This window comes from Roseovarius litorisediminis (genome assembly GCF_900172295.1).
GTDB lineage: Bacteria > Pseudomonadota > Alphaproteobacteria > Rhodobacterales > Rhodobacteraceae > Roseovarius > Roseovarius litorisediminis.
Genome location: NZ_FWFL01000006.1, coordinates 115344 through 173014, shown reverse-complemented (window position 1 = coordinate 173014; position 57671 = coordinate 115344). Strand labels below are relative to the sequence as shown.

At 56.8% G+C, this 57671-nt stretch carries 50 protein-coding genes, 1 tRNA gene and 1 pseudogene (2 of these 52 cut by a window edge); 21 read left to right on the top strand and 31 right to left on the bottom strand.

Features of this window, described 5'->3' with window-relative positions:
• From PEL8287_RS12830 to PEL8287_RS12760, 15 genes are all read right to left on the bottom strand, one after another.
• Window positions 1-1455, bottom strand: the 5' portion of a protein-coding gene (locus tag PEL8287_RS12830; protein WP_085892814.1) for a propanediol/glycerol family dehydratase large subunit. Its footprint begins 834 nt before the window's first position; 1455 of the gene's 2289 nt are visible here — the first part of the coding sequence; the start codon lies at window positions 1453-1455; its stop codon lies beyond the left edge, outside the window.
• A 63-nt stretch (window positions 1456-1518) separates the two neighbouring features.
• Window positions 1519-2199, bottom strand: coding sequence for a cysteine hydrolase family protein (locus PEL8287_RS12825; protein ID WP_085892813.1), 681 nt, complete (start codon window positions 2197-2199; stop codon window positions 1519-1521).
• A complete protein-coding gene (locus tag PEL8287_RS12820; protein ID WP_085892812.1) occupies window positions 2196-2825 on the bottom strand; it encodes a microcompartment protein in 630 nt (209 codons plus the stop codon). The genes PEL8287_RS12825 and PEL8287_RS12820 overlap by 4 nt, the downstream gene beginning before the upstream one ends.
• Window positions 2826-2849: 24 nt before the next feature.
• On the bottom strand, window positions 2850-3134 hold the full coding sequence (locus tag PEL8287_RS12815) for a BMC domain-containing protein (RefSeq protein ID WP_085892811.1): 285 nt from the start codon (window positions 3132-3134) through the stop codon (window positions 2850-2852).
• Window positions 3135-3182: 48 nt separating this feature from the next.
• Window positions 3183-3419 carry a EutN/CcmL family microcompartment protein gene (locus PEL8287_RS12810; RefSeq protein ID WP_085892810.1) on the bottom strand — a complete coding sequence of 79 codons (237 nt, stop codon included), beginning with the start codon at window positions 3417-3419 and terminating at the stop codon, window positions 3183-3185.
• Complete coding sequence (locus PEL8287_RS12805; RefSeq protein WP_085892809.1) at window positions 3416-3856, bottom strand: hypothetical protein; 441 nt, start codon at window positions 3854-3856, stop codon at window positions 3416-3418. The genes PEL8287_RS12810 and PEL8287_RS12805 overlap by 4 nt, the downstream gene beginning before the upstream one ends.
• Window positions 3856-4467 carry a BMC domain-containing protein gene (locus PEL8287_RS12800; protein ID WP_085892808.1) on the bottom strand — a complete coding sequence of 204 codons (612 nt, stop codon included), beginning with the start codon at window positions 4465-4467 and terminating at the stop codon, window positions 3856-3858. Before PEL8287_RS12800 ends, PEL8287_RS12805 begins: the two co-directional genes overlap by 1 nt.
• A 2-nt stretch (window positions 4468-4469) precedes the next feature.
• A complete protein-coding gene (locus PEL8287_RS12795; RefSeq protein ID WP_217807681.1) occupies window positions 4470-6047 on the bottom strand; it encodes an aldehyde dehydrogenase family protein in 1578 nt (525 codons plus the stop codon).
• The gene (locus PEL8287_RS12790; protein WP_085892807.1) at window positions 6047-7318 is read right to left on the bottom strand and encodes a class-III pyridoxal-phosphate-dependent aminotransferase; all 1272 of its coding nucleotides are present in this window, start codon (window positions 7316-7318) and stop codon (window positions 6047-6049) included. The genes PEL8287_RS12795 and PEL8287_RS12790 overlap by 1 nt, the downstream gene beginning before the upstream one ends.
• An 89-nt stretch (window positions 7319-7407) precedes the next feature.
• A complete protein-coding gene (locus tag PEL8287_RS12785; RefSeq protein ID WP_217807680.1) occupies window positions 7408-8412 on the bottom strand; it encodes a phosphotransferase enzyme family protein in 1005 nt (334 codons plus the stop codon).
• A gap of 21 nt (window positions 8413-8433) precedes the next feature.
• Entirely contained in the window at window positions 8434-9204 is a 771-nt protein-coding gene (gene fabG / locus PEL8287_RS12780) for a 3-oxoacyl-ACP reductase FabG (RefSeq protein WP_085892806.1), read from the bottom strand.
• Between the two features lie 20 nt (window positions 9205-9224).
• Window positions 9225-10037 carry an ABC transporter permease gene (locus tag PEL8287_RS12775; protein ID WP_085892805.1) on the bottom strand — a complete coding sequence of 271 codons (813 nt, stop codon included), beginning with the start codon at window positions 10035-10037 and terminating at the stop codon, window positions 9225-9227.
• A complete protein-coding gene (locus PEL8287_RS12770; RefSeq protein ID WP_085892804.1) occupies window positions 10037-10891 on the bottom strand; it encodes an ABC transporter permease in 855 nt (284 codons plus the stop codon). Before PEL8287_RS12770 ends, PEL8287_RS12775 begins: the two co-directional genes overlap by 1 nt.
• Window positions 10891-11976: an ABC transporter ATP-binding protein gene (locus PEL8287_RS12765; RefSeq protein ID WP_085892803.1), complete on the bottom strand. Its 1086-nt coding sequence runs from the start codon at window positions 11974-11976 to the stop codon at window positions 10891-10893. The genes PEL8287_RS12770 and PEL8287_RS12765 overlap by 1 nt, the downstream gene beginning before the upstream one ends.
• Window positions 11977-12043: 67 nt before the next feature.
• Window positions 12044-13177, bottom strand: a complete 1134-nt coding sequence (locus tag PEL8287_RS12760) for an ABC transporter substrate-binding protein (protein ID WP_085892802.1) — start codon at window positions 13175-13177, stop codon at window positions 12044-12046.
• A 206-nt stretch (window positions 13178-13383) separates the two neighbouring features.
• Between PEL8287_RS12760 and qhpR the strand changes: the two genes are divergently transcribed.
• Window positions 13384-14418 (top strand): AraC-like transcriptional regulator QhpR, encoded by a 1035-nt coding sequence (qhpR, locus tag PEL8287_RS12755; protein ID WP_176228642.1) that lies wholly within the window; start codon window positions 13384-13386, stop codon window positions 14416-14418.
• Between the two features lie 332 nt (window positions 14419-14750).
• Here qhpR and PEL8287_RS12750 read toward each other — a convergent pair whose 3' ends face one another.
• Window positions 14751-15530 (bottom strand): DeoR/GlpR family DNA-binding transcription regulator, encoded by a 780-nt coding sequence (locus PEL8287_RS12750; protein ID WP_085892800.1) that lies wholly within the window; start codon window positions 15528-15530, stop codon window positions 14751-14753.
• Between the two features lie 155 nt (window positions 15531-15685).
• On the opposite strand from PEL8287_RS12750, the gene PEL8287_RS12745 reads away from it, so the two are divergent.
• Entirely contained in the window at window positions 15686-18109 is a 2424-nt protein-coding gene (locus PEL8287_RS12745; RefSeq protein ID WP_085892799.1) for a GcvT family protein, read from the top strand.
• A 27-nt stretch (window positions 18110-18136) separates the two neighbouring features.
• On the top strand, window positions 18137-19069 hold the full coding sequence (locus PEL8287_RS12740) for a choline/ethanolamine kinase family protein (RefSeq protein ID WP_085892798.1): 933 nt from the start codon (window positions 18137-18139) through the stop codon (window positions 19067-19069).
• 53 nt (window positions 19070-19122) lie between these two features.
• Here the strand turns inward: PEL8287_RS12740 and PEL8287_RS12735 are convergent, their stop codons facing one another.
• From PEL8287_RS12735 to PEL8287_RS12720, 4 genes are all read right to left on the bottom strand, one after another.
• Window positions 19123-19902 carry an inositol monophosphatase family protein gene (locus PEL8287_RS12735; protein ID WP_085892797.1) on the bottom strand — a complete coding sequence of 260 codons (780 nt, stop codon included), beginning with the start codon at window positions 19900-19902 and terminating at the stop codon, window positions 19123-19125.
• A 16-nt stretch (window positions 19903-19918) separates the two neighbouring features.
• Window positions 19919-20317, bottom strand: coding sequence for a DeoR family transcriptional regulator (locus PEL8287_RS12730; RefSeq protein WP_085892796.1), 399 nt, complete (start codon window positions 20315-20317; stop codon window positions 19919-19921).
• Between the two features lie 338 nt (window positions 20318-20655).
• A complete protein-coding gene (locus PEL8287_RS12725) occupies window positions 20656-21363 on the bottom strand; it encodes an anti-sigma factor family protein (RefSeq protein ID WP_085892795.1) in 708 nt (235 codons plus the stop codon).
• Window positions 21360-22055 (bottom strand): RNA polymerase sigma factor, encoded by a 696-nt coding sequence (locus tag PEL8287_RS12720; RefSeq protein WP_235862297.1) that lies wholly within the window; start codon window positions 22053-22055, stop codon window positions 21360-21362. Before PEL8287_RS12720 ends, PEL8287_RS12725 begins: the two co-directional genes overlap by 4 nt.
• Window positions 22056-22082: 27 nt before the next feature.
• Here PEL8287_RS12720 and PEL8287_RS12710 point away from each other — a divergent pair, with 27 nt between their 5' ends.
• Entirely contained in the window at window positions 22083-23540 is a 1458-nt protein-coding gene (locus tag PEL8287_RS12710) for a S8 family serine peptidase (RefSeq protein ID WP_139837794.1), read from the top strand.
• A 183-nt stretch (window positions 23541-23723) separates the two neighbouring features.
• The gene (locus tag PEL8287_RS12700; protein WP_176228641.1) at window positions 23724-25274 is read left to right on the top strand and encodes a PqqD family protein; all 1551 of its coding nucleotides are present in this window, start codon (window positions 23724-23726) and stop codon (window positions 25272-25274) included.
• Between the two features lie 323 nt (window positions 25275-25597).
• On the opposite strand, the pseudogene PEL8287_RS12695 reads toward PEL8287_RS12700, so the two are convergent.
• From PEL8287_RS12695 to PEL8287_RS12685, 3 genes and pseudogenes are all read right to left on the bottom strand, one after another.
• A pseudogene (locus PEL8287_RS12695) lies at window positions 25598-25825 on the bottom strand (DMT family transporter); the annotation flags it as partial.
• 181 nt (window positions 25826-26006) lie between these two features.
• Complete coding sequence (locus PEL8287_RS12690) at window positions 26007-28082, bottom strand: oxidoreductase (RefSeq protein ID WP_085892791.1); 2076 nt, start codon at window positions 28080-28082, stop codon at window positions 26007-26009.
• Between the two features lie 50 nt (window positions 28083-28132).
• Complete coding sequence (locus PEL8287_RS12685) at window positions 28133-30592, bottom strand: GcvT family protein (RefSeq protein WP_085892790.1); 2460 nt, start codon at window positions 30590-30592, stop codon at window positions 28133-28135.
• 539 nt (window positions 30593-31131) lie between these two features.
• On the opposite strand from PEL8287_RS12685, the gene PEL8287_RS12680 reads away from it, so the two are divergent.
• The 12 genes from PEL8287_RS12680 to PEL8287_RS12620 all read left to right on the top strand — a co-directional run bounded on the left by PEL8287_RS12680 (window position 31132) and on the right by PEL8287_RS12620 (window position 44690).
• The gene (locus PEL8287_RS12680) at window positions 31132-32253 is read left to right on the top strand and encodes an ABC transporter substrate-binding protein (protein ID WP_085892789.1); all 1122 of its coding nucleotides are present in this window, start codon (window positions 31132-31134) and stop codon (window positions 32251-32253) included.
• Between the two features lie 188 nt (window positions 32254-32441).
• Window positions 32442-33311, top strand: a complete 870-nt coding sequence (locus tag PEL8287_RS12675; protein WP_370737924.1) for an ABC transporter permease — start codon at window positions 32442-32444, stop codon at window positions 33309-33311.
• Window positions 33308-34132: an ABC transporter permease gene (locus tag PEL8287_RS12670; RefSeq protein ID WP_085892787.1), complete on the top strand. Its 825-nt coding sequence runs from the start codon at window positions 33308-33310 to the stop codon at window positions 34130-34132. The genes PEL8287_RS12675 and PEL8287_RS12670 overlap by 4 nt, the downstream gene beginning before the upstream one ends.
• The gene (locus PEL8287_RS12665; RefSeq protein ID WP_085892786.1) at window positions 34129-35229 is read left to right on the top strand and encodes an ABC transporter ATP-binding protein; all 1101 of its coding nucleotides are present in this window, start codon (window positions 34129-34131) and stop codon (window positions 35227-35229) included. The genes PEL8287_RS12670 and PEL8287_RS12665 overlap by 4 nt, the downstream gene beginning before the upstream one ends.
• A gap of 42 nt (window positions 35230-35271) precedes the next feature.
• Entirely contained in the window at window positions 35272-35943 is a 672-nt protein-coding gene (locus tag PEL8287_RS12660) for a TetR family transcriptional regulator C-terminal domain-containing protein (protein WP_085892785.1), read from the top strand.
• 3 nt (window positions 35944-35946) lie between these two features.
• The gene (locus tag PEL8287_RS12655) at window positions 35947-38028 is read left to right on the top strand and encodes an oxidoreductase (protein WP_085892784.1); all 2082 of its coding nucleotides are present in this window, start codon (window positions 35947-35949) and stop codon (window positions 38026-38028) included.
• A 16-nt stretch (window positions 38029-38044) separates the two neighbouring features.
• Entirely contained in the window at window positions 38045-38524 is a 480-nt protein-coding gene (locus tag PEL8287_RS12650; protein ID WP_085892783.1) for a hypothetical protein, read from the top strand.
• Window positions 38525-38723: 199 nt separating this feature from the next.
• The gene (locus PEL8287_RS12640) at window positions 38724-40685 is read left to right on the top strand and encodes an oxidoreductase (RefSeq protein WP_085892781.1); all 1962 of its coding nucleotides are present in this window, start codon (window positions 38724-38726) and stop codon (window positions 40683-40685) included.
• 32 nt (window positions 40686-40717) lie between these two features.
• Window positions 40718-42091 (top strand): aminotransferase, encoded by a 1374-nt coding sequence (locus PEL8287_RS12635; protein ID WP_085892943.1) that lies wholly within the window; start codon window positions 40718-40720, stop codon window positions 42089-42091.
• A 95-nt stretch (window positions 42092-42186) separates the two neighbouring features.
• On the top strand, window positions 42187-42552 hold the full coding sequence (locus tag PEL8287_RS12630; protein ID WP_176228640.1) for a cupin domain-containing protein: 366 nt from the start codon (window positions 42187-42189) through the stop codon (window positions 42550-42552).
• A 73-nt stretch (window positions 42553-42625) separates the two neighbouring features.
• Entirely contained in the window at window positions 42626-43963 is a 1338-nt protein-coding gene (locus PEL8287_RS12625) for an ArgE/DapE family deacylase (protein WP_085892942.1), read from the top strand.
• A gap of 244 nt (window positions 43964-44207) precedes the next feature.
• Entirely contained in the window at window positions 44208-44690 is a 483-nt protein-coding gene (locus PEL8287_RS12620; RefSeq protein WP_139837793.1) for a hypothetical protein, read from the top strand.
• A gap of 923 nt (window positions 44691-45613) precedes the next feature.
• On the opposite strand, the gene PEL8287_RS12610 is transcribed toward PEL8287_RS12620, so the two are convergent.
• Both PEL8287_RS12610 and PEL8287_RS12605 read right to left on the bottom strand, forming a co-directional pair.
• Window positions 45614-45688 (bottom strand) — tRNA-Gln (locus PEL8287_RS12610).
• A gap of 142 nt (window positions 45689-45830) precedes the next feature.
• Complete coding sequence (locus PEL8287_RS12605) at window positions 45831-46331, bottom strand: SH3 domain-containing protein (RefSeq protein ID WP_085892777.1); 501 nt, start codon at window positions 46329-46331, stop codon at window positions 45831-45833.
• 105 nt (window positions 46332-46436) lie between these two features.
• Here PEL8287_RS12605 and PEL8287_RS12600 point away from each other — a divergent pair, with 105 nt between their 5' ends.
• From PEL8287_RS12600 to PEL8287_RS12590, 3 genes are all read left to right on the top strand, one after another.
• Window positions 46437-47423, top strand: coding sequence for a 2-hydroxyacid dehydrogenase (locus PEL8287_RS12600; protein ID WP_085892776.1), 987 nt, complete (start codon window positions 46437-46439; stop codon window positions 47421-47423).
• A gap of 45 nt (window positions 47424-47468) precedes the next feature.
• Window positions 47469-49250: a gamma-glutamyltransferase gene (ggt, locus tag PEL8287_RS12595; protein WP_139837792.1), complete on the top strand. Its 1782-nt coding sequence runs from the start codon at window positions 47469-47471 to the stop codon at window positions 49248-49250.
• A 202-nt stretch (window positions 49251-49452) separates the two neighbouring features.
• Entirely contained in the window at window positions 49453-51960 is a 2508-nt protein-coding gene (locus PEL8287_RS12590; RefSeq protein WP_085892775.1) for a GcvT family protein, read from the top strand.
• A gap of 135 nt (window positions 51961-52095) precedes the next feature.
• On the opposite strand, the gene PEL8287_RS12585 is transcribed toward PEL8287_RS12590, so the two are convergent.
• Both PEL8287_RS12585 and PEL8287_RS12580 read right to left on the bottom strand, forming a co-directional pair.
• On the bottom strand, window positions 52096-52881 hold the full coding sequence (locus PEL8287_RS12585) for a glycoside hydrolase family 25 protein (protein WP_085892774.1): 786 nt from the start codon (window positions 52879-52881) through the stop codon (window positions 52096-52098).
• Window positions 52881-53546 carry a DUF938 domain-containing protein gene (locus PEL8287_RS12580; protein ID WP_085892773.1) on the bottom strand — a complete coding sequence of 222 codons (666 nt, stop codon included), beginning with the start codon at window positions 53544-53546 and terminating at the stop codon, window positions 52881-52883. Before PEL8287_RS12580 ends, PEL8287_RS12585 begins: the two co-directional genes overlap by 1 nt.
• A gap of 176 nt (window positions 53547-53722) precedes the next feature.
• Here PEL8287_RS12580 and PEL8287_RS12575 point away from each other — a divergent pair, with 176 nt between their 5' ends.
• Window positions 53723-54364: a Hint domain-containing protein gene (locus PEL8287_RS12575; RefSeq protein ID WP_176228639.1), complete on the top strand. Its 642-nt coding sequence runs from the start codon at window positions 53723-53725 to the stop codon at window positions 54362-54364.
• Between the two features lie 73 nt (window positions 54365-54437).
• Here PEL8287_RS12575 and PEL8287_RS12570 read toward each other — a convergent pair whose 3' ends face one another.
• The 4 genes in view from PEL8287_RS12570 to PEL8287_RS12555 are tightly spaced (at most 37 nt apart) and all read right to left on the bottom strand, a layout consistent with a single transcriptional unit that may run on beyond the window.
• The gene (locus PEL8287_RS12570) at window positions 54438-55511 is read right to left on the bottom strand and encodes a BMP family ABC transporter substrate-binding protein (protein ID WP_085892771.1); all 1074 of its coding nucleotides are present in this window, start codon (window positions 55509-55511) and stop codon (window positions 54438-54440) included.
• 37 nt (window positions 55512-55548) lie between these two features.
• The gene (locus PEL8287_RS12565) at window positions 55549-56469 is read right to left on the bottom strand and encodes an ABC transporter permease (protein WP_085892770.1); all 921 of its coding nucleotides are present in this window, start codon (window positions 56467-56469) and stop codon (window positions 55549-55551) included.
• Window positions 56469-57551: an ABC transporter permease gene (locus PEL8287_RS12560; protein WP_085892769.1), complete on the bottom strand. Its 1083-nt coding sequence runs from the start codon at window positions 57549-57551 to the stop codon at window positions 56469-56471. The genes PEL8287_RS12565 and PEL8287_RS12560 overlap by 1 nt, the downstream gene beginning before the upstream one ends.
• Window positions 57538-57671, bottom strand: the 3' portion of a protein-coding gene (locus tag PEL8287_RS12555; RefSeq protein ID WP_085892768.1) for an ABC transporter ATP-binding protein. 1390 nt of this gene lie beyond the right edge of the window; 134 of the gene's 1524 nt are visible here — the last part of the coding sequence; its start codon lies beyond the right edge, outside the window; its stop codon occupies window positions 57538-57540. The genes PEL8287_RS12560 and PEL8287_RS12555 overlap by 14 nt, the downstream gene beginning before the upstream one ends.

The following is a 57671-nucleotide window of genomic DNA, read 5'->3' as shown; positions in this document are numbered from 1 at the left end:
GGCCAAGGCACGGATCACGTCGATCACACTCAGGTTGCGACTTTCGATGGCCTCACTGATGCGGGTGACCTCGCCAATTGAAAAGGTCTGCGTTTCGCGCGAGCCTGAAGCGACAATTACACTGGCCTTCATCTGGGGCGTGGGGTGTGCCAGTTCCAGTTCCTCGAGAACGGCCGACAGCGCATCGACGGCACGAGTGCGCAGGTCGAGTGCAGTGGTTTCAGGCAGTGGGGTCAAGCCGCCATCGGCCTCGAAATCGCGTTGCAGCACAAGGTAGTCTTCCAGTTCTTCAGCGTTGAAAAGCGAAGCGTTGAAGGAATTGTCATAAGACAGGATTGAGCCGAAGCCCGAACAGATGAAATCAGAGCCAGCAATCAGGTAGGGCATGATTTTGGCGCCGACGCGTATTTCGGATTCAGTGGCGCGGGCATCGTTGCCACTGGCGCATTCCAGGTCCAGCCAGACCGCCAAGAGGTTCTCGGCCATCATCTCGCGCATGCCGCCGGGGATTGTAGCCGTCAAAGGTGCGCCGTCGATGCCGCCGTTCTGCGTGCCTTGCACCCCCATGCCGCGTTGCAGGCACAAACATCGCGCCTCAAGATACAGCAGCGACTTGGCCTCGTGAAAGCCCATCAGCAGTTCTGCACCCGCCCCGGACGTGCAGCGCGCCTTGATCCCGCGCGAGGCATAGGCCGCGACCAGAAATGCCTTGGACCACGGCGTGTCATCGCCGTCTGTAAAGCTTTTCTCGGTGCCATAGACCGACACGGTTTCTGCATAAGAGGTGAACCCCGCCATGCCGATCCTGAGTTCCTCGGCCTCTTCCGAAGAACACTGGAAAAGCGCGCCCCAGCGACCCACGACCGAACCCACCACGCATGCCAGCGCGTTTGACCATGAATTGCGCGACACTCGCATTGTGGTTTCCAGCTCGTCAAAGCCCAGTCCCACCGCCACCGCCGCATCCGCCGCCAGTTGCAGCGGGTCGTCCTTGGCGTTGGTCACGTGCGCCTGATTGCCGGGGGTTTTCCGGGGGCGCATCTTGGAATAGGCAAAGGCCAGTTCCAGCGCGTTGAGCCGCCCGACCACATCAGCCAGCTTGGCAGGGGTCAGGCCGCGCGCCAGACGTACAAGTTCTGCGCGGGGCACGTGCATGTCCACCAGCATCTGCGCCAGTTTGTCTGAAGTCATCGCCATCGCTTCCGGGGCGATCTCAAGGTCTAGGTGGTGCTCGGCAATGAAGGCGTCGATCATGTCGAAATCATGCACCAGAACACCATCCATGCTGGCGATCCTACCCTGTGAAATCTGGATGTCGGATTTGGGGTCAGAGGGGCTTTTGAAAGCCGCAAATCCATTTGCAGCGTCTTCCTGTGCGAATTTGTCCAGGCGCAAGGGGCGCTCGTCCCAGTCGGAATAACGTCGCCATCTGTTTGGGGCCGGGGGTGTGTCCACTGTTCAGTCCTCCTTGGCCATTTTCAGACCAGTGCTACCGTAACCTGCGTGTGGCACCCGTGACTAACGGGTTGGTGGGCAGGTCGCGAAAACATCGTCGCTTTGTACAACATGGCAATAAATCATGTTGATGATTTCGAGTTCGCGGTGGTGCAGGTCGGCGGTGGCTGCGGCGCAGCAATTTTCGACCACCACCACGTTGAAACTCTCGTCCGCCAGGGAACGCACGGTCGAGCTGATGCATTGGTCGGTGAAAATGCCCGCGACGATCACGTTCTTGATGCCCATGTTGTGCAGGGTCAGCCGCAGGTTGGTACCGGTCAACGCGCTGTCGGTGGTTTTCAGCACGGTGATCTCGTCGGCCTGCGGCGCGAGTTCCGGCACGATCTGGCTGTCTGCGCGGTCTTTGGGCAGCAGCAGGTAGTTGAAGCCGGGCTTTTTCTGGCTGAGCGAGCGGTCGCGCCCGTTGTCGGTCTGACAGGCGATGCGGGCAAAGATGACCTCGATTCCCGCCTTTCGAGCCCAATCGGTCAGCGCAATCGTATTGGGGATCACCGTCCCGTTCATCCGTTCAAAAAATGGCTGCCAACGCGCGGCTTCGGTCTTGTCGTCGGGCTCCTCGAGATAGGTGTTCTGGATATCGATCACCAAAAGCGCGGTTTCCTCCGGGGGCAGAGACAGGTCGTCGGGTTCTTCCGCGTTTTCATAGTAGAAACTGCGATAGGCGGTTTTCCAGTTGCTCATGTCTTGCGCCCTTTCACCGCCTCAAGTGTCGCGGTAATGGCGTCGCGTGCCAATTCCATTTCTGCATGGGTGCCGGACATGAAGATTCTGCCTGACGCGCCCATCATCTGAACATCGTTGATTATAGCGCCGGGGGCTGCACGTTCAGCCTCGTTCGCTGCGACACAGGCGAACAGGGCCGGGGCCATCTCGTAGATCAGCAATGAGACGCCCGGTATCAGTATCGACGCATCCCGGGATCGGTTTAGAATGATGGCATGCTGGTCTGACAGGTCGTCGATGATGTCATGAAACAACACCTTGGGGGCCAGTTGGTCCCCTGGCTTGGCCCCGATCCCCTTCAGGATCGCCTGACCGGCCTTGTCCAACTCTTCCGGGTCGTCGGAATGCAACTCAAGAAGGCCGAACTGGCGCTCGGTGAACAATATACCGGGCTCCATATCCGGTGATTCCTTTAGCGCCAGATCAGCGATGCGGTGGATGGACAGGGCGGGTGAAACCTCGATGATCAGGCTGTTTTGGCCCTCATACGGTGGATATCCCCGCGCCCTGAGCGGCGTGGCAAGATAGGCCGCAAACTGTGGTTGCAGATCCTTGATCGGCAAATAAACCCGTAGTTCGGTCATCGTTTCGGCCTTCTTGTCTGGCAGTTACTTGAGCTTCGCGGCGTCAAAATGCCTGCCTAGGTCGGCATGCGGGCGCGGGATGACATGTACCGCGACAACTTCGCCGATCTGGCTGGCGGCTTCGGCGCCAGCCTCGGTTGCGGCCTTGACTGCACCGACATCGCCTTTGACGACGACCGACACCAGCCCGCCGCCTACTTCGTTGCGGGCGGCGATTTCAACGTTGGCCGCCTTGACCATCGCATCTGCTGCGGTCAGTGCGGCGACATAGCCGCGGGTTTCGATCATTCCGATTGCCTGACTTGCCATGATGATACTCCTTTTTCAGGTCAAATTCTGTTGGGCTTGAGGCCCGGTTCAGGTTTCGTCGATAGACCCGATGATAAGCGCATCAATCGGGGCCTTTTGTTTGGTGAAAAATGCCGCCGCGACCGATCCCTGGGTGATCAGTACTTCCTCGCCCTCGGCGCATCCCAACGGGTCGAAGGCAACAATGATGCTGCCCGCAACCTCAACCTCCAGCAGCGCACCGCTGGGCATTGTTTCGATATGTTTGCTGGACCAGACCCGGCCCGTGACTTTTCCGCGGATCATGACGATGTCCTTTCGACTTTGATGCCCCTGCGGCGGATTTCATCGCGCGCCAGAGGCGTGAATTTCACCGGTTTGCCCACCTGTATGCGGCGTGTTCCCTGGGGCAGGGCCGCGACATCACGTTCGGACACTATGCCGCGCGTGAATTGCTGAACAGGCGTGGCCGACGGCGCGGGGGCGATGGGCTGGTGGGCCTCGACCTGCACAGCAGGCTGCCCGGACAGGCAGAACCTGTGGCGGCCTTCCAGAATGTCGGCGCGCAGGCGACCATCCTGTGCCATATTCAGAACCCGGCAGGCGAATTCGTTCAGATCAGTGCTTGAACGAAGCGAGACCACTTCCTCAGTTATTCGCGCCGCTGCAGGTACGGCGTCCGGCCGCAGGCGTGAAAGCTCTTCCTTCAGTACTTCGCGGATGAGGGAACGCAAATCTTCCACTAAACGGCCCCCGCTTGCCTGAGGGCCGCTTCGGCCGCATTGCGGGCATTACGAACTTCAGCTTCATCGCCTGCCAGATATAGCCGCCCGTTGGGGCCGATCATGCGATAGTCAATGACCTTGATATTGGCTTCTTTTTCGGCCTCATTGCAGGCCAGCATCGCATAGGAGGCCGACTGACATTCCAGCAGATAAAGGCTTTCGCCGCCCAGGACCATCGACCCCAGGCGATTGCGATTCATCAGGAAAGCATGCTGATGGTCAACGCGCGTAACGATCTTGGATGCGAGGATTTTGGGGGGGGCTGCATCCTCGCGCCGCGCACCAAGCGCCTGCAAAACAGCCGCGGCCCCTGCCTGCACCTCTGCGGTTGAGCGCGAGTGGAATTCCAGCGTACCGAACTGGCGTTCTACAACCAGCAGCCCTGCTTTTACGTTGGCACTTTTCAGCGCCACGTCAGTCAGCGCCTCGATATCCAGACCGGGGGAAATTTCGATTATCTGAGCTGCCATTCTGGCACGTGGCAGGCTGCCACGCATCCATGTGGCGACATAAGCCAGGGTCTGCGGTTGCAGTTGGTCGATGAAAATGAAGGAGCGCAGTTCGGCCATGGCTACTTTCTCAGAAGATCGCGAAGCTCGGCCGCGATCAGGCGGCGCAATTCGTCTTTGGTTGCGTTGTCGATGGAAGAGGCTGCCGAGGGCTGCCGTGGCGGTTGGGGCGCCTTTGCCGATCCCGGTACCCCGTCTGCCGGGGCTTTGGGCAAGGCACCGCGAAAGCTGCGGCCAAGCCCGTGATAATTGCCAAAGGGCACATCCGCCCCGGCGTTGTAGGCAACGCGGGTCCAGTGCACCAAATGCTGGGGGCCGACGTTTTCACCGATTGAGGAACGGCCAAAGAACCCGGTACCGATTGTAAATGTCGGCGCCAGATTGGTGGCAAATCCGGCCGCCCCCTGGGAGCAGGGCGCGTTGACAACCACGCGGTAGACTTCAACCGCGCTGGCATAATCCATGACCGACATCTCATCGCTGGTGTGAATGGCTGCCGAATGCCCGGCACCGGTCAGCCGCAACACAGCGCGGGCCTGGGAGAGGGCCTGCGCCTTGGTCTTGGCCACGTGCAGTGCCAGCACCGGGCATAGTTTTTCCCGCGATAGCAGCTCTTCTACGCCGATTTGCGTGATCGGCGCGACAAGAATCTTTGTGTTGCCGGGCACGCGGATACCGCATTCCTGAGCGATCCATGTCGCATCCCGGCCAATCGCCTCAATGTTAAACCCGCGCGGGTGAAACAGGAAACGACGCAGCACTTCGGTCTCGCTTTCTGAGCAGATATAGGCCCCGGCGGATTTCAGCGCGATTTTTAGCTGGCTTTCGACCTCGGGCAGGGTGATCAGAACGCTTTCATTAGTGCAAAGCACGGAATTATCGAAGCTTTTCGAGGCGACAATACGTTGTGCCGCCTTTGCGATATCGGCGCTGATATCCACAAAAACCGGGGCATTTCCGGGCCCGACACCGATCGCGGGATTGCCCGAAGAATAGGCCGCCCGCACCATGGCCGTGCCCCCGGTCGCCAGGATGACATTGGTCTTGTCTGAATTCATGAACGCTTCGACCACGGGAATTGTAGGTTCGGGCAAGATCTGGATCGTGCCGGTCGGGGCACCGGCCTCTTCGGCGGCACGCGCCAGTAACCTGACAGCCTCAACACTGGTTTGTCTGACCGCGGGATGTGGTGAAAGTACAATTGCGTTGCGTGTCATCAGTGCCATAAGCACCTTGAAATTGAGTGTCGCAATCGGATTGGTCGAGGGCGTCAGGGCAAATATCACGCCTGCAGGGCGCGGGATTTCAATGATCTTGCGGGCTTCGTCCACGCGCGGATTGACGAAGTCTTGATCGCGGTAGAAATCAACCAGCGGTTTGGCTGTCAGCTCGTTCTTGATCTTCTTGTGTTCGGCCACGCCAAAGCCGCTTTCAGCCACAATTTTTTCGGCGAATTCAGCAGCATGATCATGGGCAGCTTGCGCGACTGAATCGACGATACGCATCGTGGTGTCGCGGTCATAGCGATCAAAGACAGCAGCGGCCCAGCGGGCTTGTTCCAGCATCAAGTCCGCTTGCCCACGGCGCGCGGCCGGGCTGTCGGAAATGTCGATGAGGGAGTTGAAAAGGGCGGGTTTCACTATACCATCCTCCTCCGGTTGCCCATGACCTCGGCGCGGGCCAGTTCCACTGCGATTGCGACCCGGCGCAGCACTTCTTCGGCATCCGCCTGGGTCAGCAGCAGCCCTGGTTTGAACTGCAACACACGTGGATCAAGGGTTGAGAAGATCGCCCAGACTCCGTTTTCATATAGGTGCTTCATCACTGGTTTGGCGCCCTGTTCATGGTTGAACTCCAGCCCCATGATCACACCATGCTGGCGAATGCCGATAAAGAAATCGGGGAATGCGGCCATGATGTCATTCAGCCCGGCGCGCAGATAATCGCCGATAAACTGCACCATGGAGCGAACCTCGGGTCGCTGCACGATTTCAAGCGTTTTCATCGCAACCACACAGCCAAGCTCTGCGCCGCCCATTGTCGAGATATGACCAAAGCCGTCTTCTTTCAGCCAGCCACCGCATTGCTCGGATATCAGGACGCAGGCGATGGGGTACATCCCGCCGGAAATGCCTTTGCCAGTCACCATGATGTCTGGGACAACGCCATATTTCATGCACCCCCAAAGCTCACCCGTGCGCATCAGCCCTGTCTGAACCTCGTCGGCGATGTAGAACGCATCATATCTTTCGCACAGCTTTTTGACGGCAGGCAGATAGCCCTCCATCGGCATAGGGAAACCGTAAGTGGCTGGGATCGTTTCCATGATGACTGCGGCCACATCACGCCCGCGTAGCGCGTCTTCCATTGCGTTCAGATCGTTGAACGGCACCTGAATAAATTCACCCTGCGTGTCTTCGGACAGAAACAGCTTGGAAAACCGCTCATCACCCGTCTTGACCGCAAGGCCGGTGTGGCCGTGATAGGCTTTGACGATCGAGACAATCTTTTTCTTCTGGGCCGCGTGGCGCGCTGTTTTCAGGGCAATGTCGATCGCCTCACCCCCGCCCGAACCATAAGCCGTGTATTTGAAATGGTCCCCCGGTGCGCAGGCCTGCAATGCTTCGGCAAGCGCGGTCCGCGCGAGGGCCGGAAAGTGGTGGTTGCCCATGTCAAACCGTTCGGTGCCCGCCTTGAGCACTTCGACAAGTTCAGGATGTCGATGTCCCAGGTTGTAGGTGCCACCGTTCAAGTGCAGATCGATCAGCCGACGACCATCCATATCATAGAGGTAATAGCCCTCGCGCCGGTCAATCACCAGATCGACACCCATATCGATCCAGTCTTGTGTTTTCCCCGGATTCCAAAAGGTCTTGGACCGTTCCAGAAACTCGGTTTTGGCCTGTGACATAGGAGTGTCCTTTCAGAAGTTACACCCAGTAATGGCGATTCCCAAAAGGTCGGCTTGACTGCAGATTGCGATTCTTTGACATGCTGATGTCAGCTGAAAGCCTTTAGATAGACTGCCCCCAACTCGGCCGTCACACGGGCAAAATCGGGTGCCAGCGCCTGAGGTTCCGGTGCCTCGATATGGCTGCCGATCCAAGCCAAAAGGGCCAGTCGGCGAAGCATCACGAAGGTGTCGATTTCGGCCTCTTCGGCATCGCTAAGCGGGCGGATTTTTCTGTATCCACGTACCCAGGCCGCCTTTAACTCGGGCACGCGGGGATCGTCCTCCATAAAGCTGATGCCGGTGGCAAAATCATAGAGAAACCAACCAAAACCGCAGTCGTCGAAATCAATCAATCGCGTGCTACCGTCATCGATCAGCAGGTTGGCCAAACGCATATCCGCGTGGATAAGGCCGTAACGATCAGGTGATTGACCAAAATCCGCGAGCCGTCGTTTGACCGTCGCCTCTACCTGCTCGAGAACATTGCGTACGCCTGCATCCACCTTGGGCCCATCACGCCAGTTTCCCCATGTGGGATTATCGCCAAACACGGCATCCACATCCCAGGTCAACCGCTCGAAATCGGCAGGGCGTTGCCAGCTCACCGAATGGATATGCGTGCGCGCGGCGATTTCGCCCAGATCCTCGAACGGGCCAACAAGATCGCCGGTCTCATCCGGTTCAGAACCTTCAACAAAGTGAAACAGAACCATGTAACGAGGGTTAGCCAGCTCCTTGCTGCGCCCCACCTGAATGGCCTGACCATTGCGGCCCAGATAGTGCCCCGGGGTGATCACGGCATCCGCCTTGGCCAATGCCGCGATCCACTCCAGTTCACACTCAATCGCGCGGCGGGAATGGTAATTTTCGCGGTGGACTCGCAGGATTGATTTATAACCTCCCGAGGCCTCGACCAGATAGGTCGCGTTTTCGGATACGTTGATCAGGCGCGCCCGCGCGCCTTCGGGCAATTCCCAAAGATTCAGAGATGCGTTTGCAAGACTATCCAGATGCTTGAGGAGCTCCTCAAGCGGCATATCATGTCCTGACATGGGTCCTCCCTTTCGGGTTTGTTAAATCTCGTCGATGGCTTCCAGCGATTCAGGGATGATCTGCCCGCCGTCAACCACAATCTGTTGTCCGGTTATGTACGCAGCCTCGTCCGAGGCGAAAAACAGCGCGGCATTTCCGATATCTTCGACATTGCCCAGCCGTTTCAGCGGAATCGAGGCCGCCATCGTATCCAGATAGTCCTGCCCAAGATCCTGCAGGCCTTCGGTGTAGATATTGCCGGGCATCACCGCGTTGATCGTGGTGTTATAGCGTGAAAGCTCCATCGCAGCGGTTTTCAGAAAGCCCAACTGTCCAGATTTCGATGCGCCGTAATGTGCCCAACCGGGAAAACCCGTAACCGGTCCGGTGATCGACGATGTCAGCACAACCCGGCCTTTGCCAGCCTTTTCAAAATGTGGGATCGCAGCCTTTACGCACAGGAAAGACGAGCGCAGGTTCGTGGCCATCACCCCATCCCATTCGGCAGGATCCATATCGACGATCTTGGTTTGCGGAAAGGCACCGGCGTTGGCGCACATCACGTCAATGCCGCCCTTGTCACGCGCCACATTTGCGACCATGGCCTGCACGCTGTCCCAGTCCGAGACATCACAAATCTCATAGCTGACATCGCCCTCGATCTCGGCGGCAGCTTTTTTCATGGCTTCTTCCCCGCGCGCCGTGATCGTAACTTTGGCGCCCTGCCGGGCAAAGACGGTTGCAATACCGCGTCCGATCCCCTTGGAGCCACCGGTAACGATGACACTTTTACCTTTGAGTGAAGTAAGCATGTTTTCTCCTCTTCCTATTATCAGTTTTCTGCGGAACGGGATTCGCGCACTGACCGGATCAGCCAATTGAGGCTGAAGGCCAGAAGGATTAGCAGGAAAGACCCTACAACGGACATAACTCCCAGTGTTGGAACAAGGGGCGAATACCCCGATACCATTTTGGCATAGAGCCATTCGGGCAGAGTGGAGTCCGCTCCCGTTGTGAACAGCGACAATGGGAAGTTTCCCCAGCTCAGCAAGAAGGCGAACAGCCCGGCCGAGATGATCCCTGGCATCAACAGGGGGAGGGTGATTTCGCGCAGGATGGTCATTGTGCTTGCCCCCATGTCACGCGCGGCTTCCTCAAGTGCGGGGTCGAAGCTATAGGCGCGGATGGCGACAATCAGCGTGGCAATTGGCGCGATCCAGACCAGATGAGCCACGATGGCCGTTTTCCAAGTCGGGATGATCCCGACCGAGTTGAACCACATCAGAAGGGCCAGCCCGAGAACCGTCTGCGGAAAGAAAATCGGCAGCAAGATCAGCTTCTGAAATAGCGTGCGGTAGCGCCAGTTATACCGGGCAAAAGCAAGTGCACCAAAAAAGGCCACGACCATGGAAATCACAGTCACGATCACGGCCACCTTCAGTGATGTGACCAGCAGATCGCGTACGGTTTCGCTTTGCAGGGCATCGCCATACCACTTGGTCGAATAGCGTTTGATCGGAAAGCTCAGGTAGCGCGCTTTGGAGACTGACGCAAAGCCGACCGAAAGGAGCGGCACGTACAAAAAGAAAATCGTCGCAATGCCATAGACATAAAGCGCGATGCGGGTTGAACGGCTGGGGTTCATCAGCGTTTCCTTCCCATGATCGCATCAAGATCGATCCGGTTGACGCCCAGAATGGCCAGTCCGCCGATGATTATGATCAGGATGACCGACAGTGCAGCCCCCAATGGCCAGTTCTGTCCAAAGGTAAAGGCGGTTTCGATGTCATCTGCGATCACGATCACTGCCTGTCCGCCCAGGATCTTGGATTCGGCCAGCGCGCCGGCGGCAAGAACAAAAGACAAAAGCGATCCGACCATGATCCCCGGTGCTGCGAGCGGCAGATCAATCTGGCGCAAAATCTGCCAGCGTGTCGCCCCCAGATCGGCGGCCGCCTGTCGGGTGTCATCCGGCACCATCGAAATGCCCTGCGCCAACGGAAACAGCATGAAAGGCAGATACACATAGACCAGCCCGAAAATGATAATGCCGGTGTTGTAGAGCGGGCTGTCATACCCGACGCCTGTCCAGGCACGCAAATGCCCTTCGATCAAACCGCCTTTCATCAGCGTCAGTACCCAGCCAAAGAGACGGATGTTTTCTGACACGAAAAGGCTCATCACGACCGCGATTGTCAGGATCAGCGAGAAGCGGCCAAAAACCTTGGCCATTCCATAGGCCAGCGGCCAGCAAATGACGAACAGGATCAGGGTTGAAATCAGCGCCATTCCCAGCGACCACAAGAGCGATTTGTAATAGCCCTGGTCGAAGAACACCGAATAGGCCGCGAAATTCGGCATATGGGCCAGGTCAAACACCTTCGGCGGCATGATGGAAAACAGCGCAACCACCACTAGAGGCGCCAGAAAGCTAAGAGCCAGAATTGCCGCCAGCGGCAGGGCGGACAAAAGGCCAAGTTTGCGGTCAATCCGTTCCATTACGTCCCCCTGATCAGGTGGACGTTTTCGGCGTCAAATCCAAGAATTACTGCGGACCCCTCGTTGCCGCAAAACCGGTCTTCGCGCAGCTTTTCTACGGTCAGGGTTTGCCCCGCCGAGGTTTCAACCTCGTACTGGATGCGTGACCCAAGCGCGTATTCGGCACGCAGTATACCGCGCACAATGAAGTCGGCAGTGGCCGAGCTTGTCAGAAAACGCACATATTCAGGCCGCACCATCAATGTCCCGGTCACGCCCTTTTCAAGCGAAATACCGAAGTCCCGAGTGTCGCCGTTAACGTGAATTTCAATGCCTTTGCCGTGCAACCCGTCCGATGCAGTGCCTTCGACGTCAAACAGATTCACCTCGCCCATGAATTCGGCCACAAACCGGCTGACCGGGCGGCCGTAAATCTCGTCCGCTACCGATATCTGTTCAAATCGGCCCTCTCGCATGATCGCGATCCGGTCGGACATTACCATCGCTTCCTCCAGCGAATGGGTGATGTAGACAAAGGTTTTTCCGGTGCGGGCGTGCAGCGATTTCAGTTCTTTTTCAAGGGTCTTGCGCAGGCGGTAGTCCAGCGCCGACAGCGGCTCGTCGAAAAACAGGATCTCGGGGTCAAAGGCCAGTGCACGGGCCAGTGCCACGCGCTGTTTCTCACCCCCTGAGCATTCCGAAATCCGCTTTTGGTAATAACTTTGCGGAAGGCGTAGCAGGTCCAGCAGTTCCAGCGCACGCGCCTTGCGGTCGGCGGGCGCCGCGCCCCGCAGCTTTAGCGGAAATTCGATGTTCTGGCCCACACTCATATGCGGAAACAGGGCAAGCGACTGAAACACCATACAGGTCGGGCGCAGGTTGGCCGGAGTCTGGTCGATCCGTTTGTCGCGCAACCAGATTTCGCCTTCGGACAGCTCGTCCATGCCTACCAACAGGCGGATCATCGTTGATTTGCCGCTGCCAGAAGGGCCGACAATCGTAAAGAATTCGCCTTCTTCAATCTCAAGGTCAACGCCATGCAGCGCGGTGAAGTTGCCGAATTTTTTCACGACCTGACGAAGCCGCAAAATGGGTTGCGATTGCATATTCTGAACCTGAGCTAGGATTTAAACTGCAGCCCCGGGGCGCATACGCCCCGGAGTATCATTAAGGTCAAGACCGACGTGCTTTGGTATAGATTTCGATCAGCGCATCATAGGATGCCACCACCTCGTAATCCAGCGACCGATCCATTTCTTCCGCCAGGCTATCCATCTGGATCGCATCCAGCTCATCTGCATCAAACAGGGCCATAACCTCTGAGTTGCCCATCTGTGCCACCGGGTTATAGGTGCCTTCGGTAAAGGCCACCGCCTTGGATATTTCCGGAGACTGCACGAATTCCAGGAAATCCTCGGCCAGATTGCTGGGGTCGGGGTTGTTCACCGCCGAGGTCAGCTCAATCCACACAACGCCGCCCTTGCCGTCAACCGGCCCGGATTTGGGCGTTATAGCTCGTATGTTTGTAGCGCCATCAAAGCGTGCCGGAGAGGCAGTGTAGGTGCCGCCGGTGAAGTAGGCGTCTATCTCGCCATTGATCAGGGCGGTGTTCATCGCCACCAGGTCATCGGTCAGCAGCTTGGCACCGCCAAAGATCTGCTCGGCGACTGATTTGAACTTGGCCTGATCATCCCCTTCGACCGGCGCAAACGGGTTCAGACCCGCCGTCAGGCACATATGGATAACATTCCAGTTGTCATAGGTCAGAACGCCGTAACGGTCCTTCATCTTTGAATCCAGAAACAGGTTCCAGCCCTGATCCTCGGCCATCTCGCGGCTGATGACATCGGTGTTCACAACAAAGCTGAACGGCCCATACCGCTGCGGCATGCCGATCAGGTTGCCATCATCGGCGAAAGACAGCGGATAAGGTGCCGCGAACTCGGGCAGCATCTTTTCGAAATGGGGCATGAACCGGTCTTTGTTCAGCGGCTTGATCAGACCTTCCGGGTACAGCTGATCGCGGGCCCATGGCTGGTTGACGTTTATCAAGTCCCAGACCGAGGTCTCTCCTGCTCGCAGTTTATTGATCATATCCGGGTCGGAAGTGCCGCTTTCGGCGCGCACTGTGGCGCCCGCGTTGGCAGACCGGAATGGCCCCAGCACCTCGTCCGAGTTGTACCCCTCCCAGCAAAGGATGTTCATTTGGTCGTTGCGGGCCGCAAATGCGGGTGACAAAGGCCCGCCGACAGCAAGGCCAGCCATAGCAGCGGCACGGCCCGTGAATTGTCTTCTGGTAAGTGTCATGGTGTTTCCCTGTTGTTGGCCAATTTTTTTTAGTGAATTCAGCCTAGACAGCAAATCGGTAAACTGACTTGACAGCAGGTGTTTGAAATTTAACAGCAGCGACCATGCACCCGGTACCTCGGTTGTCTTAGAGTCTGCACGTTTTGTAGAAACCTTAACTTGGCGTATGCTTCGTACTTCTGAAAGCGAATCGGACAAAGATGGGTATGCCTGCTGAAACTTTCGATGTTCTGGCCCCGGCCAAGGTGCTGTCTGCGGCAGCCGACGGCGCGGCGCGGCTGTTTGAAAAAAACGGCGGTTGTCTTGACCGGATATTCGGCAATGCCGGTATTTCCCTGGAAGAACTTGACAGCCCGGTGTCCGAGATCAATCTCGCACAGTATTGCAATATGTTCGAAACCGCCGCGGAACAGACGAAAAATGGCAATATCGGCCTTCAATTCGGCCGCAACTTCCTACCCCGTCAGTTAGGAATGCTTGGTTACGCGGCGATCAGTTCTCCCACACTTGCCGCTGGCCTGCGCAATATGGAGACCTTCTTTCCGGCCCATCAGGAACAAACAAGTTTCGGACTGATACAGGACGACGGCATTCTTTGGCTCAGCTATCGCATTGTCGACCCGCGCATTCCGAACCGCCGTCAGGATGCCGAACTTTCGCTTGGTATGTTCTGCAATGTATTCCGCAACGCGCTGGGAGAAAACTGGTCGCCGCTTGAAGTTCGATTTGAACATGCCAAACCCGACAATGCACATGAGCATGAAACGGCTTTTGGTGCGCCGGTCGTTTTCAACCGCCGGACGAACGCACTTGCCTTTCGGCGCAGCGATCTGGACGTCAAGATGCCCGGGCATGACCCGTATCTTTTTTCAATGGTCAAAGCGTTTATGGAAAGCCGCAGCAAGACGTCTGAAGACCCTGTAAATTTTGCTACAGTCGTACGCAACGAAATCAAGATGCAGTTGGGCAGCAGCATTCCAGCCTTGGGCGATATCGCATCCATTCTTGGCATTTCCGGCCCGTCCTTTCAGAAACGACTGCGCAAACATGGCTTGTCCTACAACGATATCCTGCGGGCGGCACGGCATGAGCTGGCGTTGCACTATATGGATGATCCGGAAATTGCCCTGACAGAAATCGCGTTAAATCTTGGTTATTCAGAATTATCCGCGTTCTCGCGTGCATTCCGGAACTGGACTGGAATGAGCCCCCAAAGATACCGGCGGGTCTCTAGAAGCTAAGTGTTTCAGATCGAAAACCTGTAGTGTGCCTGCGCCACGAACCGCCTTCCGACTGGCAAGCGCAACGTCTGCGCACTACAACCCCTTGAAAACCCTGCTTCGCGTATCGCGGAAATCGCCAGTACAGACGAATGGGCTATCAGCGACGTGTTGCCGCCAAGTCTGATTGGCTTTTACATGCGCAACCCGGTGCCGTTTTACGGGCTTGACAGAAGAGACCAGCTTGAGGCGGGCAGGGTGGATTTGTAGTGTTAGGATATGATTAAACCTGATCCATTTCGCTTTTACAAAACGAACGGTTGATTATCCGCCTGACTGCTTCCAAGTCAGGATTATTCGGCAATTTTTCTATACCGATTTGCCTCGATGAAATTTTGTGCGTCCAACAAATTATCGAACGCCTTATCAGGACGCCTGTCGCAAACCACGATGTCTTGAGGCCCGAGATCTGGCAGTCGTAGTGATGCATTCCCGCCTTTTTCGTTGAATTTGGTGTGGTCCACCGCCATCACCGTCTTGGCCGAGACCTCCATCATTGCTTTCGCGATGTCGACTTCACATTGGTCATACGCGAGGAACCCGCGAAGAGGATGAACTGACGATGCCGAGAGAATGGCAAGTTCAACTGATACGCTGCCAATGACTTCGAAGGCCGCACGATCAAAGGCGGCGGCGTCGTGGTTGCGCAGCTGAGTGCCGGCCATAAAAACACGATTCCCCTCTATCAGCGCAAGCTGGCTCGCTATGTAGGCCGAGTTCGTTACCACTGTGAGGTTCTGCTTTGCCTCAAGCGCCTGTGCGACGAAGGCGGAGGTTGAACCGGTGTCGATCATGACCGAGCCGCCGTCGTTTACCATCGCGGCCACCGCGTTCGCGATCGCAACTTTTTCTGGGCGATTTTCATTCATGCGCGCGAGAAATGGTGGGTCAGTCACTTTCTGCGTACTGACCAGCGCGCCGTGAACCTTGCGCACTTCGCCGCGTTCCACCAGAGGCTTCACGATGCGCCGAATCGTCTGATCCGAGACGTCGAGAATGCGCGCCAGCTCTGCGACCGAAATCGTACCGCGCAGATTCACCGTACTTAGAATGTTGTGCTCGTGTTTTGACATGATTCTCTCAGTATATGCGGGGTTCTGAGAAAATTTGAGTGAAAATTGACCCTGCAAACAACATAAAACAACAATAATGGTATAAAAATGTTGCTTTATGTTGAAATGAGGTGTGTATTTCTAAAAATTGCAATGTCACAGAAGGGTCGATTGGCATGACGACGCACGCGGCGAAACACCTTGTCATCGGAGGCGGGATCATCGGTTGCTCCGTTGCCTATCATCTGGCCAAGTCCGGCGAGACGGACATCGTACTTCTTGAGAAGGCGTCCCTTACCGAAGGCGCCACCTGGCACGCGGCTGGGTTGGTCGGGCAATTGCGCTCGTCGCGCAACACCACACGGATGCTAAAGCGCTCGGTCGCGATGTACGATGCTCTTGAAGCGGAAACCGGAATGGCCTTCGACTGGAAGAAAGTCGGAAGTCTGCGGCTTGCCGCCACGCGCGAACGCCTGCTGGAAGCCAAGCGGCTGGCGACGATGGCTCGCAGTTTCGGGCTTGATATGGAAATTATCACGCCGGCGGATGCGAAGGAGCTTTTCCCTTACATCGATGCAAAAGGCATCGAGGGCGCCGCTTTCATCCCGTCTGACGGCCATGTGGACCCTGCAAGCCTGTGTCAGGCGATCGCCGCCGGGGCGCGCAAGCGGGGTGTGCAGATCCGGCAGCGCGTGAAAGTCACGGATTTCGAGATCACCGGTCGACGTATCACGAAGGTCATGACAACCGAGGGTGACTATGAGTCCGAGAACATCATCCTTGCCGCGGGCATGTGGAGCCGCGAACTTGCAGCGAAGCTGGGCGTTACCGTGCCGGCTTGTGCTGTTGAGCACCAGTATATTGTGACTGAACCGCTGCCGAATCCGGAATTGGTGAAGGGCCTTCCCACGTTACGCGACCCTGAGCGGCTGGTCTACTACAAGCCAGACGCGGGCGGGCGACTGGTTATCGGTGGCTATGAAGAGGGTACCTTGCCCTTTGGCGACAAGGGCATTCCCGGCGAGTTCGTGCGGCAATTGCTGCCGGACAACCTCGATCGTTTCGCGCCGCTGGCGGAATTGGCAGGCGAGGTAACACCGGTCGTTAATGAGGTGGGTATCCGCCAGGTTATCAACGGCCCGATTCCTTATTCCGCGGATGGCGATTTTGTCATGGGCTGGGCGCCGGAACTGGACAACCTGATGCTGTCGACGGGTTTTCTTTATGGCATTGCCGCCGGGGGCGGCGCTGGCGAGATGATTGCAGAGTGGATTATCGAAGGCCGCCCCAGTCTCGACCTGTGGCCGCTTGATGTGCGTCGGTTCAGCCCGCACCACTCCACACGCGCCTTCATGTATCCGCGTGCGGTCGAGCATTATGCGCATCACTACAAGATGCGCTATCCAGGACAAGAGGCGGAAACTGCCCGCAATCTGCGCCTAAGCCCGCTTTATGACCGGTTGAAGGGCCATGGCGCCGTTTACGGCTCGAAAAATGGGTGGGAGCGCCCGCTCTGGTTTGCGCCGGAAGGGGTCGAACCGGTCGATCAGCTTGATTTCATCAACCCCGGCTGGAAAAAATACGCCGCGGAAGAACATAAGGTGGTGCGCGAGGGCGTTGCGCTGATCGACCAGTCAAGCTTTGCCAAGTTCGAACTGATCGGGGCGGGGGCACTTGAGGCGCTACAGGGCATGGCCGTGTCCAACATGGACAAGCCCGTGGGCAGTGTCATCTATACCCAGCTCTGCAACACGACGGGCGGGATTGAGGCCGATCTGACCATCACGCGCTTGGGCAAGGACCGGTTCTACATCGTCACAGGATCCGGGTTTGGTGTGCATGACAGTGACTGGATTCGCCGCGCCCTGCCAAAGGATGCCTCCGTGCACCTGATCGACATGACCTCGGCCAAGGCCGTGATCAACATCTGTGGTCCGAAGGCCCGCGATGTGCTTCAGGCGGTTAGCGAGATGGATCTGTCAAATGAAGCTTTCCCCTTCGGGACAGCGAAAGACATCATCGTAGGCGCAGCCCATGTTCAAGCGGTGCGTATCGGCTATGTCGGCGAACTGGGGTGGGAGCTCCACGTGGCGACCGAATTTGCTCGGCATGTCTACGACTGCTTGTGGGATGCCGGGCAGGCGAATGGCATCCGCGACGTCGGCTATCGCGCGATCGAGTCCCTGCGACTGGAAAAGGGCTATCTTTACTGGAGCGCCGACATCACCCCGGATTACACGCCGATTGAGGCTGGGCTAGGGTTCCGTGTCCACTTTAAAAGCAAGGGCGACTACACCGGTCGCGCCGTGCTGGAGCAGCAGAAAACGAACGGACCCGAGCAGCGGCTTTGCACCTTCACCTGCGATGACAAGCTGCCCGTCACTGGCGGCGAGACCATCCTGAGCGGGACCGAAGTTGTGTCACTGGCCTCCAGTGCGGGTTACGGCAATACGGTCGGCAAGACGATCGTCCTCGGATACCTGCCCACGGCGCTGGACGGGGAGAAAGATTTCGAACTGGAGGTGTTCGGCGAACGCCATCCGATCCGCCGAGTAGACGGGCCGCTCTACGATCCGGCCAATCACCGGCTGAAGGCCTGAAAGGGAAAAACAGAGGGGTAGCGAAAGTTGACAGAGGATAACATCGAAAGGGTTCTGAGCGTTCTGCGAAGGGTCGAGGGCTTGGCGGATGTCACGCCGGAGACCGCGAGTGTTCAAAGGCTGGGCGGGTTGACGAACCTCGTGTACCGCGTCGAAACCGGGGAGCGCAGCGTGATCGTGCGTATTCCGGGCGATGGCACCGAGGAATATATCGACCGGGCCGTCGAAATCCACAACACTAAGGTTGCGGCTAAGACCGGGGTTGCGCCCCGTGTGCTTTGGGACGATGCGGCCTCCGGCAACCTTGTTTGCGATTGTGTCGAGGGTATCGTCACGATGACGCCGGACCTGTTCCATTCAAGATCCGGCGCCCCCGCCCGTGCGGGTGCCGCACTGCGTCAGCTGCACGATGCAGGCGAGCCCTTCAAGTTCCGCTTTGAACTGTTTTCGATGATCGACGACTACCTGAAGGTGCTGTCCACCAAGGATACGGAGTTGCCCGAAGGTTACGCCGGAGTGGTCGCCGAAGCGGAGCCGATCAAGAAGCTTCTTGCCGACAAACCCGGCGCGCTTGTGCCTAGCCAATGCGATCCGTTGTGCGAAAACTTCCTCGACGATGGTGTCCGTATGTGGATCGTCGATTTCGAATATTCCGGGATGAACGACCCGCTGTGGGATCTTGGCGACCTCTCGGTCGAGGCAGGGCTTACGGACGCGCAGGATCTCGAGATGCTGACCGCCTATTTTGGCAAGGCGCCCACGGACGAACAGATTGGGCGAACTGTTATTTACAAGGCTATGTGCGACCTGCTTTGGACACTCTGGGGCCTGATCCAGCACGCAGATGACAACCCGGCGGAAGATTTCTGGGCCTATGCCATCAACCGGTTCGAGCGCTGCAAGGCGCTGATGACGGACCCGGCCTTTGCCGACCATGTCGAAGCCGTGCGCCGAGGCTGACTATCTCTCTCCCCGACTTGCGGGCGTGTGGATGATCCCTCACGCCCGTCTTTTTAGTTCAGCAGGGCAAGCAACTCGGTGTGGAGTTCCGGCGTGGCCGCGCTCACAACCCGACCGTCAGATTGAAAGTCGAGCGGCTTTCCATGCCAATCAGTGATCACACCGCCGGCCTCTTCGATGATGGGTGCCATGGCAAGAAAGTCATAAGGTTTCAGATCGTAGTCGAGGACCGCGTCGATCTGGCCCGCAGCCACAAGCGCGTGAGGCTGACAATCATATGAGAGACGCCGGAGCCGTCCGGCATGCATGAGCCGGTCGAACACGGCCGGCGCGTCAGTATAAATCTTCTCGCCCTCGTTGATGAATAGCATTGCGTCTTCGATTGTCCTGCAATCGGACGCTGCAATGCTACTGCCATTCCGGGTGGCGCCCATGCCTCTTGCCGCTGCGTAGACTTGGCCGAGGGCCGGCAGGCGGCAAATGCCCAGAAGCGGCTTTTGCCCCCGCGTCATTGCCAGCAGCATTCCGAACAGCGGTACACCTGCGATGAAGGAGCGGGTGCCGTCGATAGGATCAACGACCCAGACGGTCTCTTTCTCAAGACCCTCAGTGCCGTACTCCTCGCCGAAAAGCCCGTCGTCGGGATAGGCTTTGAGCAATGCGTCGCGGATTGACCGTTCGGTTTCCTGATCCGCAATCGTGACGGGGCTGGCATCGGCCTTTGTGACAATCTCAAGCGCGCCATTAAAATGGGCAAGCGAGATCTGGCTTGCGGTTTCGGTGATCTCTAGGGCCTTGCCCAGACGGGTGCGCAGGTCGGTCAGAGTTGGCATGGTCTGTCTTTCAGGTTCAGTCCGCAACGACGATTTCCGTGCCCGATGTCTGGGCAGTGTTCTGGATATCCTCGGGACGCGGAGTGTCGGTGATCAGTAGGTCCACGGTCGATGGCGCGCTGTTGCCGGTCAGAGCGGCCACATGCGCGGCGATGCGTTGTTTCGGGGCAGGGTTTTCCGCCATCCGCTGAGTAAAGCTCAGTTCGGTCGATCCGTCTTGCAGCAGGACGCCTCCATGCACCTTGTGGACCAGTGCTTTGACGGAAAGGCGTCGCACGTTGCGTTGTATGGTCACCTCTGACAATTCCGGCGCTTTGGCGATTGACTGGATGCGCATACTCCCACCAGCCCGGGCCAATAGCTTGATGAGCTTGGCGCCGCGCGACGACAGTGGCAGCGTTCTGCATTCCGGCATGGGTGAGGCTGGTGTCGTTTGGCATGTGGGTTTCTGATGTGCCTTTCAGCAATTTAGTGCAAATAACCATAAAAGCGAACGGATACCCATCATAAAGCAACAGAAATTAAATAAAAATGTTAATTTGCGTTGGAAAACGTTGGAGATTGGGCCGCGCAATAGAATGAAGCGACAGCCGGCGACGGAACTCGTCCGTTCTTCCATGCCCCATAGGTCGTCTCCTTTGTTGCAGTAAATGCTATCAAAGGAGCGGCATCAAACCGCGATAGGCCCAAGCTGCATGCCCGTGCGACACAGATTTGGCCAGTGCCTAGTGTTCAGCTACCTGTCTAAAAGTATTATTTCACCTTTATTTCGAGCAGCAATTCCCGTTCTTCTTCGAAAGAAAGCGCTGGACTTGCATTTATCGAATCCAGAAAGCTGTCGATCAGTTCGTCAGAGCCCGCCGATGCTGGGGCAAAGACGTCTTCTGAGCTTTCGCTGACACTGAACGCAACTTGCCAATCAGTATTTGTACGGCAGGCGACGAACCTGGTCTTGGTTGTGCTGGACGGCGCCAATAACATCAGCCGGCACAACCCACGTGCTGTTTCAAATGTACCAATCGCTCTCAGACGTGCGCCATCGGCCAGATCAAGCGAGTTACCAGTCTGCACCGTGCCTGTGACTCGTTCAGCTTCGGCCAGCCCTGTCAAAGCCCCCTTTTTCATCGCAGCCTGAAACGCCCACCCCAAGCCTACGCCGACAACCAGGGTTGCAGCCAATGCCACCGGCCAGAAAGATGCCTTCAAAGGTGGCGTGCGTGCCTTGCCGCTTTTTATGTCACTATTCTGAACAGCCTGAATCAATCTTTTAGGGACAGGCCCCGGTGACAGGGCAGTTCGTAGTGCTTCGGACGTAGCCACAAAAACGGCGTGGCGCGCCTGTAAATCGGGATCGCGCGCGATGCGGGCATCAAGTGCTTTGGTATCGTGATCACTAAGTTCACCGTCGGCATGGGCCATAAGCATTTCGTCACTCACAAGTTGATTGGCATTTTCACTCATTCCGCCTCTCCCTTTTTGCGAGTGGCGCTCATCTGTCCGATCCCCAGTTTGTCCGCCAGGTTGCCTCGGGCGCGGGCGAGTCTGCTCATTATTGTTCCAACGGGCACTTCAAGCATTTCGGCCGCCTCGCGATATTTATGGCCTTCGACACAAACCAGCATCAGCACGGCGCGTTGGTCTTCTGGCAATTCGTTCATTGCGGTGCTTACCCGTTGCAATTCCAGCCTTGCCTCAGTCGAGCGGGGGCCATCCTGACCGACGAGAGGTTGCAAAATCTCAGCATCGTCTATGTCCACCGTTGGCCGCGCAGCGCGGTGCTGGTCAATCCAGTTGTTGCGCATGATACGGAACAGCCAGCTGTCCAAACGGGTATCTGGCGTAAAACTGGACATATTTCGAAGCGCCTTTTCAACTGTTTGCTGCACAAGATCATCCGCTTGATCCCAGGCCGGCGCCAGGCTTCGCGCAAAAGCACGAAGCCGCGGCAACATGGCGACGATCTGAATCTGTAGAGGTTCACTCACTCTTGATTTTCCGTCGATAGCGGCGGGCAAATAATCGCTCTTATAGGACAAACGCTGCCGGAAAGGTTTTATTCCACAATTTAATGTGAATATCTCTAAGGCGAAATCTATGAATAATCCGGTGGGATGCAACGTTTTGATAGTCTGGAGCGGCTTTGTCAGTACCACATCTTAACTGCAGGGAGATCATGATTCATGAGTGACCGCGAAAATGATAGCCCCGACCTTGCACGCCGCAGGCTTCTTAAACGTATCGGTTTGGCCGGCGTGACAATTTACAGTGCGCCTGCATTAACCAATCTGGGTGTCGCACATGCCTCAGGCGGTGGGGATGGCGGCGGGGGGGATGGTGGCGGCGGGTCCGGCGGTGGAGATGCTGGTAACGACGGAGGCCCTGGTGGCGGCGCATCCGGAGGTGGTGGCGGCTCGTCCGGGCCAAGCGGATCTGATCGCGGTGAGAAAGGAAACAATGGCGGTGAAAGTGGTCGGGATGGTGGCGCAGACAATGCAGGCATCTCGCAAACTCAGCACCGCCGCAAGGCAGCAAATAGTACACCGAAACCGCCAACCGAAATCGTGATGTTTCTGCCTGCAGCCAGCAAAGGCCTGGATCGGGCGCGGGCGGCAGGATACTCGGTTCAGGCAACGGCGACCAACACGGTTTTGGGCGGAAAGCTTTACCGACTGTCGGTTCCTTCCGGGCGTTCGATCGAGGAAGGGCGAAAAGAACTTCGGAGCCTCGTCCCGGATTCAACTCCGGAAGTGAATCATTTTTATACGCCCGATGATTTTCTCTGTGACGATGGCGCCTGCGCTGCGAACGAGATGATCGGATGGTCGGGCTGGCCAAGTATATATGCGCCGCGCATCGGAATGATCGACACCGGGATAAATCTGGATCATGACGCTTTGTCGGGCCAAAACCTGACGGTTCATCAGGTTGACCTGGATGGACGCCAGTCGGCAGGACGTAAGCACGGCACTGCAATTGCCGCCATGTTTGTCGGAAGGATGGATCAACGGGTGCCGGGCTTGTTGCCAAATGCCGAGTTGGTTGCAGTTGAGGCGTTTCACAAGGGCAGTTCCGGTGATCAGGCGGATGTGTTCTCGCTGGTGCAGGCGGTTGATATCCTGCTCGAAGCCAAGGTCAGCGTCATTAATATGAGCTTTTCCGGCCCTGAAAATTCATTGCTAGAGCAGGTTGTGGAACGGGCCGCTGCAGCAGGTGTTGCCGTGGTCGCAGCGGCGGGGAACAACGGCCCCGGGGCAGGACCGGCCTATCCGGCAGCCTTTGAAAGGGTATTGGCGGTGACTGCAGTTGACAAACAGGAACACGTCTATCGCCAGGCCAATCGTGGCCCGTATATAAACTTTGCCGCACCCGGTGTGGGTGTTTGGGTGGCGGCGTCGATTTCAGGCGGCCGCCTGAAATCGGGCACCTCTTATGCCGCGCCGTTCGTCACGGCCTCGCTTGCAGTGCAACTAATGCGTCTGCCAAACCTGCCCTTGAACGTAACGATAGGCGAAATGATGCGTTGCGCCAAAGACTTGGGGGATCCGGGGGTCGATCCGGTGTTTGGAAACGGCCTTGTCGCTGCCCCTGGGCAATGTTTCGCCGATGAGGCGAATGTATTTCCCGCATCGGGGGAATAAAACTGAAACTATCCCGTTTTTGTAGTGTCGCACGTTGCGTGCGGTCGACGGAAACAAATTGGAGAAAATTCATGGATGAGAACGAGACCCCAGATCTGTCGCGGCGCAAGCTGCTGGCAAGACTCGGCCTTGCGAGCGGTGTCGCCTACGTTGCGCCGGTCATGATGCATCTCGGCGCGGCACATGCCTCTGGCGGTGACGGCGGCGGCGACGGCGGCGGTGGTGACGGCGGCGGTGGCTCCGGTGGTGGTGCTGGCGGTGGCTCCGGTGGCGGTGCAGGTGGTGGCTCCGGTGGTGGCTCCGGTGGCGGTGCTGGCGGTGGCTCCGGTGGTGGCTCCGGTGGCGGGGGCGATGGATCTAGCGGAAGCGGCTCTGGCGGTGGATCCGATGACGGTAGCGGTACAGGTGGGTCTGACGACTCAGGTAGCTCCACAGATTCGTCAAGCAGCTCTACTAGCGCTAATAACTAGCATGGGCCAAACTGGTCACATGACTAAGAAAAAGGGGGGCGCAGGTGATGCGCCCCCCAAGTCCGATATTGAGTCTCTGCAAATTGTGGATATCCCTCACGCTGTCAATCTGCATGACGCTCCAGACGTCGGCCGGGCGTTGGATACGGTCATGCCCGGATGGATCCACTCGAAGCGACAATATCACCCCACATCACCGATACCGGCGACTACAATCCGAAGAAAAGACGACGGAAGTTACGATTTCCGGTCCCGTTGGACGCATCGGGCACTTCAGAATCTTGGACTGGCAGGGGCAACCTGTGCTGTGGTTGCGGATCTGTCGCAGGCGTTTTGCGATGCCCACCCCGGAACTCTGGGCCTGCATTGCGGCGCGGTTTGTATCGGCGGGCATCTGGTAGCACTCACCGGGCCGTATCACGCGGGTAAAACAACTCTGGTCACCCGCCTTGCAACAGAACAAGGCATCAGCCTTTTTTGCGACGATATCCTGCCTGTCCTGCCAGATGGACGGGCCTATAGCCTTGGGGTTCAGCCCCGGCTACGATTACCCCTGCCGCCAAAAGTCACCCCCGAGTTTCACGCATTCGTGGACGCTCATCTGACAGTGCGCGACAAGCGTTATGGTTTCGTAGACATGCCAAACCTCGCAACGCGCGGCAGTCGGGCTCCTTTGGCCGGGTTTGTAATCCTCTCTCGTAAAGAGGGGGTGGCAGCCTCGTTGCATCAGGTAGATATCGCCGAGACGGCAAGTTATCTGATCCGTCAAAACATCGCTGATCCGGGTGCCGTCGACACGCATTTCGATCAGATTGTTGCGATGGCCGAGAACGTTGTTTGCCTCAAGCTGCAATATTCCGATCTTGAAGACGCCGTTCCTTTAATCAGGGACGCTTTCAGCGGGGATAAAATTCCTTCCCCGAATATCGAAATAGGTCCGCCATGCCCCCCGGAGCCGGATGAAATTGACTGCAAGATTGCAGATCTACACCTTGTTTATCAACGTAACGACCTGGTGATACCCCGTCAGATTGGATCTGATACCTTTTTGTGGCAAATAGAAGAACGCAATTTTTACAGTTTAAACCAAATCGCCGCCGCAATTTGGACTTTGCTAGAAACGCCGGCAACCGGCCTGACAATTGCTGGTATCCTGCAAGAAGCTTTTCCAGCTTGCGAGGCCGAAAAGATCGAAAAAGACACCGCAGAGCTTTTGGGTTTTATGCGATCCCGCAATTTGGTTTCCGTTTGCGACGCCAGTTGATTTGTAAAAAGAATTTCAACCTCGCTTCTTCAGCGGCGACGTCGTGCCCGAGTCAGCAGCCGCCCGCCTTGTGGCCCCAAAAAACACTGTTGTGACATTCTCGGTGATCTCCCAGGTCGCCCGGTTGCGGTCGTAAACAAAAAGTGTGTCACCGGATGTCAATTCCTGTCTTGTCGCGGAAGGGGAGAATGCGAGATTGGCCAGAAGTTCGCGGACTGCGCTGCAACGACCCAATCTGCGTTCCAACAAATCTGCACGAGAACGCGGCAGCGGGTGCTAGACCAAGAAATGTGAAAACGACGATTGGGGGTCCAAACGGATGATCAATGCCTCGCCGTTTTGGAAAAGAACGGTATCACCAAAATCTCGATCAGGATGAGGGCTGTTCCCAGATAGGCCGGAAAGCCGGGTAGCTGGTCGAAAACTAGCCTTCCCATCATCGCGATCATGGCAGTGCCGAGACCGGACCAAATGGCATAGAAGACACCAACCGGCAGGAATTTCAAGACAAGTGCCATGAAGTAGAAGGAGGTCGCATAGCCGATTACAACAACAAACGCAGGCCTGAACTATTCACTGGTCTGAAGCGCCAAGGTGACGACTGTCTTGGCCAGGACAGCCAGAAGGAGGTAGAAATAGGGTATGTTGTCTTCGGTTTGAAAGCAGAGTCGACAGGCTGATACGGGTTCGCAGCGGCTTTTCGGTCGGACACCCGGGAGAGCGCCGAGACGGTCACCCCCCGAGTTCCAAATCGTATTTCACGGTTTTGAAAGGCACGCCATCCGGGTTAGCCTCGGTATCAAGCTCGCGGGCATAACGGTGGCCTTCGTAGACCGCCGCCGCGATGGTGGCTGGGCCGTAACAATCCCCAATACGGCGCAGGGATTTGATGCCGGCCGCGTCAAGTTTCTTCTGATCCGCAACCAGCGCGCCATAGAGTGCATCGTTGGGTAGGCGCATGGTCACCGGCACCAGCGCACCCGACCGCGCCAGCAGTTCACCGGTCACGAGGTTTTCCAGCTGAACACCCCCGCTGCCCAGTGACAATACGCTGTGGCGTGGCAGGATTTCCACACCCAGGCCGACCAGTCGTTTTTCGATATGTTCCTGCTCCAAAGAATGCTCGGTCCAGCTACTGACGCAAAGGCCCGGCGTCACCAGCGAGACCTGATAGCCTTCGCCCGCCAATAGTTCGGCCATCATGCTGCCCATGTAATAGTGGTCATCATCAAAGATCACGACGGATCCTTTTTCTGGGCGCTTGCCGTCCATGATGTCATCGGGGCTGAAGCTGTTGGAGGAGACCACCCCGGGGATCGGGTTCCTGATATGCCGCCCGATGCCATCCCGCCGCCAAGTGGCACCCGTGGCCAGCGCCACGTGATCGGCGCCGAATTCCAGCACCTGATCTGCGCTGAGTTCACTGTTGAGGTAAAGTTCGACATTCACCATGGGTGCTATTTGGCCCATGCGGTAATCCCGGACCCTCGCCCAGGCATTCAAATTTGGCATGGCGCTTTCCCGGGTGACCCGCCCACCGGCCTGCGCAGTGGCCTCGGCCAAGGTTACGCGGTAGCCGCGTTTGCCCAGTTGATGCGCGGCCTCAAGCCCCGCCGGACCGGCCCCGACCACCAGCACGTGCGAGTCCGTGCTTTTCGGGGCGATCTTTTCCGGGTGCCAGCCTTTGCGCCATTCCTCGCCCATGGTGGGGTTTTGAGTGCAGCGGATGGGGGCCGAGATATTGTTCCATGCGGCACAGATATTGCAGCCAATGCATTCGCGAATATCTTCGATGCGCCCTTCTTTGATCTTGTTGGGCAGGAACGGATCGGCGATCGATGGGCGAGCAGCACAGATCATGTCGACCAACCCGCGGCGGATGGCCGACACCATCGCGTCGGGTGAGGTATAGCGACCGACGGTGGAAACCGGTTTGCTGGTCACCTGTTTGACGAAGGCGATATATTCCTCCTGATAGCCCTCTGGCGCGAAGCGCGAGGTCATGGAGTCGTTTTCCCAATTGGAAACATTGACGTCCCACATGTGTGGAACTTCGGCCAGCATCTCGATCGCGTCACGGCCTTCGTGCTGCCATTCTAGACCATCTGGACCCATCATCTCATCCACCGCAAAACGGGCAATCACGCCCATGGTATCGCCAACTGCATCAAGCGTGTCTTCCAGAAGTTCGCGATAAAGCCGCAGGCGATTTTCAAGGCTGCCGCCATATTCATCACCGCGCTGGTTGTGCCGTCGTGACAGGAAATGCGATGGCATCGTGCCATCATGCCCGGCATAGACCACGACAATGTCGAACCCTGCGTCGCGGGCGCGCAGCGCGGCCTCGCGGTGCCAGCGGCGATAGGCACGGATATCGCTTAGGTCCATGGCGCGTGCCTGTACCGGGTGATCGCGCCATGAGACGGGACGGTGCATCGGACCGATGGGCACTTCGCGGCTGTAGATGTTGCCGCTGTCATGGCCATTGTGAACCAGTTCCACCGCTGCCAGCCCGCCATGTTTGTGCACTGCGTTCACCATGCCCGCCAGATAAGGCACATCCATGTCGCCCCAAAGCCGGGTTTCGGTAAAGGGTGTCACATCGCCGGTCGGGTGAAAATCGCACTGCTCGGTGGCTACGATGCCCCACCCGCCTTCGGCTTTCATGCCACGCATGGCGATCATGCTGTCGGGATACATACGGCCCATGCCATTGCAATGTGGCGCCTGCATGAACCGGTTGGGCGCCGTGACCGGGCCGATCTGAACCGGTTCGAACAGGATATCATAGCGGGGATCACGGGCCATTTCTTGGTTCCTTGCCAATGTGCGTTGGGGATCAGGCCTAGGCCCTGACCCTAACGTTTGATCTTTTCCATGCCAGGATCGTAGAGCGGTTTGAGCGAGGCGGTTGCGGGGATGCGAACACCAGCCACTTCAACCTCCCAACTGCCCGTGTTGACGGTCTCGGCGGTCAGGGGTTCGTCCGTTTCAGCAAACCCTATACCGACGGCCCCGCCCAGCGTGTGACCAAAGGCGCCGATCTGCATATACCCGACCTCTCGGTCGTTCAGATAGATCAGCTCGTTGCCGTAAAGCAGTGGTTCGGGGTCTTGCAGCAGAAATTGCAGCATCCGGGTTTTAGGCACGCCTTGCGCCCTGATCTCGGCCAGCGCGTCGCGACCGATGAATCCGCCAGGTTTGTCCAGTTTCACGGCGAAGCCAAGGCCAGCCTCTATCGGGTTGTCGGTGTTGTCGACATCTATCCCGAAGTCACGATACGCCTTTTCCAGCCGAAGAGAGCCGAGCGTCTGCATGCCGGCATCACGCACACCCAGATCGGCCCCGGCTTCCATCAACAAATCGTAAACCTGTACGGCATGGAGCGCGGGCACATGCAGCTCCCATCCCAGTTCACCGACAAATGTCACGCGCATCGCGAGGAGGTTGAAATAACCGACATCTATTTCCTGTGCGGTCATGAACCCGAACGCCTTGTCAGACAGATCGGCAAAGCTGACCCGCTGCATCAACTCGCGCGCGTTTGGCCCGTGGACATTGATTTGCGTAATGCCCGGCGTGATGTCAGTGATGGTGACGAATTCCTCGGCCCCGATATGGCGGCGCATCCTCATTTCGGTGTGGCCGTGGGAATTTTCGCCGACGACGACCAGGTATTTGTCCTGCTCAAGCCGGGTCACGGTCAGATCGGCTTCGAACCCGCCTTTTTCGTTGACCCAGGCGGTATAGACCACACGGCCCGGCTCTACATCGACCTCGTTACAGCTTAGCCGACCCATCAGGGCGCACGCATCACGGCCCTGCACCAGAAACTTCGACATCGAGGACATGTCCATCACGATCACTTCCTCGCGTGCGGCCCGGTGTTCCTCGGCGTGCCAGTTGAACCAGTTCTGCCGACTCCATGAATATTCCTTGATTTTCGCCTCTTCAGGTGTTGGCGCGAACCAGTCGGCCAGTTCCCAGCTATGGCTTTCACTGAAAAAAGCCCCTCTGGACTTGAGCCGATCATAAAGAGCCGAGCGTTTGACGTTGCGTGCGGTGTTGAAGCTTTCGTTGTGGCAATGCTGACCGAACATCTTTCCCAGAAGCTCGGGTCCCCTGTCGCGCCGGAAGGCACGGGTCGCTTCGTTCTTGGTAAATCGGTTGACGTTAATGCCGGTGACATCGATCGGCGGGATGCCATCCACGATCCAATGCGCCAGAACTTTGCCCGTGCCAGCTCCGTTCAGAATGCCCAGAGAATTCATACCGCAGGCGACAAAACAATTGCGCAGTTCCGGTGTCTCGCCGACCAGTGGGGCAAGGTCCGGGGTAAAGCTTTCCGGGCCGCAAAACAGTTTGCGCACGCCGATATCCAGCGTCGACGGTACGCGGCTATAGGCCAGCTCAAGATGCGGGCCAACACGGTCCCAGTCCGGCTCAATCTCACCAAACGAGAAATCGTCGGGGATGGCGTCCAGCTTCCAGGGCGCGGCCCCCGGTTCAAACAGGCCCAGCATCAGGCCGCCCATTTCCTCACGGTAATAAGTATAGGTTGAAGGGTCCTCAAGCACCGGCAAATCGCGGCTGAGGCCTTCGACATTCTCAGTGATCAGGTAATAATGTTCGGCGGCCTGAAGCGGCAGATTGATCCCTGCGGATGCCCCCAATTGGCGTGACCACATGCCACCGCAGATGACAACGTTTTCTGCCGTGATCGTCTGCCCGTCCACGGTACGCACACCGGTCGCGGTTCCGTTCCTGGCCATGATTTCGCTGACTGTCACACCTTCGAAGATCTTGGCCCCGCCCATGCGCGCGCCCTTGGCCAGCGACATGGTGACATCAACGGGGTTCGCGCGCCCATCTTCAGGGATATAGAAACCGGCCAAAACATCGCTCAGGTCGCCAATAGGGAACAGTTCCGCCGTTTCCTTGGGTGAAATTTCATAAATGTTGATCCCGTGGCGGCGCATGAAGGGGGCAAGCCGACGCATCTCATGCACGCGTTCTTCGTTGTTGGCGATCTGCAGGTAACCTACATCCCGAAAACCAGTCGACATACCGGTTTCCTTTTCCAGATTGGCATAAAGATCGCGGCCATGGGTGTAGATTTCGCATTCGGCTTCGGACTTCAGCAATCCCGCCACGATCAGACCCGCGGCGTGCCAGGTCGTGCCGCTGGTCAGTTGGTCGCGCTCCAGCACCACCACGTCTTTCATTCCCAATTTGGTCAGGTGGTAAGCGGTGTTACAACCGATCGATCCACCGCCAATGATGACGGTCTGGGCGTGGGTAGGAAGGGTTTCTGTCATATTTATCAGTCCTTTGGCACTTGTGCGCTGTTATCCGTCCAAATTGATCCAGGTGGTTTTTGCTTCCTGCATGAGCGTCGTTTCACACCCCCCACGACGTCTGCGATTTCGCGGTCTTCGAAATAAATGTGCATGACCTGTGTGGGCGTGTGCGATTTTAAAGAACGCCGGATCGCATTCCATCTTGGGCATACTCCTATTGGCGGGGTCGTTTCGTTCGATCCGAATAACGTATTGTTCCTGAGTCATTTCAGGGTTCCTGAGCCGTTGATGGAGCTGAATCACGCCAGACTGCTACAGGTGACTCAGGTGCCGGGTGTTTGTGACTGCACCAAATCCTGACTTGACTCGACTCATAAAGCAACCCAATCATCGAATGAACATTCAATTGATTGGCTGAACAGGTCACTTACATTAATTGATGTTTTGGCTGGGAAAAAGTAAGAAAAACACTTGGTTTTTGCTGAGTGTAAACATGTAGAAATCAAACAAAAGGGCTTTTCCCAAGCCAAATTGCCAACAAAAGGGAGACTGCAAATATGGACGTCGTTGATCAGTTAGGATCGCTTAAAGAAGGTAAGTTGAGCCGTCGGAAATTCACCAAATCGCTTCTGGCGGCGGGCATTGGGTTTGCGACAACTCCTCTGGCCACACGAATGGCCACCGCAGCAGCCGAAGACCAGGGCACATTCTTTACTTGGGGAGGGTATGACATCCCTGAACTGTTCGTGCCCTACAAGGAAAAGTACGGCGAACTTCCGAATTTTGCTACTTTTGGCGGCTCCGAAGAGGCGCTTACGAAAATGCGCGGTGGCTATGTCGTTGATGTTTCACACCCGTGCAATGCGGGCATTCCGCGCTGGATTGCTTCAGGCCTGTTCCAGCCCATCGATACGTCGCGCCTGTCGAACTGGGCTGACGTGATGCCCGAGCTTTACAACCTCAAAGGCAATATCGTGGATGGCAAGCCGTATCTTGCGCCGTTCGACTGGGGTCAGACCTCGATCACCTACCGCACCGATCTGTTTGAGCTGGAAGGCGAAGAATCCTGGGATATGCTTTGGGATGAGCGTTACAAAGGCCGACTTGGCAGTCTGGCATCGGGCGGCGACGCCTGGTGGTGTGGCGCGATCAAGGCCGGTGTCTCCATGGAGGATATCGCAACACCCGAAGCGTTTGAAAAAATCGCGGCTGTGATGCGTGCACAACGCCCGCTTATCCGTCTTTATACAGATGACACAACCACGCTGGAGCAGGCGCTCGCATCCGGAGAGATGGTTGCCGCGATGACCTGGAACAGCTCTGCAACGACCTTGAAGTCCGAAGGCGTTCCGGTGAAGTTTGCAGATCCCAAAGAGGGGGCGCTGACCTGGGTTTGCGGCCTTATGATCCACAAGGACGCGCCGAATCTGGATCGTGCCTATGACATCATCGATTCTCTTCTGAGCGTTGAAAGCGGTAAGTTCATGATCAATGACTACGGCTATGGCCATTCGAACAAAAAGTCGTTCGACGCCTTCGATGAGGAAACATTGAAGGGCCTCGGCCTAAGTAAAACCCCGACCGATATCCTGTCCGCCGGGCATTTCCAGATCCCGCAAACGCAGGAATGGGAAACCAAGATGAACGCTCTGTTTGAGGAAATCAAAGCGGGCTTCTGATCACCCTGACCCGGGCTGGATGAATTCTCTTGGGTTTTCCAGCCCGGACTTGAACAGCCCACCGGTCTCCACTTCGGTGGCCTTTTGAGCAAATCCTCACCGCGTCTAGATGGAGCACGGCTGACATGAGTGGAGAACGCGTCACCTCTGCCAACTCAGGTTTATCAAAGCCATCGGGAACCGGACGTCTGAGCGGGCTGCTGCAAAGATCCGAAGCCGCGAGGGGCATCTCTCTTCTTTCGCCTACGCTTCTGATCATGATCATCGGCGTTGCCATACCATTCGGTATACTCGTCGTGATGAGCTTCTGGACGCAGGTTGGCTTTGGTTTTGACACAAGCCTGACGCTTGCGAACTATCAGAATTTTGGCGAGCGCCCGATATATGGAGCACTGCTGACACGCTCGCTTTGGATGTCCGGCGCGGCCACCGTAGCGACTGTCTTGCTGTGTTATCCGATGGCTTACTTTGTCGCGTTTCACATTCATCGCAACAAGATGATCTGGATCGTCCTGATCACCCTGCCATTCTGGACCAGCTACCTTTTGAGGGTTTTCGCCTGGAAGGTGGTTCTGGGGTACGAAGGTGTGATCAACTCGGCACTGATGACACTTGGCCTGATCAAGACACCGCTTGAGTTTTTACTCTACAGCCAGTCGGCCGTCGTAATCACCTTGGCGCATGCTTGGGCTGCTTTCGCCATTCTGCCGATGTATGTGTCGCTTGAGAAGATCGACAAATCGCTGCTTGAGGCCGCGACGGACCTTGGCGATGGCCCTGTTTGGCGCTTTTTCAGGATCACATTACCGCTTTCCTTGCCGGGTGTGATCTCCGCAAGTTTACTGATCTTCATCCCAACGACCGGTGACTACATCACCCCGGCACTTCTGGGGGGTCCTGACGGGGCAATGATCGGCAATCTGATCCAGAAACAGTTTGGCGCGATCAACAACTGGCCGATGGGGGCGACGCTTTCGATCATCCTGATGCTGTCAATCGCCACGATTGCCCTTGTTTTCATGTTTGTTACCAATTTCGTCAGGAAGCGGATATCATGAGCTCAAAATCCTACATACGCCGCCCCAACCGGACATTGCAGATCTATGCGGCCATATTTCTGATCGTGCTTTACGTGCCGGTTCTGTTTCTTCCGCTGTTCAGCTTCAACGACTCGATCTATGTCAAATTCCCGCTCTCAGGGTTCACCACGCAATGGTATGTTGAATTGTTCCACCGCGAGCCGGTCTGGGCTGCATTAATGAACAGTGTCAAAGTCGGCGTCACCACATCGCTCATCGCGACCGGGTTTGGTGTGTTCGCTGCCAAGGCGATCACCCGCTATCGCATTCCGGGGCGCGGACCACTTGTAGGCTTCATAATGTTGCCGCTGGTCGTGCCCGGTATCATTTTCGGCGTCGCCCTTCTGGTATTGCTTAGTCAACTGGGCATTCCGCTGTCGCTTTACACCGTAACAATCGGGCATGTCATCGTCTGCCTGCCCTTTTCCATTGCTACCTTGATCCCAAGGTTCGAGGGCTTTGATCGGTCGATTGAAGAAGCCTCGGCCGATCTGGGTGAGAATGCCTGGTGGACCTTCTGGCGCGTGACATTTCCCATGGTCTTCCCCGGTATTCTGGCCAGCCTGCTTTTGACGTTCACGGTGTCTTTCGATGAATTCATCATGGCCTTTTTCCTCAGCGGCACCGACCCGACCTTGCCGATGTATATCTGGGGTCAATTGCGGTTTCCCAAGGAATTCCCCTCTATTCTGGCCATGGCGTCCATCATCCTGGTGGTCTCCTTCATACTTGTCTTCATCGGGCAATGGATCAACCGGGATGCACAAGCCAAAACCCTTGCAAATGAAGATAAAAAATGACGCAAAACGATGCCTATATCTCGATCCGGAACGTCAATAAATTCTTTGGTTCTTTCCAGGCAATCGATGACGTGTCGATTGACATTCACCAAGGAGAATTCTTCTCGCTCCTGGGGTCCTCGGGTTGTGGAAAAACCACACTGCTCAGGATGCTGGCGGGATTTGAAAGCCCCACTTCCGGCGAGATTTACATTGACGGCCAACCCATGTCGGACGTGCCGCCGCATCAACGTCCGGTCAATATGGTGTTCCAGAGCTATGCAATCTTTCCGCACCTGAATGTGCGCGACAACATTGCCTACGGGCTGCGCAAGCAAAAGCTGCCCAAGAACAAGCGCAACGAATTGGTCGACGAGATGCTGGAGCTGATCAAGCTGCCGGATTATGGCGACCGCAAAGCCAATCAGCTTTCAGGCGGTCAGCGCCAAAGGATCGCTTTGGCCCGGGCTTTGATCCTCAGACCCAAGGTTCTGCTGCTTGATGAACCTCTGGGAGCACTGGACAAGCAATTGCGCGAACAAATGCAACTGGAACTGCGCGCCCTTCAGAAAACGGTCGGCATCACCTTCGTGTTTGTGACACACGATCAGGAAGAAGCCCTGACCCTGTCGGACCGGATCGCTGTCATGGCCGAAGGTAGGGACCTGCAGGTTGATACGCCAACACGGCTATATGAAAACCCACTGACCCGAGAGGTGGCAAGCTTCATCGGCACGATGAATTTCTTTGATGGCAAGGTGACAGGCATCTCTGATGGCACTGCCGATGTTGACGTCAAAGGGATCGGAGAGGTGTCTACGACGAACTTCGGCCCGCGACTGCGCCCGGGTGAAGATGTCTGTATCGCAATCCGGCCTGAAAAGCTGAACCTGACCGAAAGTGAACCTCAGCAAATGGGTAACAAAGTTCAAGGCCTGATGGACAAGGCTGCCTATCTTGGTGAACGAAGCCACTATTACGTGGGACTGGACGGTATTTCGCATCCCGTCGCGATTTCAGCCCAGAACCGGCAGCGCGCTGAAGGGACACCAGAAGAAAAACGTACTGTCTGGATAAGTTGGGAAGACAATGCGTTTGTTGTTTTGGAGAAAGGGTAAATCGGTCGATCGTGACCTCACAACCAAATTTCAGGAAATTGAATGAACGACGTTTCCAAAGTAGCGAATAGTAACGGTAAGCAACCAAGAACCGCATCAAAAAAGGTGCGGCGCCAGCAGTTGATCGATGCAACCATCGAAAGCATCGCCAAATATGGGCTGACCGGAACAACCATGACGACAGTCACCCGCGAGGCTGGCCTGTCTTTAGGCCTGGCGAACTTTCATTTCTCGACCAAACAGAACTTGTTTGAGGAAACCCTTCGCTATCTGGCTGAAGAGCATCACCAGTTCTGGAAAGAGAGCTACGAAAAAGCCAACCTTGCCCCAGAGGCAAAACTTGAAGCAATTGTTGACGCTCACTTTCATCCCACCATCTGCAAACGCAAGAAAATCACTGTGTGGTATGGCTTTTTCGGAGAAGCAAAAGCACGCGCATCCTACCGCAAGCTGGTTGCTGATATTGACGCCGAGCGCTTTCACCTTTCGGCCCGTCTGTGCCGCGACATCATCAGAGAAGGTGGCTATAAAAACATTGACCCTGAAAATGTCGCGATGACACTTGAAGGTCTCTATGATGGCTTCTGGCTCAACATCCTGATCTATCCTAGGGAATTCACCCGTTTTCACGCCATGAGACGCATCAAGGAATACTTGGCGGGCCTGTTTCCCGAGCATTTTGAATACCCGCAACCACCTGATTGCAAAGATTGATCCATGCCAAGAGACCCGCGTTACGATATCCTGTTTGAACCGGTTAAGATCGGCCCGGTAACGGCGCCCAACCGGTTCTACCAGGTCCCCCATTGCACTGGCATGGGCTGGCTGCGCCCCCGGATGCTGGCTGAAATGCGCGGTATCAAAGCCGAGGGCGGCTGGGGTGTTGTCTGCACTGAATACAACTCGATCCACCCAAGTTCCGACGACTTGCCGCACCCGTCTGCGTCGCTCTGGGATGACAGAGATATTCGCGCGAACCGGCTGATGACCGAAAAGGTGCATGTGCACGGCGCGCTTGCCGGGGCCGAGCTTTGGTATGGCGGCATCCGGACCTCGAACATGATGACCCGCGAGGTCGCGCTGGAACTTGATAGTTTTCCCAACGCGGTCGGCAATCCGTTTCAATCCCGCGCAATGGACAAGACTGACATCAAGACCTTTCGCCACTGGCACAAGCGCGCTGCCCTTCGGGCGCGCGATGCAGGGTTTGACATCGTCTATGTTTACGCGACGCACGGCTACCTGATCTCGAACTTCCTCAACCCGCGCATAAATACCCGCAGTGACGAATATGGCGGTTCAATGGAAAACCGCACCCGGCTGGTGCGGGAACTTATCGAGGAAACCAAAGACGCCGTGGGGGACCGTTGTGCCGTTGCCGTGCGCTTTGCTGCCGACGAACGCATCGGTGAAGATGGCGTGCCGATCCACGGTGAGCGGCGCGACATGTTCGAAATGCTGGCCGAAATGCCCGACCTCTGGGATATCAATATCGCCGATTACTCGCTGGAGATGGGGGTGTCGCGCTTCGTCAAGGAAGCCCCGCTTGAGCCGTACATGGATTTTGTGAAATCCAAGACGACCAAACCGGTCGTCACCGTTGGCCGCTTCACTTCACCCGACACGATGCTCAGCCAGCTAAAGCGCGGGATCGTCGATTTTATAGGTGCGGCGCGGCCATCCATTGCCGACCCGTTCCTGCCAAAGAAAATCCAAGAAGGGCGTATCGATTCAATCCGCGAATGCATCGGCTGCAACGTTTGCTATTCGGGCGATTCAATTGGCGTGCCGATCCGCTGCACGCAAAACCCGACCATGGGCGAGGAATGGCGCAAGGGCTGGCACCCGGAAAAGATCGCCCCCAAGGGCTCGGACAGTTCTGTCCTGATCGTTGGCGCCGGTCCCGCCGGGTTGGAAGCGGCCCGAGCCCTTGGTGAACGCGGCTACCGCGTGACTCTGGCCGAGGCATCCCGCGATCTGGGAGGACGGGTTACCCGCGAATGTGCGCTGCCGGGGATGAGCGAATACGCCCGCGTGCGCAACTATCGCGAACAGGAACTGCTTGAGATGACCAATGTCGAGGTCTACCGCGAAAGCGCGTTGACCGTTGAGGATGTTATGGCTTTCGAGGCCGGCCACGTTGCCATAGCAACCGGCGCCATATGGCGCAAAGAGCGTTTCAACGGCGAGGCCTATGTATCGGTTGCCGCTTCCGGCACGAGCCCCGACATCCTGACACCCGATGACATCATGAATGGCCTGGTGCCCAAGGGTCCGGTGCTGGTCTATGATGAAGACGGCTATTATCTGGGCGGTGTAATCGCGGAAAAGTTGTGCCGGGAAGATCTGGACGTAGCCATCGCAACGCCTGCGGACAATATTTCAGACTGGGCCGGCAAGACATCTGAGCGCTGGCGCGTGCGCACCCACCTGATGAAACTGGGCGTCGAGACGATCGTTTCCCACAGCCTGCAAAGCTATGACGGCGATACCGCAATCCTGACCTGTAAATATTCAGGTCAGGAAAAACCGCTTGTCGCCCGCTCGGTGGTCATGGTCACCCAGCGACGCCCCAACGACGCACTCTACCACGAGCTTCTGGCCAAGGTGGATGGGCAGACCGAGAAACTTCCCTTTACCCTGAAACGGATCGGTGACTGTGAAGCCCCCGCCATCATCGCAGCAGCCACCTATGCAGGCCACAAATACGCCCGCGAACTGGACGCGGAGGTTGACGCTGACGAACCTCTGAAACACGACCGGATCGATGTCGGCGATATGCCGCCCGACATGGGCTAGATCAAGGACGCCACGCATGACACCAGCCCCGACACAGGCATATCTCAATACGCTCCTTCTTTATTATGAAGAGGAAATAGAGGGTGAGGCCTTTTTCAACGGCCTCGCAGAGTGGTCGGAACACCCCAGCCAGCGGGAAAAGTTGCACCTGTTGGCGGCGGTTGAAGACCACGCCGCCAAGGTGACCTTGCCGCTGATCCGCAAACATGGCCTGATCCCCAGATGCGAAGACGACCTGTTCCGGTCTGGCCGCAAAATGGCGCGGAAAGCTGCGAAACCATGGGGTGCACTTCTTGCAGAGTTTGCGCGCGTCTTTCCGGGCTATATCGAAGACTTCCAGCGACTTGAGGCAATGGCCCCGCCAGAGGACCTCCCGCGTCTGAAACTGTTGACCGAACACGAGGTCGCGGCCGTTGAGTTTCTGAATTTGGAAATATCCGGCGAAAAGAACAGCGTCGAACCGATGATGAACTATCTGAGGATGGACATCGAGTGAACCGACCCCGGATAATCCTGATGGCAATTGTTGCGTTCGCTTGGGCGGGCGGCTTGATTTGGATGAAAACATCCACCAGTGCACACGATCAGCCATCTGCCATTACAGTAACCGAGGAGTGCAATTCCTGTACGGCGCGGCACCAGAACCTGTCGCGGTTGCGTGACGCGCGAAACTCGAACGAAAAACGGCACGAGTAATGGCACGCGCTTTCGAAAACCTGTTCTCACCATTGTCGGTTGGACCAACGACGCTGCAAAACCGCATTTTCTCGACCGGGCACATGACCGTCTTGCTGAAAGACGGCCAGCCCAGCGATGCCATGGTGGCCTACCACAAAGCCCGCGCCGAAGGGGGAGTTGGGCTGATCATCGTTGAAGCGGCACGCGCGCATGTCTCTGGTGACAGCGGTCGACCGGCCATCCGCGCCTTTGAGGACGCCTGCATTCCAGGCTACCGTCGCATTGCCGAGGCCTGCCATCCTTTCGGCTGCAAGGTCTTTGCCCAGTTGTCACACCCAGGGCGTGAAATGCCCCTGGCGGCTGACGGCACACTGGCCGTAGCAGTGGCCCCTTCAGCGATTCCGAACGAGCGGTTTCATGTCATGCCCCGTGAAATGCCGGCCGCATTGATCAAGGATATTGTTGCCGGATTTGAGTCAGCGGCCGGGCGCATCCAACAGGCCGGATTGGATGGGATCGAGGTTGTTGCCTCGCACGGTTACCTGATCGCCCAATTCTTCAACCCTCGCGTCAATGTCCGGTCAGATGAATACGGTGGCAGTTTCGACAATCGATTGCGTTTTGCCCGCGAGGTGCTGACCGCGGTACGCCGGGGCGCGGGACAGGATTTGACTATCGGCATGCGTTTGTCTGGCGAAGAGAAAGACCATGTTGGACTGCAAAGCGCAGAATTCCTTGAGATTGCAGAAGCCTTGGCCAATGACGGCGTTCTTGACTACCTGAACGTGACCGCAGGCACATCGGCGGGGCTGGCCGGGTCGGTCCATATCGTTCCCCCGATGGCGATCGAAACGGCCTATACGGCACCCCTGGCAGCAGCCATTCGCGCGCGAACTGAAATCCCGGTATTCGTGGCAGGCAGGATCAATCAGCCCCAGATCGCCGAGGAAATTCTGGCCAGCGGGCAGGCTGACATGTGCGGCATGACCCGGGCCATGATCGCTGATCCAGAAATGCCCGCCAAGACAAGCGCAGGAAAGGCTGATACCATCCGCGCCTGTGTGGCCTGCAACCAGGCCTGTATTGGCCATATGCTGAACGGCTATCCGATCTCGTGCATTCAACACCCCGAAACCGGGCGCGAGCTGGAGTTCTATCCTCGCAAACCGGCAAAATCTTCGCGTCAGATCATGGTTGTCGGCGGTGGGCCGGCGGGGATGAAGGCCGCTGCGGTCGCGGCAGAGCGTGGACACGAGGTAGCGCTCTACGAAGCGTCTGACCAGTTGGGCGGCCAGATCGGGCTTGCGCAACTTCTCCCCGGGCGGGCCGAGTTCGGCGGTGTCACCCAAAACCTTGCCCGTGAGATGTCCGCAGCAGGCGTTGAAGTTCATCTGAACCGTGAAGTGACACCAGATCTGATAGAAGGTGTCGCACCGGACGTACTGATCCTTGCCACTGGGGCTACGCTGTTCACCCCGCATTTGGAAGGCAGCGACGAAGCCCATGTCGTGACCGCCTGGCAGGTGCTGCAAGGCGAGGCCAATGTCGGTAGTCGAGTTGCAATTACAGACTGGCGTTGCGACTGGGTCGGGCTGGGTCTGGCCGAACGGCTGGCCCGCGACGGATGCCATGTACGCCTTGCGGTAAATGGTACAATGGCCGGTCAGTTGATCCCGCAATATGCGCGCGACAAATGGTTGGGCGACCTGCACCGGCTTGGGGTCGAGATCATCCCCTATGCCCGGTTTTTTGGGGCAGACAATGACTGCGCCTATTTCCAGCACACCCTGAGCGGGGAACCCATCGTGCTTGAAGGCATTGATACCGTCGTCACGGCGCTTGGCAACAGGCCGGATACTTCGCTTGCCGACAGCCTCGGGGAGTGGAGCGGCGAAAATCATATGATCGGCGACTGCCTTTGCCCCAGAACCGTAGAAGAGGCCGTTCTCGAAGGGCTTCGCGTCGGAACACAAATATGAACGGCCACTGGCCGGAGAAAGGACCGAAAACCATGGCAACGGAACACACCGAAGCGACCATAAAAATTCAGGCTAAAGACCGGCACTTTATGCACCCGTGGGAAGACGTCACCGCCATTGGCTCTGAGGCACGGACAGTCATTGCCAAAGCTGAGGGGATCTACATCACCGACAGCGATGGCAATCGGCTGATTGATGGCCCCGGTGGAATGTGGTGCGTGAATGTCGGCCATGGCCGTGAAGAGATCGTCGAAGCGGTCGCCGCGCAAATGCGGGATCTGAGCTATTTTTCACCCTGGTCAGCCACAGCCGCACCTGCAGCTATCCTTGCCGAAAGGTTGGCCGCCCTTGCCCCCGGCGATCTCAACAACGTGTTTTTCACCACCGGCGGATCGACGGCTGTCGACTCGGCGCTTCGCTTCGTATTTTTCTACAACAATTGCCTTGGCCGCCCTGAGAAAAAGCACATTATCTCGCGCGTCGGAGCCTATCACGGCAGCACCTACCTGTCCGCATCCTGTTCGGGTAAGATGCTGGAAAAGGCCAACATGGATATGGTCGAGGATCGGGTCCACCTGATCCAAAACCCCAATCCGGCCCTGCGCCCGGCCGGCATGTCGACCGAGGGTTTCTGCGACCAGAAAGTCGAGGATCTGGAGCGCAAGATCCTGGAACTGGGCGCCGACAAGGTTGCGGCCTTCATTGCCGAACCGGTTCTGGCATCTGGTGGAGTCATCATCCCGCCCGAAGGCTATTACCAGCGTTGCCATGAGGTGTGCCGCAAACATGATGTGCTCTTCATCGCCGATGAGGTGGTGACCGCATTTGGCCGTCTTGGCCATTACTTTGCCAGCAAAGATGTCTTTGGGGTCGAGCCTGATATGCTGACCACGGCCAAGGGGCTGACCTCAGGCTATGTGCCGATGGGGGCCTTGTTCATATCTGATCGACTGATGGTGGACATCAAGGCGGCGGGGAATGAGTCAAAAGGGTTTTTCAGCGGCTTCACCTATTCGGGCCATCCGGTTGCAGCGGCGGCGGCGCTTGCGAACCTCGACATATTCGAACGCGACGCGCTGCTTGATCACGTCCACAACGTGGCGCCCCATTTTGAAAAACGCCTGCAGGAACTTGCCGATCTGCCGATGGTCCGGGACATTAGGGTGAAAGGCCTGATGGCCGGGGTCGAATGTTGCCTTGATCCGGATAAACCGGACAATGAGCGCGACATGAACTTTCTGTTAGAGGTCGATGACATTTGCCAGGAAAACGGTCTTTTGCTGCGTCCGGTATATTCTTCGGCCGTCCTGTCACCGCCATTGACGATAACCACCAAACAGATTGACACGTTGGTCGGCATTCTGCGGCTCGGATTGGAGACCGCATGGAAAAAATACAAGGCCTGATCCGGGATAAAGACATCCCACCCGATCATGTTTCAAGGGATATAGGCGCACCGTCTCGATATCGCCGCGCTATTTCACCCAACAGGAGAAGATTGATGACTGCAAGCACCTTCAGACTCACGCCCAATCCCGAGGGGATGACGCCGTCGGAATTTACCAATCCAAGCAGCTTCACAACCGGCGACAAGACCGAAATGAACCTGTTCGCCTACGCATCCGAAGATGAGAGGTTGTTGTCAGGCGTATGGGAATGTGCCCCCGCCCGCGAGGACTACCCGGACGGCTACCCGGTTCACGAGATGATGCACATCATTTCGGGGTCGGTGACGCTCACCCAACCGGACGGGCGATCCGAGACGTTCACTGCCGGTGATACCTTCTTCATTCCCAAAGGCAGCCCCTGCACGTGGGAAAATACCCAGACCATGCGAAAGTTCTACATGATTGCAGGGTTCGTCTGACAAAGCCCCGGTGATTGACGTGGTTGCCCTACTCTTCCAATATGACCCTTCGGAATCCGAAGGAGCGCACAGCATGTCCCCGACCAACCAGGCTTCAAGCTCCAACTTGACCGCCGCAACTGTTGATCTGATAGAAGCAGCCGTAGATGCTGGATTTGATGACCAGATACGATTTTTGGCAGATTTCGTTCGCATCCCCAGTCTGCGCTTCGAGGAAGGCCCCGCACAGGATTATATCGCTGCGGCACTGCGCGCACGCGGTTACAAGGTAGATGATTGGACAATCGATCTGTCCGATCTCGAGCATCTGGATGGCTTTGGTCAGATCCACGGCGATTTTTCCCGCGCGCGTAGCGTGGTGGGCAGCCACCATCCCAGAAAAACCAAGGGCCGCTCACTGATCCTGCAGGGCCATCTCGATGTGGTTCCCACGGGGCCTTCCGACATGTGGACCGACCCGCCCTTCGAGCCGGTAATACGCGATGGCTGGATGTATGGCCGTGGTGCGGGCGACATGAAGGCCGGAACCGCCGCCGCTCTTTTTGCGCTGGACGCTCTGGCGCGGGCCGGGTTTGAACCGGCGGCGATCCTGCATTTCCAGTCGGTGATCGAGGAAGAGAGCACCGGGCTCGGCGCTTTATCCACTTTGCAACGCGGATACAGGGCGGATGTGGCGGTTTTGCCGGAACCGTCGGACTTTCAGATTAATCGTGCCCAGATCGGCGTACTCTGGTTCCGTCTGCGGGTGCGTGGGCGGCCTGTGCATGTGGCTGTTGCAGGGGAAGGCTCGAACGCGATCATGGCCAGCTATGACGTAGTCCGAGCGCTTCAGGAGCTGGAGACAGAATGGAACGCGCGCGCCGCCAAACACCCTGTCTACAAGGACGTGCGGCACCCACTAAACTTCAACGCGGGCAAGATCCGGGGCGGCGACTGGGCATCAAGCGTCCCTGCCTGGTGTGATGTGGATTGCCGCATGGGGGTTTTGCCTGGTCAGGATCTGGAGACGGCGAAAGCCGAGATCGCCGCCTGTGTCGCGGCTGCATCCCGCGATCATCCCTTCCTGTCCAACAACCCGCCCGAAGTGATCTGGAACGGGTTTCAGGCCGAAGGGTATGTGTTGGACGACACCGCTGACCCCCCGCTCGCAGTTATGCAAGGAGCCTACGAGAAGGTCTTTGGGGCAGGCCAGAAAATGAAAGAGAACAAGATGACCGCGCTGACCGACACGCGCTTCTATGGGCTTTACTATGGTGTGCCTGCCTTCTGCATCGGGCCGCGGGCAGAAAACATCCATGGCTTCGACGAACGGGTTGAACTTGACTCCATCCGCAAGCTTACGGTGCTTCTTGCGCTGTTCATTGCGGAGTGGTGCGGACTGAATGAAACTCCCACTGCCCTAGCCCCCTAAACTGTCCCATGAGCGCTGACGTCAGACAGTTTGTATAGATGCCTGCTTTTTCTCGGTTTTATTCTGGGGGAATATATAATTCTTACAAAGGCATATCTAATGCCCCGTAGACTTCGCAAGGGGATGCTTGTCTGGTAGGCCCGATAGTGACGCCCATCCAGTATCAAAACCTAGACGTAGCTTTCTTGCATTCAACAACTACAAACGGTTCACTGTCGTTAAACTATTAACGCTGGGGTCTATCGTGAAATTCATTAAGTCTATTTCCAAATTACTGGTCGTAATTCTGCTGATATTATCGGTCACTTTGAATGTTAGCATGTTCGTTGGTGGAGCATTCTACCAAGTGGCATCGTCTGCATTCAGAGCGGTCACTGGGATCAGAACTGTCGCGCTGCAGCATGCGGATGAAGTGGCATCATTAACCACGGATTTAGCGGAGCAGCGGACAGCTAAAAAACAGCTGCGTGGCGAACTGGCGGACGCCACAACCGACTTGTCCTCAGAGCGTGCAACAACCAGAAAACTCCGTGGCGAGTTGGCTGATACCACTACGAAATTGTCTCTAGAACGCAGCGCCACGAAAAAGCTTCGATCGGAACTTTCCGATGCTTCGGCTGGTCTCGTAACATTCAGAGGGAAGAAGGTGGCCATTAAGGAAGCTGTCGATTCTACTGCAGAACGGATAACTGCCCCAGTTTCTGACCTTGGCTGGGTAAGCCGATGAAAGGGATCACCCCGCTGGGTTTCCTACCACCCCAGCCTACTTCCTTAGACATTGTGGAATAAGGGCCTCAGGGCCTCTCCAGGGCCCAAAAAGCCCCCGTTAATACCCCCAGCATTCCAGACCGTGTTTAGGACCATCCAGGGCCTAGAGTGCTCCCTGCTGGAACCCTCTGTGCTTACCCCCCTGCCATAAAAACCCCTCTAAGGGAAAGAGCTCCTATAAAGGGGATATGCGTGTCGCTCGGCGGATGTCTTTGACGACCTTCTCGCCGTGGCTCTTACGTGTTCCGGATGTCTGTCTCATCTCCACTCCTTGGTGTTTACGATGAGCCAGAAATCCTCCCTTATCAATTAGCCCCAATTTGGCCCGTTGGCGCTGACGTCAGACAGTCCGACGATTTTTCCGGCTTGGGCACGGGTTTCAGCTTCGGTTTGGGCTCGGTGGCCTGAATGGTGATCTTTGTTTTACTGTCGCGAAGATGCGCGGAAAGCGGTTGCACATGGACCTGCTTGCCGGCCTGGAGTTTGGCCCAATAACCTCTCAGGTGTCGGAATGTCATTGCGGCGACAGATCTTGGCCAATCCCTGATCGGAGATTCCAAACTCTTTCGCCAACACTGTCATGGGTTTGGACCACACGAGGTCGTACAGTTCGGACGGACTGAGGTTTTGGCTTTTTAACATTTGGGTCTCTGCAATGTAGATTTCGGCCCGGTGCAATTATTCCGATGCAATTGCACTCTGGCAAACAACCGGACTGGCCGCAAACTCGTACCGTGGGAATTCCAAACAGAGACTCGAGGCCATTTCAGGCTCCATTTCGGCGTGAATCGGAGTCTCTGTCACGTACCGGCATTCGTAACCCGCAGACACGTCGCGAGAAAACCTTTAAAGGTATTTTGTTGTTTAATTTCAATAAGTTGTTGGCTGGGGTGGTAGGATTCGAACCTACGATCTCCTGTACCAAAAACAGTTGCCCTACCGCTAGGCCACACCCCAATAGTGACGCGCTAATTACTCTGGTCATGGCAAGGGTTCAAGAGCAGAAAGGTAAAAAATTTTCCACAATTGGATTGCCCATCAATTTAGACGGCTGCAGCGATCTTTGGGGCACCATTTGAAGATTTTTGCAGGGTCTGTGTCAGTCTAATATTTCGGTGGGCCCGACGCCCCACAGGTTTGCTTTGACCGCCCAGCCTTTGTATCCGTCGGCAGACAGGCGGCACCAGTCGATGTCGCATTTTTCTACCCGGGCAATTACACCGAGTTCAAGGCGCGCTACAGGGATAGCGCCCTGTTCTGGTTTTGATAGCAAGTTCAGCATGTCTTTTTCCACAAGGACTGTCCGGACACCTGACAATAGCGAGTAGTGCACCCAGCCCCCCGCGCCCTCGCGGTCACGTACGCGCCGCCAGTGGCCGTGTTCTGCTGTGATTTCCAGTGGTACGTCCTTGCGCTTGAAAACCCAGTCGATGCGGTGGGTCATACTGGGCCCCCTGCGCACATTGCCTTCGTTGGCTTTCATCGAAACAAACCGGGGCAAGGGCAGGTTCGTGACAGGCCCTTTTTCCTGTGCCCAAACCTGAGATGACAGGGTCAACCCCACTGCCAAGGCGCAAGAAATGACTGATTTAGGGTTCATGGTCCGATTTCTGCTCAACAATATGTAAGGGGTTCTTGTGCCCCGATCATTCCTGCGCCACTCTGGCAGCAACGCGCATAAATTGGAAGAACGAGGAGGGGCTAAATGTCATCTACCCGCTTGAGTGTTGTTGTTACGCGACGGTTGCCTGAAACGGTCGAGAAACGGTTAAGCGAGCTGTTTGATGTTCAGTTGCGCGAGGATGATCAGCCGATGTCTCGCCATGAACTTGTCCAAGCTGTGAAACAGGCAGACGTTTTAGTGCCGACGCTGAGTGATCGAATCGATGCCACTCTGATCGCGCAGGCGGGTGATCAGCTGAAATTGATTGCAAACTACGGCGCTGGTGTGGACCACATTGATGTCCAGACGGCCCGTCAGCATGGTATTCTCGTTTCTAACACGCCGGGCGTCTCTGCGGATGATACGGCGGACATGACCATGGCGTTGGTACTTGCCGTGACCCGGCGGATACCTGAAGGTCTGGCTGTCATGCAATCGGGAGACTGGGAAGGCTGGTCACCGACGGCATTGCTGGGGGGGCGTGTGGCAGGGCGGCGCCTGGGAATTCTGGGTATGGGGCGGATCGGGCAGGCCGTGGCGCGCCGTGCTGCGGCGTTCGGAATGCAGGTTCATTATCACAACCGCCATCGATTGCGTTCTGAAATTGAAGATGAACTGGACGCCACATATTGGGAAAGCCTGGATCAGATGGTGGCGCGCATGGATGTGATCAGTGTGAACTGCCCGCATACCCCGTCAACGTTTCACCTGATGAATGCCCGACGCCTGAAGCTGATGAAACTCGATGCGGTGATTGTGAATACATCGCGTGGCGAGGTGATTGATGAAAACGCACTGACCAGGATGCTGCGCACGCATGAGATCGCGGGCGCGGGCCTTGATGTTTATGAGAATGGCAGCGAGGTAAATCCACGTCTTCGTGAGCTCAAGAATGTTGTGCTGTTGCCGCACATGGGATCGGCAACCACCGAGGGCCGTATCGAAATGGGCGAGAAGGTGATCGTGAATATCAAGACGTTCGACGACGGTCATCGCCCGCCTGATCAGGTCGTACCGGCAATGCTGTAGCTGCCGTTGGTCATTGCTGCACAAAGGAATTGTGGGAGGCAAATCATGAGTGCATTGCGTTTGGTGATAGGTTTTCTGCTTTTAGCGGGGGGCGCCGTTGCGCAGGATGCAGCCGATGCTGTCGCGCCTGAAACTGGCGGTTCCGGTATTGTTTCGGTATCGCCTGAGCTTGCTGAAGCGCTAAAATCCAAATCATCAGGGCACCCGGTTGAGGCGAAAAACTGGATGGTGGCTGCGGCCAATCCCTTAGCGGTTGAGTCCGGTGCGAAGGTGTTGCGCGCGGGCGGAACAGCTGCTGACGCGATGATCGCAGTGCAAGCCGTGCTGGGGCTGGTTGAGCCACAAAGCTCGGGTCTGGGCGGTGGCGCATTTCTTGTCTGGTATGATGGTGCCACCGGAGAAATGACTACACTGGATGGTCGCGAAACTGCCCCGCTGGCCGCTACTCCTTTGTTGTTTCAGGATGATGCCGGTGAACCCCTGGCTTTCTTTGGCGCCGTTGTCGGCGGGCGCTCGGTGGGCGTGCCCGGAACGCCCGCGTTGTTGCAAAAGGCTCATGATCGGTGGGGGCGCGCGGACTGGGCCGATCTTTTTGCAGATGCGGTGTATCTGGCCGAACAGGGATTCGAAGTAAGCCCGCGACTGGCCAGTATGGTTGCGGCCGACCAAGAGCGGTTGTCACGATTCCAGAAAACCCGTGACTATTTCTTCGTAAACGGAAAGCCGCTGCAAGCGGGGCAATATCTCCGAAACCCCAGCTATGCAAACACATTGAGGGTTCTGGCCCGCGACGGAGCGGATGAATTTTATACCGGCGAAATCGCCCGTGATATCGTTGAGGCTGTTCAAGCTGTCGAAGAAAACCCTGGCGTCTTGAGTGAACTGGATTTGGCGATTTACACTATCAAGGAACGTACTCCGGTTTGCGTGGATTACCGGGAGTTTGACGTTTGCGGAATGGGTCCGCCCTCGTCTGGTGCGTTGACTGTGGGGCAAATTCTGGGGCTTCTGAAAGGGTTCGACCTGAGCAATTCGGGCCCCGAAGATCCGGTCACCTGGCGGCTGATTGGGGATGCCAGCCGGTTGGCCTTTGCTGACCGTGGACGCTATATGGCAGACAGCGATTTTGTACCGGTGCCGACAAAAGGTTTGGTCGAAAACGACTATTTGTCGAAACGGGCCGAGCTGCTGGCAGGGGATGATGCGCTGCCCGAGGTTACCCCTGGCAATCCCGAATTCGATCACACCCTGAATTGGGCGGATGATACGGCAATCGAATTCCCTTCGACTTCTCATATTTCAATCGTGGACCAATATGGCAATGCCTTATCCATGACCACGACGATCGAGAACGGATTCGGATCAAGGCTTATGGTGCGAGGCTTTTTGCTGAACAACGAACTTACGGATTTTTCTTTTCGCAGCCACGTCAGTGGTGTGCCGATTGCGAACCGGGTCGAGCCGGGCAAGCGGCCGCGATCGTCAATGTCGCCGACGATTGTGACAAGGGATGGTAAACCAGTTCTGGTCGTGGGCAGTCCGGGGGGAAGCCGGATCATAGGTTATGTTGCCAAGACGATCATTGCGCATCTGGACTGGAATATGAATGTGCAGCAGGCCGTAAGCTTGCCGCATCTTGTTAATCGCTTTGGCACCTATGACGTCGAGGCAGGCACTGCCGCTGAATCATTTACCAAACCACTTGAAGCGTTGGGGTATGAAGTCAATCAACGCGAATTAACCTCAGGTTTGCATGCGATTTCGATTGGTGAAACCCTGCTGGGCGGCGCCGATCCGCGTCGCGAAGGTGTGGCGTTCGGCGAATAGCACGCTGCGGCGCAGATGCCACCTGTTGCAGCGTGCGGCCCGCGCGCCGGTTCTGCAATTTCATGCAACGCGGCCCTGTTTCCAGACCCGCAATCCGGTGGTGACGTCGGTTTTGCGCGATCTAGCGTCGGCTAGGCTGCGCATAGCGTTGCAGGTTTGATAAATATCCTTCCAAAGCTTAGCACCAAGGGAGTCGCTGCAGATGAAAACCAATGTCAAAGCCCTCGTCGTCGGCGGTGGTGCCGTCGGCACCTCGATTGCTTATCATCTGGCCAAGGCTGGGTGGGACGATGTGATGCTGTTGGAGCGCGATGAACTGACAAGCGGGTCAACCTGGCACGCCGCAGGCCTGCTGCCTTTGTTCAACATGTCCTATGCGACCACCCATATCCACAAATACTCGGTCGATTTCTACAAGACGCTTGAGGAAGAAACCGGCCTGAATGCCGGGTTTGCTGTTGTGGGCAACCTGCGCATGGCCCAGACGAAAGAGCGGATGGACGAGTATATGCTTTATGCCTCCACCGCCGAAACCTGTGGTGTCCCTTACGAATGGCTGACCCCCGATGAGATCAAGGCGCGCTGGCCGCTGATCAACACCGAAGACCTTGAAGGCGCAATTTACCACAACACCGACGGCTATATTAACCCCGCCGATGTCACTCAAGCGATGGCCAAGGGCGCGCGCCAGCGTGGTGTCATGATCGAGCGCAAATGGCAGGCGGACGCGTTTCACTGGAACGGCAGCCATTGGGAGGTGACCTGTACCAAAATGATCGAGAAGGGCGGCAACCTTGTGCCCGGCGACGAACAGATCGTCATCACCGCCAAGCATGTTGTCACCGCCTCTGGCAACCACGCTCAGACCACGGCGAAAAAGCTTGGCATCAAGATCCCCGCGATCCCGGTCGAGCATCAGTTCATCGTGATGGACAAAGACCCGGCATTGGTCGAATACCGTGCGAATGGCGGCAAAGAACACCCGGTAATCCGCGATGCCGACGCACAATCCTACGTCCGCGAAGAGCGCGGCGGCTGGATTTTGGGCGTTTATGAGAAGAACGCCCCGGCCTGCTTTGAATACGGCGTGCCCGACAGCTTCCGCGCCGACCTCTTTCCGCTCGATCTTGAGCGGATCGAAGAGCAGTACATGGCGATGATCCACCGCATTCCGTCCTGCGAAGACTCCGGCCTCAAGGACGATTTCAACGGGCCGATCTGTTACACGCCCGACGGCAACCCGCTGGTTGGCCCGGCGCCGGGGCTGCGCAACATGTGGCTGGCCGAAGGCTTCAGCTTTGGTATTACCGCCGCGGGTGGTACGGGGTACTTTCTGGCGCAGTTGATGGTGAATGGCGAGGCCGAAATCGACATGGCCTCACTAGACCCTAAACGCTATTCGTCGAACTGGATGACCACCGAATTTGCCGCGCGCAAGAACGAAGAATGCTACGATCACGTCTATATCCTGCACCACCCGGATGAAGAGCGCCCCGCTTGCCGTCCGCTTCGTACGGTGCCGGCCTATGACCGCCAGAAAGCACGCGGCGCGCAGTTCGGCTTCGTGAATGGCTGGGAGCGGCCCAACTATTTCGGCCCGCTTGATGCACCCGAGAATTTCGACCACGATGCCCGCAGCTTCCGGCGCGGCGGCTGGTGGCAACATGCGGTGGAAGAGGCCAAAGCGATCCGCGAAGGCGTTGGCCTTATTGATGCCTCGGCCTTTACCAAGCACGTGGTCAAGGGGCCCGGTGCAACAGCATTCCTGGATTGGTTCACTTGTAACAAGCTGCCCAAAGTCGGGCGCATCAACCTGACCTATGCGCTGACCGATCACGGCACCACACGCACCGAATACACCATCGTGCGCAATGGCGAAGACAACTATTACCTCGTCAGCGCCGGTGCCTGGACAGAATATGACGCTGATTATTTGCGCAAGGCAGCCGAGGATAAGGCAAAGGATTTCGGTTATATCGAAATTCAGGACGTCACCACGCAATGGGGCGTTTTCGCCATCGCTGGGCCGAAATCGCGCGATGTCCTGAAAGAGGTCATCAAGGATGCCGATCCGGAAACGGCGCTTTCGAACAAGCGCTTCCCGTGGCTGACCGCGCGCAAGATCGAGCTGGGCATGTGTCCGGTCAACGCCATTCGCGTGGCCTATACCGGCGAATTGGGCTGGGAATTGCACCACCCGATCGAGATGCAGAATTACCTGTTCGATCTGCTCGAAAAGGCCGGTGAAAAACACGGTATGAAACTGGTTGGCGCACGGGCACAGAACTGGTTGCGGCAGGAAAAATCCTATCGTGCCTTTGGCAACGAGTTGGGACGCGATGCCACGCCACTTGAAGCTGACCTGCCGCGGTTTGTTGATCTTGAGAAAGATTTCCACGGCAAGGCCAAGCTGGTAGAAACCGGTGTGCGGGTGAAATGCTGCACGCTTTTGATCGACGGGCCCGAGGATGCCGACCCGTGGGGCCGCGAGGTGCTTTATACCGCTGATGGTGAACGTGTCGGGCGCCTTACCTCGGGTGGCTATTCGGTGGCCTTTGGTAAGTCGATTGGGATGGCCTATGTCTGCCCCGAACTGGCCGAACCGGGCACAAAGCTGAAGGTTAAAATGCAGGATAAGCTATGGGATGCCGAGGTCACTGTCGACAGCCCTTACGATCCGAAAAACGAAGTCATCCGCAAGGACGGCTGAATTAGAAACCATCACCAGCAAGGGGCCAGCGGTAACGTTTGGCCCCTTTTTTGTGGAAAAAATTGTAAAATTAATGGGTTATGCCCGTTTCGCGATAAACCTATGATTCAGTTTTTTCTCGAAACGCTTTAGGTTTCAGCGCTGATGCTGTTCAAGCCACGCGTTCCAGCCGTCTTCGGTGCCTGCAAAAACGTTAATATCGACCTCTTCTGTGACGCCTGGAACAAGACCGGTGCCTGTATATTGCCAGAAGGTCCAGTGCTGTCCGGGGTAGATATTTTCGGGTGTTTTGGCTGTTGAGCGCAGCCAAAATTCAACGCCTGGCAGTTTGCCCATGTCATTCTGGCGGTAGAACTCTGGTGTGGTGTAGATGATGGGCTTCTGGCCATAGTGTTTTCCCACCATTGTCAGGAAAATGCGGGCCTGACGGCGCACCTCTTTGGCCGGGGGGCGTTTGGTGCAGGTTGGCGAAAAAGGGTTCCATTCCATATCCAGAACTGGCGGCAAGGCGCCCCGACGGCGCGGAACATTGCGGATGAACCAGCGGGCCTGTTCTTTGGCAGTGCGGCAGAAATAGTAGAAATGATAGGCCCCGCGCGGGATTCCGGCACGGTGTGCGCCCTTCCAATGGTCGCGGAACATGGGGTCAAAGAAATCGCCCCCCTCAGTGGCCTTCGCATAGGCGAATTTTACACCGGCGCGCTTGGCGGCGCGCCAGTTTATTGAACTCTGGAACCGGGCAACATCAATGCCGTGAACTGGATAACGCTCAGGTGAGCGACCGATCCACCTGACCGGCGAACTGTCGCCAAAGCTGCGGGGAATTGCAACGGCGGCCTCAGCAATCTGGGCCTGCGCGGGCAGAGCGAAGGCAAAAGTTGTCACAATAAGGTATATGGCGACATGGACAATCAGGCGCATCAAACAGTCTCCGCGGGGTGTTCAGCTATCAGGGTCAGATTGTTGGCGGGCATGTCAACCGTCGCGATCAAGCCTAAGCCGTTATCGGCCAGCCATTGCCGAACATCGTCCAAATCCTTGTAGCCGATCCCGGGGTCTTGGGCGATCAGGCTGGTGTGAAAACGCCTGTCGCCTTCGGATGTGGCATGGCCTGCCCGTAAAAAAGGCCCATACAGGATCAGCCGACCGGAAGGGGCCAGTGCTTTTGCGGCTTCGGCGATCAGAATCTGTGCCTCAGGCGTCGTTATCAGATGTAAAAGGTTTATCAGCACGATCAGGTTCTGGCCCGGAAACTGCGAGGCCCAGCCAGAGGTGCAGGCATCCAGGGATATGGCGGGGCGCAGGTTGGGCAGGCCTGCCTCGGCGGCCCATGCATCAATACTGGCGCGACGGACCGGGTCAGGCTCGCTGGGTTGCCAGTCAAGTTCGGGCATGGCTGCGGCGAAAGCAACGACATGCTGGCCAGTGCCGCTGGCAATTTCCAGGGCTTTGCCAGAACGAGGTACGTAGCACTGCAACAGATCGGTAATGGCCTGCGCATTGCGTGCCGCTGAAGGGGTGCTCAGGCGTGCACCGTCGAAAGTATGGGCGACTGAGGCGGAAGGTGGCAAGGCACGATCTGTCATCCAGTGAAAATGGCATGAGCTTGGAAAAGGGGAAAGGCCTGTCAGGGAATATTGCGGCAAACATGGTAAATGAAGGGGAAATTTTAGTGCTGTTCACGGTTACATCACTAATTCACCCAAGTTCCGGCACATTGTTTCAGAATATTCGATTCATAAAATCAGCGGAGGAGTGTGACATGGGGTTTGTTTCAGACACGGTTGTTGATGGTAAACTGGATCGACGTTACCTGACGGGTATATGTGGTGATGCGAATCTTCGAACGCCGCTTGGGCCCAGGCGGGTTGAGATGCTTAATCCCGGAGATATGGTTGTGACACGCGACCACGGCTTGCAGCCGGTCAGAATGATCTGGACCAGAACTGTATCGGCCTCTGACATGCAAAAACACCCGGATCTTGCCCCGATCCGACTGAAACCACGCGCGATCGGTCCGATGATGCCTAGCCGCGATCTGCGCATTGCCAGTGGCCACCGTGCCCTGATTCCGGGATATCTGATTGCGAATGTCCCCGATGACACTTCGTACCTGATGCGCGTCGATGCGGTGGCGTTGGCCAGTGATGCGGCCTATATGGATCGTGCGGCGGACACGGTGGTGTTTTACAATCTGGTCTTTGATCGGCACGAGGTATTCTGCGCCGAAGGGGTGCCCATCGAAAGCTTTCGTCCGTCGCCCAAGGCTATCAGCCTGCTGGATGTAGATGCGCGCGAAACTATCGTCGATCTCTTCCCTAATCTGGCCCGTAAACGCTGTGCCTACCCAAGCGCCAAACACCCGGTCGCGCGCGGGCGCTCGTACCGGGCGTGCCACGCCTAAGTCAGCCTGACCAAAGACAAAAAATAACCCCCACTTAATGCGGGGGTTATTTTGTGATTGTTGTGGAGGGGACTTAGTTCGGAATGTCGCCCTCAATACCTTCAACATAGAAATTCATGCCCGCCAGCGTGCCGTCATCGGCGGTTTCGCCCGCGGCCAGCCAGTCTGAGCCATCCTGTTTCTTTAAGGGTCCCGTAAAGGGGTGATTTGTGCCCGCGGCAATTGCATCTTTCAGGGCTAGTGCCTCGGCTTTTACATCCGCTGGGACCGCATCGGAAATTTCGCCGATCTTGACCATGCCGGCGCTGATGCCGTCCCATGTCATAACGCTTTGCCAGCTCCCGTCCATGACGGCCTGCGTGCGGGCGATATAATAGGGTGCCCAGTTGTCGATGATCGAGCTGACACGCGGGGCAGGGGCATATTCGGCCATGTCCGAGGCCTGGCCAAAGGTGATCACACCCTCCGCTTTTTCGGCTGCGGCTTGGGGGGCGGTTGAATCGGTATGTTGCAGAATTACGTCCGCGCCCTGTTCAATAAGGGCTGTGGCGGCATCCGCCTCTTTTGCCGGATCGAACCAGGTGTAGGCCCAGATGATCTTGAACTGGACATCAGGATTAGCCTTTTTGGCGTGGATATAGGCCGAGTTGATACCGCGGATAACTTCGGGGATCGGGAAGGATGCGATATAGCCAATGATATTCGATTTGGTCATGCGGCCCGCGATATGGCCCTGCACAGCGCGGCCTTCATAAAAACGCGCCGAGTAAGTCGACACGTTAGGCGCAGTCTTATAGCCGGTCGCGTGTTCAAATTTCACCTTGGGAAATTTACCTGCAACGCTCAGCGTCGGCTCCATATAACCAAAGGATGTGGTAAAGATCAGGTCTGCACCCTGCAGGGCCATCTGCGTGATCGCGCGTTCGGCATCGGCACCTTCTGGCACACTTTCCTGAAACACGGTTTCGACCTTGTCGCCGAAATGTTCCTCAACCGCCAGGCGGCCCTGATTGTGCTCATAGGTCCAGCCGCCGTCGCCAACGGGGCCCACGTAGATAAAGCCGACCTTGGTTTTGTCCTGGGCCATTGCGGAGGTTGCCAGCCCGACCGTCAGCGCTGCGGAGGCGAGGAATTTGGTTAGTTTCATGAGTGGAGTCTCCCTTAATTTTTTGATTGTTAGCGTGTTACTGCGTGGCGTGGAAGATGCGACCAAGCGATGCTGGCGCGCGGCTGCGGTCGGCTGACATGATGACCAGAACCAGAATAGTGATTAGGTAAGGCGACATCGACAGGTATTCCACCGGGATGGAAACCCCTGCCGCCTGCAGGTTCAGTTGCAGCACTGTGACCCCGCCGAACAGATAGGCCCCCAGCATCACGCGGCCTGCTTTCCAGCTGGCAAAAACGACCAGCGCCAAGGCAATCCAGCCCGCTCCGGCAGTCATGCCTTCGGTCCATTGGGGGACGCGGATCAGGCTGATATAGGCACCGCCAAGCCCAGCACAGGCGCCACCGAACAGAATGGCCATAACGCGAACGCGCACCACCTTATAGCCAAGTGCATGGGCGGCATCGTGGTTTTCACCGACCGCGCGCAGGACGAGGCCAATACGGGTGTATTTCAGCATGGCCCAGATTGCGGCGACCAGTGCCAGACCAAAATAGACCATCAGGTCATGGGAAAAAACCACGGGCCCAAGGAAGGGGATATCGCCAAGGATCGGGATATCCAGTTTGGCAGTGTGGGGCGGTTTGACGCCCACATAGCCCTGTCCCAGCAGGGAACTAAGCCCGAGACCAAAGAGCGTCAGCGCAAGACCGCTTGCCACCTGATTGGCCAGGGCGAATTGCGTCAGCAGGGCAAAGAGAAGTGACAGCAATGCGCCCCCCGCTGCCGCCGCGACAAAACCCCAAAAGGGCGATCCGGTTTCAACCGCCACGGCAAAGCCGCAGATCGCGCCGGTGATCATCATTCCCTCGACGCCAAGGTTCAGAACGCCCGAGCGTTCGACCACCAATTCGCCCAGGGCGGCAATCAGAATGGGAGTGGCCGCGACCATGAGAGAGGCTAGAAGGAGGACGGGATTGATCGAGGACAGGTCCATCAGGCGGTCTCCGCTTTGACAAATCGGATACGGTAGTTTGTCAACAAATCCACCGCCAACAGGAAGAACAACAACATCCCCTGAAACAGCTGAATGGCGGCGGCGGGCAGGCCAAGGTTGGATTGGGCGATCTCGCCGCCGATATATGTCAGCGCCATCAACAGCCCTGCCAGCATTATTCCCACCGGATGCAACCGGCCCAGAAAGGCCACGATGATGGCGGTGAATCCATAGCCCACGTTGAAATCAATGCTGATCTGTCCGGCGGGGCCCGAGACCTCGAACAGTCCGGCCAACCCGGCCAGCGCGCCAGACGTGCCAAGGCAGAACAGGATCAGAAGATTGGGTCTTACACCAGCAAAGCGTGCCGCGCGCGGGGCCTGTCCGGTCAGGCGGATGTGGTAGCCAAGGATATGTCGGTTCAGCAGGATATAGGCAAAGATTACCGCAATCAGCGCGGCGACAACACCCCAATGCATGCCGCTGCCAGTGATGATCTCGGCGTTATGACCGCTTGCGTATTGCTGGAAATTACGGCTGCCCGGAAAGCCGAACCCTTCGGGGTTTTTCAACAGGCCCAGTGACATCGAGGCCAATAGTTGTTCGGCCACATAAACCAGCATTAGTGAAACAAGAATTTCATTGGTGCCAAATCGGACCTGCAGAAAGGCCGGGATCATTGCCCAGGCCAACCCTCCTAACGCGCCCGCCAGAACCATCAGCGGGAAAATGAGCCAGGATTCAGCCGGGTAAAAGGCCAATCCCACAGCGGCGCCTGTGATCGCGCCGATGATATATTGCCCCTCGGCGCCGATGTTCCAGATGCCTGCACGAAAACCCAGCGAAAGCCCGATCGCGATCAGCACCAAAGGCGCGCCTTTCACCAGCAGTTGCGGGCGATAGTAGAACGAAAACTCACCGAAAAGGGGCTCCCAGAAAATGGTGGCGACGGCCTCAATCGGGTTTTTGCCGAGCAATGCAAACAAAGCGCTGCCCGCGATCATGGTGATGATCACGGCCAGCAGCGGTGTCAGATAGGTCCAGAGTTGCGAGGGTTGGGGCCGTTTTTCAAGCTTCAACATGGGCCACCTCCATTCCGTGTGCACCGCCCATCATCAGGCCGATTTCATCCACGCTCAGGCCCTGTGCCGGGCGGATATCTGACAGGCGACCTTCGTTCAGGGCGCAGAACCTGTCAGAGA

Coding starts and splice junctions, on each gene's coding strand:
- PEL8287_RS12575 (WP_176228639.1), top strand. CDS start 53,723: ATGGGGTTTGTTTCAGACACGGTTGTTGATGGTAAACTGGATCGACGT.
- PEL8287_RS12625 (WP_085892942.1), top strand. CDS start 42,626: ATGTCCCCGACCAACCAGGCTTCAAGCTCCAACTTGACCGCCGCAACT.
- qhpR (WP_176228642.1), top strand. CDS start 13,384: ATGCCTGCTGAAACTTTCGATGTTCTGGCCCCGGCCAAGGTGCTGTCT.
- PEL8287_RS12760 (WP_085892802.1), bottom strand. CDS start 13,177: ATGACACTTACCAGAAGACAATTCACGGGCCGTGCCGCTGCTATGGCT.
- PEL8287_RS12655 (WP_085892784.1), top strand. CDS start 35,947: ATGCCAAGAGACCCGCGTTACGATATCCTGTTTGAACCGGTTAAGATC.
- PEL8287_RS12585 (WP_085892774.1), bottom strand. CDS start 52,881: ATGCGCCTGATTGTCCATGTCGCCATATACCTTATTGTGACAACTTTT.
- PEL8287_RS12570 (WP_085892771.1), bottom strand. CDS start 55,511: ATGAAACTAACCAAATTCCTCGCCTCCGCAGCGCTGACGGTCGGGCTG.
- PEL8287_RS12820 (WP_085892812.1), bottom strand. CDS start 2,825: ATGACCGAACTACGGGTTTATTTGCCGATCAAGGATCTGCAACCACAG.
- PEL8287_RS12640 (WP_085892781.1), top strand. CDS start 38,724: ATGGCACGCGCTTTCGAAAACCTGTTCTCACCATTGTCGGTTGGACCA.
- PEL8287_RS12725 (WP_085892795.1), bottom strand. CDS start 21,363: ATGAGTGAAAATGCCAATCAACTTGTGAGTGACGAAATGCTTATGGCC.
- PEL8287_RS12565 (WP_085892770.1), bottom strand. CDS start 56,469: ATGGACCTGTCCTCGATCAATCCCGTCCTCCTTCTAGCCTCTCTCATG.
- PEL8287_RS12580 (WP_085892773.1), bottom strand. CDS start 53,546: ATGACAGATCGTGCCTTGCCACCTTCCGCCTCAGTCGCCCATACTTTC.
- PEL8287_RS12730 (WP_085892796.1), bottom strand. CDS start 20,317: ATGCCGGAATGCAGAACGCTGCCACTGTCGTCGCGCGGCGCCAAGCTC.
- PEL8287_RS12810 (WP_085892810.1), bottom strand. CDS start 3,419: ATGATCCGCGGAAAAGTCACGGGCCGGGTCTGGTCCAGCAAACATATC.
- PEL8287_RS12660 (WP_085892785.1), top strand. CDS start 35,272: ATGAACGACGTTTCCAAAGTAGCGAATAGTAACGGTAAGCAACCAAGA.
- PEL8287_RS12735 (WP_085892797.1), bottom strand. CDS start 19,902: ATGCCAACTCTGACCGACCTGCGCACCCGTCTGGGCAAGGCCCTAGAG.
- PEL8287_RS12605 (WP_085892777.1), bottom strand. CDS start 46,331: ATGAACCCTAAATCAGTCATTTCTTGCGCCTTGGCAGTGGGGTTGACC.
- PEL8287_RS12600 (WP_085892776.1), top strand. CDS start 46,437: ATGTCATCTACCCGCTTGAGTGTTGTTGTTACGCGACGGTTGCCTGAA.
- fabG (WP_085892806.1), bottom strand. CDS start 9,204: ATGCTTACTTCACTCAAAGGTAAAAGTGTCATCGTTACCGGTGGCTCC.
- PEL8287_RS12790 (WP_085892807.1), bottom strand. CDS start 7,318: ATGTCACAGGCCAAAACCGAGTTTCTGGAACGGTCCAAGACCTTTTGG.
- PEL8287_RS12685 (WP_085892790.1), bottom strand. CDS start 30,592: ATGACAGAAACCCTTCCTACCCACGCCCAGACCGTCATCATTGGCGGT.
- PEL8287_RS12770 (WP_085892804.1), bottom strand. CDS start 10,891: ATGGAACGGATTGACCGCAAACTTGGCCTTTTGTCCGCCCTGCCGCTG.
- PEL8287_RS12815 (WP_085892811.1), bottom strand. CDS start 3,134: ATGGCAAGTCAGGCAATCGGAATGATCGAAACCCGCGGCTATGTCGCC.
- PEL8287_RS12700 (WP_176228641.1), top strand. CDS start 23,724: ATGCCTCTGGCGGTGACGGCGGCGGCGACGGCGGCGGTGGTGACGGCG.
- ggt (WP_139837792.1), top strand. CDS start 47,469: ATGAGTGCATTGCGTTTGGTGATAGGTTTTCTGCTTTTAGCGGGGGGC.
- PEL8287_RS12785 (WP_217807680.1), bottom strand. CDS start 8,412: ATGTCAGGACATGATATGCCGCTTGAGGAGCTCCTCAAGCATCTGGAT.
- PEL8287_RS12635 (WP_085892943.1), top strand. CDS start 40,718: ATGGCAACGGAACACACCGAAGCGACCATAAAAATTCAGGCTAAAGAC.
- PEL8287_RS12670 (WP_085892787.1), top strand. CDS start 33,308: ATGAGCTCAAAATCCTACATACGCCGCCCCAACCGGACATTGCAGATC.
- PEL8287_RS12665 (WP_085892786.1), top strand. CDS start 34,129: ATGACGCAAAACGATGCCTATATCTCGATCCGGAACGTCAATAAATTC.
- PEL8287_RS12750 (WP_085892800.1), bottom strand. CDS start 15,530: ATGTCAAAACACGAGCACAACATTCTAAGTACGGTGAATCTGCGCGGT.
- PEL8287_RS12590 (WP_085892775.1), top strand. CDS start 49,453: ATGAAAACCAATGTCAAAGCCCTCGTCGTCGGCGGTGGTGCCGTCGGC.
- PEL8287_RS12745 (WP_085892799.1), top strand. CDS start 15,686: ATGACGACGCACGCGGCGAAACACCTTGTCATCGGAGGCGGGATCATC.
- PEL8287_RS12650 (WP_085892783.1), top strand. CDS start 38,045: ATGACACCAGCCCCGACACAGGCATATCTCAATACGCTCCTTCTTTAT.
- PEL8287_RS12800 (WP_085892808.1), bottom strand. CDS start 4,467: ATGGCCGAACTGCGCTCCTTCATTTTCATCGACCAACTGCAACCGCAG.
- PEL8287_RS12710 (WP_139837794.1), top strand. CDS start 22,083: ATGAGTGACCGCGAAAATGATAGCCCCGACCTTGCACGCCGCAGGCTT.
- PEL8287_RS12560 (WP_085892769.1), bottom strand. CDS start 57,551: ATGTTGAAGCTTGAAAAACGGCCCCAACCCTCGCAACTCTGGACCTAT.
- PEL8287_RS12825 (WP_085892813.1), bottom strand. CDS start 2,199: ATGAGCAACTGGAAAACCGCCTATCGCAGTTTCTACTATGAAAACGCG.
- PEL8287_RS12630 (WP_176228640.1), top strand. CDS start 42,187: ATGACTGCAAGCACCTTCAGACTCACGCCCAATCCCGAGGGGATGACG.
- PEL8287_RS12680 (WP_085892789.1), top strand. CDS start 31,132: ATGGACGTCGTTGATCAGTTAGGATCGCTTAAAGAAGGTAAGTTGAGC.
- PEL8287_RS12690 (WP_085892791.1), bottom strand. CDS start 28,082: ATGGCCCGTGATCCCCGCTATGATATCCTGTTCGAACCGGTTCAGATC.
- PEL8287_RS12775 (WP_085892805.1), bottom strand. CDS start 10,037: ATGAACCCCAGCCGTTCAACCCGCATCGCGCTTTATGTCTATGGCATT.
- PEL8287_RS12765 (WP_085892803.1), bottom strand. CDS start 11,976: ATGCAATCGCAACCCATTTTGCGGCTTCGTCAGGTCGTGAAAAAATTC.